Origin of the sequence: Brevibacillus sp. 7WMA2, assembly GCF_010748895.1 — a bacterium.
Lineage (GTDB): Bacteria > Bacillota > Bacilli > Brevibacillales > Brevibacillaceae > Brevibacillus_B > Brevibacillus_B halotolerans.
Window position 1 is genome coordinate 3,628,187 of sequence record NZ_CP048799.1, and the last position, 57,671, is coordinate 3,685,857.

The window sequence follows — 57,671 nt, forward strand, 5'->3', positions numbered from 1 at the left end:
GCCTGACCTAAAATTACACGCTGAATTTCTGTCATAATGACTTCCTGTAGCTCTTTATAGCCCGGTACCATTGGGCGTGGCTTACCATACTCTAACTGCTTCACAGCTACTTGGAAGTTCGGATCCTGTTCATACACTTTTTTCATCTCATCTGATTGAATTGCCTCTGATGTGACTGGCATGTATCCTGTTTCCGCTGACCATACACTGGTTTGCGGCGTATCAGTAATCCACTTCACGAACTCCCACGCCGCCTTCTTTTCTTTTTCAGATGATTTTTGTAGAATTACTAGATTTGCCCCACCTGCTGGTACTCCGAAATCCTTATTAGCAGGCAAGAAGGCCGTTCCTACATCAAACTTGGCTTTTTCCCGCATGCCCTTCAGCTCACCGGTGGTTGTAAAGATCATCCCTACTTGCTGATTTAAGAAATCCTGCGCGGCTACATCCCATGCATTGTACTTCTCACCTGGAGGAGCTTTCATGATTCCTTCTTGTAGCATGCTCATCCAAAATTCCAACGGCGCTTTACCTGCCTCTGTATGAATCATTAAGCTCTTGCCGTCCTCGCTTAAAATTTGTCCGCCGCTCTCAAATACCAGCGCTTCATAGAACCAAATATCGATGGGCGTAGAAAATCCGTATCTTTTCGTTTTTCCGCCTTCCTTTTTTGTGAGCTTTTGAGAAAATTGACGTAATTCCTCCCAGGTTTTTGGACCATTTGGATCAAGTCCTTCTTTCTTCAATAAATCGCGATTGAGATATAGCAAAGGCGTGGAGCGGTTAAAGGGAACGGCATATAATTTCTCCTTCCAATAGGAGTTGCCCATCAGACCAGGATTGTATTTCTTCTCTTCTCCAGCGGCATACGGCCCTAGGTCCTCTAACACCCTCGCATCCGCAAAGGCTCCAATGGAAGCAATCTCAACCATCGTAACATCAGGCTGATTCCCGGCTGTGACCGCGGACAGCACCTTAGTATGATTCTCGTAGTAGCTTCCTTGATAAGAGGGCTTCACCACAATATCCTTATGCGTTTGATTAAATTCCTTTACAAGCTTTTGAACCATTTCCCCATTATGACCGCCTACTGCATACCAGAAATCAATCTCAACAGGCTGGGTAGCTGCTGTTGCTTCCTGACTTGCTGCTGTCCGCTGTTCAGTAGTTCCTACTTCCTGCTGCTGAGCACATCCCGCTAGCATTCCTGACAAGCCTACTGTACACATTAGAATAGATAAGCCCCACTTTTTCACGTTCTTGCCCTCCTTGACATTACGTTATTTGGATTGATAAACAAACGCGCTAATAATATGGCGCTGAGCAAAAAAGAAAATCAGCAGTATCGGGAACACTAAAATCATATTCCCCGCCATAATCACATTCCACTGACTGCCTCCGTCAGCCGCTTTCAGCATGGAAATTCCTATCGGTAATGTGCGCACCTCGTTACTGTTGGTCATGATGAGCGGCCAAAAGTAATCATTCCAGTGATAAATGAAGCTAAATAGTCCAAATGTGACCAGCACATGCTTTGCCATAGGAGCCATAATGGTCCACATGATTTTCCACTCAGATGCATGATCCAACCGTGCCGCCTCAATTACCTCGTCTGGTACCTGCATAAAGGCCTGACGTAATAAAAAAATACCGAAGGCACTCGCTCCATAAGGTAATATCAATGACCATAAGGTGTTCACGAGCCCCCAATTGCTCATCTCAACGTAGATCGGCAGAAAGATCACCTGAGGCGGAATCATCAGAGCGATTAAGGTGACGCCAAACAAAAAATTTCTTCCCCGAAAGCGATACCTTGCAAATGCATAGGCAGCAGGCACAGCCGTTAAGATTTGAAGAATTAAAATACCAACTGCCACCAGCAGGCTGTTTAGTAAATAAGTAAAGAATGGCCCCGAGTTCCAAGCGATTACAAAGTTCTGAAACTGCAAAGACTCAGGCCACCAGGTAGGCGGAAATTGGAAGACCTCCGGCAATGTTTTAAAAGCAGTCAACGCCATCCATAGAAAAGGAAAGACAAAGATGAGCGATACGGCTAGTAACAGCATCCATTCAAGCGCTTGAAGCGAAAGGTATCCTACTTGCTTCACTTGTCATCTCTCCTTTAGCGATAGTGAACACGTTTTTCCATAAATAAAAAGTGCAGAAGAGTGACCACTCCAATGAGTCCCAATAGTAAAACAGATGCGGCCGAAGCAATCCCCCCATTGTAGAAATCCATTCCCTGTTCATAGATATAGAAGACAAGCATATTTGTACTATTAACAGGACCTCCCTGCGTCATGATATAAATCGTGTCAAAAACTTGAAAGGAGGAGATGATGTTAATGACCGTTAGAAAAAATAAAGTGGGGGACAGCATCGGCAGCGTAATTTTACGTAGCGTTTTCCATTTACTTGCCTGATCTAAACTGGCCGCCTCGTAGAGATCTTTCGGTATGCTTTGCAGTCCCGCAATAAAGACTAGCGTGTTATAGCCTACCCCCTTCCAAACGCTGACTAGAATGAGTGAAATCAGCGCACTTTTGGTATCACTAAGCCATGTATAAGCAGGTAATCCGATGAATTCCAAAAGAGCGTTCAATAAACCGTATTGCGGGTCCATTAGCCACATCCAAAGCATGGACACTGACACCAGAGAAATGATATGCGGGCTAAAAACCGCGGCTTGCATGATTCCATAAATTTTAGCTGTTCGATTTAGCCAGAGAGCCAGAAAAAATGCTAGCAAAATACTGATAGACACAGTACCAATAGTGAACACAATCGTATTGAGAAACACGAGATGAAAATCTGGTTCATAAAATAGCTCTCGAAAGTTAGCAAAGCCTACCCATTCGATCTCACCCAAATTCAACAACGACCAATCATGGAAGCTAAGATAAATCATGTAACCGATCGGAAATAAGAAAAACAGCGTAAAAAACAACAAAGCAGGAGTAATGTATGCATAAGGGCGCACATGTTCCAAAAATTTCGTTTTCATCATCTGTTCCCGAGACCAGACCGATGGAGTAGGCAGCGATTTGGTTTCTGATGCAGCCACCTTTTCCATTTAGACCAATCCTCCTGCGATCGCAGATTTTTGATAAGGAGGATGGGGAGGATTCTTACGCATTCCTGTAGCTGGATCGAAGAGATACAGGTGTTCAGGAGGCACGGATACAATAACATCGGACCCTGGGGAAAGAAGCTGGTCTGCCTCCTTTTTGACTACGATCTGATCTGAATCTGTCTGTACGTAATACAATACATCGGAGCCAAGAATTTCCCGCGAAATAATACGGCCTCTACTAGAAAAGTCCGAACCAGATGATTGCGGCATATGTTCATGTTGTACCAATCCTTGCTCTGTCTTGATCATCACTTTTTCCGGGCGAAAACCTACTAGTAATCCTGCGTGATCCCTCTGTTGACAAATGTTCATAGAAGGGGAACCGATAAACTGGGCAACAAACAGATTTTCCGGCTCATGGTAGAGCTTGATCGGAGAGGCCACCTGCTTAATTTCCCCTTCATTCATGACCACGATTTGATCGCCCATCGTCATTGCTTCTACCTGATCATGTGTCACATAGATGAATGTAGTTCCTAGCTGTTTATGCAAGCTGGTTAATTCTACACGCATCTGATTCCGCAATTTCGCATCTAGATTAGATAAGGGCTCATCCATGAGAAACACCTTTGGCTTTTTCACCATAGCTCTGGCCAAAGCCACACGCTGGCGCTGACCTCCTGATAATTGGGCCGGCTTACGATGCAAGTAATCCTGAAGCCCTACGATTTCAGCGATTTCCTCGACCAGTCTCTTGCATTCTTTTTTCGAAATGCCTCGGTTTCTTAATCCAAAGCCAATATTGTCAAAGACTGTCATCGTGGGGTACAGCGCGTAGTTTTGAAACACCATGGCTAAATCTCGTTTACCGGGTGGTACATCGTTCACCTTTTGCTTACCTATCCAAATTTCGCCTTTGGTCACTCTCTCAAGTCCAGCTATCATTCGTAACGTAGTTGATTTTCCACAGCCTGATGGACCAACAAGAACGGTAAAGGAGCCTTCCGGAATCACCAAATCCATCCCCTTTACCACCTGTTGATGCTGATAGGACTTCACTACCTGCTTCAGCACAACTTCTGCCACTCTACTCACCCTTTCCTTGTACACTGGCTAACAGCAGTTCATCGACAAGCATTTGGAATGTTTTAAATCGATAATGAGGCTCCTCTTGGATTCGTTGATCTGCTCCGTACCACTCCAACAAAACGCTACGCACACCTGCCCCACGAGCGGATAACAGATCATACCTGCTGTCACCAATCATGAGTGTCGCTTCAGGGACGGTCCCTAGGATTGCCATCGCCTTCTGTATGGGCTCAGGAGAAGGCTTGCCAAGCACCACATCATCTAGCGTGACCACTGTGTCCATTAGATGCAGAATCGCCGCTATTTCTAGGTTTTGCAAAGCAAGCTCACGTTGTTTGTTAGTGACAACAGCAAGCTGAAATCCTCGTTTTTTGAGTGCCTCTATCCCTTCTCTCACAAACGGAAACAACTGTACCTGTTGGTTGTGGCGTTTCATGTACGTAAAGTAATCCTTGCAATATGCTGTGCGATCCCAATGACTTACTTTGAATTGGTCAGGCAGTTCAGGCTTTTGTACCTGCTGCTCATTGATTTTTGCTTCAACGGCATGTAAAAATTCCTCCAAGGCTTCGCCAAACCGATCTGTTATTTCCCCTCTGGTAAACAAGCCTGGACAATGCTCTTCTATCGTGTAGTAAACCGCATCTATCACACCCTCCCTGCTATCCAGCAAGGTTCCATCCAAATCAAATAGAAGAGTGCTGCAAGTGTTCATTCCCCATATTCTCCTTCCACAACTGATGTTTTCCTACAGATACAGCAATAGCGCCATGCGAAAGAGCAGTCACCATTTGCTCCCGCCTCTTGATCAGCCCGCCTGCAATAATTGGCTGTTGAAGCGAATTGCGGTACTCAATGATATACTCTGGCAGCAGGGCAGGCATGATCTCCACCGCATCCGGTTGAGTTTCCTGAATAGATTGAATTCCAGATTTGAGCGAATCACTGTCAACTAAGAACAAACGTTGGATCGTAAGCAGGCCATGCTTTTTTGCTAATTTAATCAGCGTATTACGCGTTGCAACAATGCCTGTTGGCTTCACATTCTCGCCTACATAAGCCATGCCTTCCCGGTCGTAGCTGATGCCACCAATGCGCTCTAGGTGAAGAAAAACGGGAATCTGGTGCGATTTAAACAGATCAACGTATCGTTTCATTGTGTTTAGATTCCCGATTGACAACACTACAGCACTGATGGGAGCCTCTAATGCACGTTCCAGCGATTTTGGCTGCTTAATGGATGCAATGATTTTATGCCTTGCTAATCTGGCGTAAAACTCCGCTTGATTCATGTCTGCTATTCGCCTCCTGTTTAAAAAACAAAAAACCTCAAATAGAACCTGCCAATCCACTTTCTTTTAAAAAAGTTTTTGGTAATTTCTATTGAGGTTTCTCCCCAGCTCCAACCTTTTCACTATCTACTTGTTAGTTGTATCGTACCTTTTGTTTTTTAATATGCTGTGTAGGTCCTGTTAAGTTTAGAACAGCATTTTGTTAAGAAAATGAATGTGATCACCATTGATTACCATATTTATCCTGAAAATATGCATTAAAATGATAATTTTTTTGTGAAAATAAAGTTTAAATTTCACGTAAAAACGTTCGAAAAACCACCTGTTTTTACACAATTAAGCTAAATAGAATCCCTTACATATCATGTTTTTAAAATTTCACAGAAATATCATAAATTTTCAACGAATATTTAACATTGTTATGTACCTTTGAAATAATCCTTCATTTTATTCCCGATTTATCCGATTAATTAATAGAACAGAAATAAAATTCCGCCTCTATTTCCTTTTATTTGGAAAAAGTTGATAGGGGTTACTTGCATGTGGGAGGGAATGCCTTTGTTTCATACAATAAAAGCCAAGTTAATCATTGCATTTGTCTTATGCATCACGATCCCGATTGCCCTTATTAGTAGCATTGTTTACTTGGATATGAAAAGACAGATTCATCAGGACTTCTTGGATGCTAATACCAAGGAAGTAGCCCAATTGGATAATGGCGTATCTATTTATTTTAATTCCATTCGTGAAAACGTACTCATGCTTGCAAACTCTGCATTGTTGAAAAGAACAGATGCATCGATCAAGTCATATAAGAACGAAACTGGAACAGTTAAAATAGATGCTATCGCAAATGGTGGTTTAGAAGCAGAACTGGCCCAAGAGTTTAAACGCTATATTCAAGCCCATCCCAACACTTCATCGTTATTTATAGGCACTGAGGCTAGCGGTTATACACAGTATCCTGTCAAAAATATGAGCTCACATTATGACCCACGTGACCGTCCTTGGTATACAGATGCTATGAAAGAACCAGGCAAGGCCGTAATCACTGCTCCTTATATCTTGACAGGAACAGAGACTATTGCAGTCAGTATCGTTACACAGCTTCGCGATATGACTGGAAAAGCAGTAGGGGTTTTTGGTATTGATACAAACCTGTTGAATTTAACCGAAGTCTTGAAGGAAATGAAAATTGGCGAGACCGGTTATGTTATGATGATTTCCGCTGAGGGTACTGTACTTGCCAACCCTCAATATCCGGATATGATCTCCAAAAACGTAAAAGATTTGGATAATAAAACATTAGCCCAACTAAGTGAAATGTCGACAGGTCAACTAGAAGTCGTTATGGAAAATCAAAATTATTTAACGAACGTCTATACCTCGCCAAAAACTGGTTGGAAATATATTTCATTTATTGAACAACGCGAGCTTAATAGCAGCATTGATCATATCTTCTTCCTTATTTTGATCATGAGTGTAATTTTAGGCGTTATTGCTTTGGTTGCATCTATTATTCTAGCTGGTAAGTTCTCTAAGCCAATCATTACCTTAATTGGTCACATGCAGGAGATTGGAGAAGGTGATTTAACCAAGGAAGTACAGCCTCATTTACTTCAACGTAAGGATGAGTTAGGTACTCTAGCAAATTCTCTGCAATCCATGCAATTATCTATTAAGTATCTGATTTCAGAGATTGTATCCGCATCCAAAAAACTGGTAGCCTCCTCCGGGCAGGTATCCGCTCATGTGGAGAGTAATATAATTGCTATCGATAAGATTGCTGAAAACGTAAAAGAAGTAGCAAGCGGAGCAGATAATCAGCTCATGCGTACAGAGGAAAGTGCTAAAGGCATGGAGGAAATGGCACTGGGTATTCAACGAATTGCAGAATCCACCTCCTCTATTGCAGAGTTTTCGCTTGATACAACACAAGAAGCTGAGAATGGTAACCAAACCGTACAGCACGCTGTTCAGCAAATGAGCAACATCGGTGTATCTGTCGAGCATTCTCTCTCTGTTGTGAAGGTCCTACAGGATCGTTCTAACGAGATTGTAAAAATTGTAGATATGATTACCGACATCTCCTCCCAAACCAACCTTCTTGCTCTAAATGCAAGCATAGAGGCTGCTCGTGCGGGAGAACATGGTAGAGGTTTTGCTGTTGTTGCGGATGAAGTAAGAAAGCTTGCCGAACAATCTTCAGAATCTGCTGGTAAGATTGCTAGCTTAATCAATGAAGTACACGGAGAAACCAATCGTGCCATGGATTCTATGAATGATGTAAACCATAGCGTCTCGAACGGTGTTCAAATGGTACAGGATTCCGGTGAAGCATTCCAACGCATCCTTCAACAAATCAAAAATATAACTGAACAAATCCATGATAACTCGGCAATTTCAGAGGAAATGTCTGCTGCCAGTGAAGAGATTGCATCTTCTGTAGATGAGACAGCACATATCGCTAAGCTTTCGGCTGATTACATGCAAAACGTGTCTGCATCCTCTGAGTCTCAGGTAACTGCAATGCTGGCTCTTCAAGGATCATCTGAGGAACTACGTCAAATATCTCAGGAATTAACGAGCTTAATTGACCGTTTCCGTGTATAACAGCATATTTATACTCTCTATTTAGCAAGACTTCCATCGCAAATAGTCGGGAGTATCCATGATATTCCCGATTGTTTATAAGAAAACTCACATCATAAAGGAGAGAAAATCATGAAAAAAACAAACGTATTGCTAAGTGTTGGACTATCTCTATCACTTATGCTAGGTGCAGCACCAGCATTCGCAGCTCCACTATCAACAGCTGCTGCTACACAAATTGCTCAACAGCAATTACAACTGCTTGATAAAGGTAAATGGGCTGACAAAACTCACGCTGCTGTTCAAAAAATGATCGACCAATATGGCGTGAAAAGTCCTAATTACAAAGCAGATAAAAAGCCTTATGCTGTATTTGACTGGGATAACACTAGCATCATGCACGATACCCAAGAAGCGCTTCTTATTTATCAAATCAATCACTTGATCTTCAAATTAACACCAGAAGAATTTGCAAAAGTATTGGTTATGAACGTTCCAAAAGGTCCTTTTGCTGACAAGTACAAAACAGTAGATGGCAAAGCAATCACAATGGAAAACGTTTCTGCTGACATCATTTCTGACTACAAATACTTGTATGAAAACTATAAAGGCTTAAAAGGTAAAAAATCCCTAGAGGAAGTTACTAAGTCTGACCAATTCATCGACTTCCGTACAAAAATGTACTTCTTGTACGAAGCGATCAACGGTTCTCATGGTAGCGATGTAGGTTATCCTTGGGTTCTTTACTTCTTGACTAACATGAGCGTTGATGAAGTTCATGAGTTGGCTGAACGTTCCAATGACTACGGTCTTGGTGACTCTATCCGCAAAATCAACTATACAAGCCCTAAAAAACTGAGCGGTAAAGCTGGCGTAATCAGCGTTACATATACATCTGGTCTTCGTCTATCTCCAGAGGTTGCTTCCATGATGAATACGTTCCGTTCTAATGGAATTGATGTTTATGTAGTGTCTGCTTCTATGAAAGAAGTAGTAGAAGTATTTGCATCAAATCCTAAGTATGGCTATAACATTCCAAAAGAAAACGTAATCGGTATGGAATTGGAAAAAGACGCAAAAAGCGTTATGCAACCAGTATACAAAAAGAACTGGTACAAAACCGTTTATGGCGGAAAAACAGAAGTAATTAAAGCAGAAATTGCTAAAAAACACGGTGGAAACGGTCCTCTATTCATTGGCGGCGACAGCAACGGTGACTACGAAATGATGACTCAATTCCCTGATACAAAATTAGTTCTAATTCTTAATCTTCTAAAAGAAGGAAATATTGGTAAGGTTTCCAAACAAGCTGTGGATGAAATGAACAGACCAAACCCTAAATACGTACTACAAGGTCGCGATGAAAACACAGGTATGTGGATTCCTACTGAATCAACAATTCTAGTAGGTAAAACAAAAGCTGAGCTACTTCCAAACAAGTAATCAAACATGATTCCTGTGAGATATGATTCATTATACTCACAAATGATTTGTAAAAGACCGTTCCCGCAAGCTGGGGAACGGTCTTTCATTTGGTTGAGAAACATACTGAATGATCCTGGCTAGGTTGTCCTAATGAATCAGTTGACTTTCCTTAGCTTTTTTCACTAATTTAGCTGATGATCGGTTTATGAATTTCTTCAAAGCCAATCCGATGATCAAAGCAATTCCAGCATAGACAGTCATCATGATGATATCTCTGTTGATAATATCCCATAGAATGCCACCAACCGCTTCTCGCATCATGCTAATAGCATACGTAAAGGGTAAAAATGGATAGATCGCTTGAAAAAATGGAGGTGTAACCTGAATCGGGAATGTCCCTCCAGAGCCAGCAAGCTGGAGCACCAGAAGCACAATTGCCATCGCCTTCCCTACATTTCCAAAAACGGAGACCAGCGTATAAACAATCAGCATGAACACCGCGCTAATGATTAAACCAAATAATACAAACCACATTTTATTTGCTACATAGGCACCCAGTATATAGATATCCCCCATCGTGACCATAACAGACTGGAGCATAGCTAATAGGCCAAAGGTCAGATACCTGCCAAAATAGACCTCGTAGCTTTTAAAGACATGCTTCTCATCATGAACCTCTACGCTTAATAATGAAACAAGAAGCAAGGCACCCACCCACAGGGATAGTGTGGTAAAAAACGGCGACATTGCTGAACCGTAATTCGGAATCGGGAACATCCGATTTTCTTTTAAAATAACGGGTTCTGCGAAAAACTGGCTTTCTTTCTCTGCATTTCTCTTCAACAGATCAATTACTTCTTCTAAGTTGCCCTCTTTTTCTAAGGCTCGTATCCGCTTGGCTACATCTTTAATTTTTGCTTCTATCTCAGGAAGATTTTTTTGAAGCAGCAATAAATCCTTGCTTCCCAAAGAGAGTCCCTTCGCGGCATCCTGTAAAATCTGTTGCACATCCGGTATGCTGGCAATTGCATCCTTGATCACCGCTCTTGCTTGATTGGCATCCTGTTTCGCCTTTTCGATGCCCTCCATGATAAGCGGTTCAATCTGCGTATCAAATCGATTGAGAAGATCGTCAATCGCCTGCGAGGTATTTCTTGAGAGCTGCATAAACTGATCCACTAGCTGTTGAGCCGGCCTTTCACCGCGATCAAGCGCATCTGCTATGGAGGTGACAATCGTCTGTTGCTTTTCAAACGTTGATTTTATATCTTTAAGCTTATCCGTAACAAAATGCAGTCGTTTCCCAGTCAAATTGGATAGTGGCTCAAACACTCCTATCAATCGATTGGTAACGCTAAGCGCTCTGTCCAAGCGTTCAGCAGTACGATCCAGCTCTACTTTAGCCAAACTTGGCACAAAGCTTACATCTTGCAGTATGCCTAGCAACTTTTCGCTTAGCACAGCGGTTTGTTGAATCAAAAGTAAGTTCTCTTTGATGGTAGGTGTCAGCGTTCCGATAGCATCTGCACTGTGATCCAAGAACTCACCTACGTGAACAGAAAGCTTTTCGGCATCTTGTGCAAGCTGCGTCACTACCGGCAGATTACTTTGCGCCTTCTTTAAGATGTCATCCGCTTTTTTCAAATCGGCACTTGCTGTAGAAATCACTTGATGCACTTCCGGGAAGGAGGCTTCTACTTTATATACAAGTTCAATTAGTCGTCTAATCGTTGGTAGCTCGCTCTCTAACTGAATGCCAATCTCGTTAAATATGCGGAAAATGGTGCCGTTGGCTGTCTTGATAAAATTGCGATTGACCTCCTCCGTTACACCACTTGCCCCTTTAGCCGTTATTTTAGGTGAGATAGCGTTGATTTTTTCATTTACGTTATAGATAATTTCCGCCTTTTGCGGATTTTTGGACAGCACTGTTGCGATTCGTTCTGAAAAATTAGCAGGTATGGTGATACTCGCGTAATATTCACCATGCTCTACTCCTCTTAGGGCATTATCCGAATCGGTGAATACCCAGCCTATCTTTTTATTCTCTTGTAACGAGGTAATGATCTCTTCTCCAATATTAAGCTTGTTCCCGCGCAGTTCTGCTCCCTTATCCAGATTAGACACAGCAATCTTAATACCGCTCGTTTGTCCATACGGGTCCCAAGAGGCCTTAATGTTAAACCACGCATAAAGAGACGGTAAGAAAACAAGTCCACAAATAATAATGGCAGCAGCCCAATTCGTCGCAATTTTTTTCACGTCTCTTTTGAATATCTTAAAAATATTATTCATCGCATATCCCCTATAATCTCTAGTCTTTTGGTTAGCTCTTATTGTACCTCTATCTACCAACATATCCAAACAAGAAACCATTTCATTCAATCAGTAATGATTTTATCCTTGTCCACATAGGAATGGATAACAAGGCTATACAGTAAAAGGAGGTCTTCTATGCCGGAGGTTTTATTTCAAGTAGATCTGAACAAGCCTATGGAGGATCAGGTCACTCCTGGTCATAATCGTTGGCATCCAGACATTCCCGCCACTGTTTCTGTAAATCCTGGAGCTGTCTTTCGAATGGAATGCAAAGACTGGACTGATGGGCAAATCTTAAATAATGACGACCCCAGTGATATTCGAAATGTGAATCTCAACCGTACCCAATGCTTGTTGCACACTGTGGCTTCCCACCTCCATTTTTGATCGAGATATTTTACCAAAATAATCGTGTTGAGCGCTCATGCGTGATTCAAAAGAAAGGAGCTATTAATGCCAACCTACGTCTTTCACTGTCAGGATTGCGGCCTATTTGAAGAGACAATGAGCATGAAGCAAGCTACCGAAATCATTGATTGTCCGTTTTGCACAAAGGACGCCGTTAGATTGTACACTCGACCCGGATTAATCACTTCCTCCGGCGCATTACGCCAGCGTATTGAACAAAGTGCCATCCCCAAGGTCATACGTCGTGAACATTCGACCACACACTCATGTAGGCATTCCTACCCTTCTCACTTTCCAACAGGTGTACCTACTCCTGCCAAACGGCCTTGGCAAATCAGCCATTAATAGATGTTTCAGCTCCCCCTTTACACATTAGTGAAGGGGGTTTTTGTTGTTTGAGCAGCAGGACTTGCTACATCTTAAGACTTTTGTAAGATTTCCGTTTTATTATTTGTAACAAGTTGTTTGTAAGATAAGCCTATGACACAATGAAAGGAACGTGAAGAAAAGGTGGATAACAGATGCCAAAATATCAAGTACTAGTCGTAGATGACGAAGCAGAAATTAGAGAAGCTATCAAAATTTATTTGCGCAATGAGGATATCGCCGTCTTTCAAGCGAGGAACGGTGTGGAAGCATTAGAGATTCTAGAAACAGAAGATATTCAACTCATCCTACTCGATATTATGATGCCGATTATGGATGGAATTAAAGCTACCTTTACCATCAGAGAAACAAAGAATATTCCTATCATTATGCTTTCAGCAAAGTCTGAAGATACTGATATCGTGCTAGGTCTTAATGTAGGTGCAGACGATTACATCACGAAGCCGTTCAATCCTATTGAATTAATTGCCCGTGTGAAATCCCAATTGCGAAGATATACCAATCTAGGCAATTACAAGGTACGCGATGGTGAAACGACAGTCGGCGGTTTGACCCTTAATACGAATGCGAAAACCGTAACGGTAGATGGTGAAGAGGTTCGTTTGACCGCAACGGAGTATAAAATTCTTGAGCTATTAATGGTCAATAAAGGTCACGTATTTTCTATTGAGGAGATTTATGAAAAAGTGTGGAAGGAACCCTATTACAATGCGGAAAATACAGTGGCTGTTCATGTCCGAAGAATTCGCGAAAAAATTGAAATCAACCCAAAAGAGCCCAAATATTTAAAGGTGGTGTGGGGCATTGGATACAAAATCGAAGGGTAAATTTACCCCCTTAGTTGCTCTCATTGTAAGCTTTTATTTGTTGGCTTTACCATTCCTAGTTACGATAGATGTTCTGAATAACATACCGCAATTAAGCAAGGACTATTACTTTACTACCAATGACTTTGGAAGAGATGTGAATCGATTTTCAGATTTATTGGTACGAAGATTTGTAGATTTTAAAGATTACGAAAAAAAACCGTTTGCTGAACAAGCTGAAGAATTTAAAAGGACCAAGTTTAGACTTTCTATACTAGATAATACCTTTCACTACCATATTCAAGATCAACAAACGAAAGATGTTTATGAAAACATAGATAAAACTCCAACTGAAGAAGAATTAAAAACAAAAACACTATTCTATGCAAAATTCCCAATGTTAAATCCACCTGATAATCTTGAAGACGTTAATGTTCTTTTCAAACATTTTGACTGGTGGGGTTATATCACAGTTCCCCTTACCCTAAATGAAGAAAATCTGGAACTTAAATACTATACGTACTTTTTATCAAGTAGAGATCGATTGATGAACGAGTGCCTAGTAGGTTTGGCTAGTCTGATAGGAATCATCTCGATTGGTATCTATTTATTCAAACAAAAGAATATAACTGTCCTACTCTTAGAAAAAATGGCACGAGTACTACGCTGTATACCGATTGATATTCGGATTTTCTTATTGGCCATTGTTTGCATAACTACAATTATTTCCTTGAATCGAACATCCTTTTTCTATTTACAGCCTGGCATCGTACATGTTCTTGTATTAACCGGTTTTGCACTACTGTTTGCCTATATCATCTTGCATATCTACGAAGCTTGTTATATTTTGAATAATCGGGAACAGCTCCAGCTTCAATGGCAAAAAAGTTTTTTGCATCAGCTAAAAATTCTCTATCAAGAAAGCACGTTATACAAAAGCTTACTGTTTAAAGTCGTCCTATTAGCTATTTTATCAGCCGGGTTTGGTTTTAGCTGTCTGTTAATTTTCTGGGGAATCCGGGGAATGGTTGATATCCGTCGTATTCCTGTTATCTGGGGCTTCTTTTATAGCCTGTTTTACCTTCTCTTTGTAGTACCTCTTACCCTACGTAGAATAGGTACTTTAAACAAAATCATAAAAGCTACAGAATTTATGGCAGCAGGACAGCTTAGCCTGCATTTCGAGGAGCCAAAAGCCGGAAACTTTAAAGAACTGGTCCAGAATCTCAATAATATGCGGGAGGGCTTAAAAAAATCGCTGGATAGCCAGATGAAAAGCGAAAAGTTAAAGACGGAGCTGATCACCAATGTCTCGCATGATCTGCGTACACCGCTTACCTCGATTATGAATTATGTCGGACTTTTGAAACAAGACACACTGACTCCTGAGGAATCAAAAGAATACCTTAACATATTGGACAAAAAAACCCACCGTTTAAAGGTGCTGATTGATGATTTGATTGAGGCATCCAAAGTCGCGAGTGGTGCTGTCGAGATGCATGTAGAGCAGGTAGATATTGTCGCTCTCCTAGACCAAGCACTGGCTGAGTTTACTGATAAGATACCTGCTTCAGGACTAATCTTCCGCCTTCATGTTGATCAGCCTAAAATACTTATGCATGTGGATGGGAAAAAGACCTGGCGTGTATTCGAAAACCTCATTAGCAATGTGATTAAGTATTCCTTGCCTAATACTCGTGTTTACCTCTCCCTGAATGAGGAAGCAGATCGCGTGCTGTTTACGATCAAAAATGTCTCTGCCTACGAAATTAGCTATGAAGTAAGCGAGCTATTTGAGCGTTTCAAGCGCGGAGATCAATCCCGCCATACAGAAGGCTCAGGACTGGGGCTTGCCATAGCCAAGAGTATTATGGATTTGCAGGGTGGGGAATTGCACATCGATATTGATGGTGACTACTTTAAAGTAACGGCGATTTTTCCAAAGCAAATTAGGCATGAGGTCAAATCACAATCATAGCAATTGGCACGTCACGGACAGTAAAAGGAGTTCTGAGAAAAAAAGCGTTTTATTAATAGAAGAAGCACCCTAAACCAGCAAAAGCTAGGTTTAGAGTGCTTCCCTTTTATGGAACCATTATATGATAGTTTGATCTCGCGCAAGCTTAGAATACTTTAGTCGTCCAGGATTCACAATTCCATACATCAGTCACAACATCCTGATAGAACTCTGGTTCGTGACATATGATTAGGATACTGCCCTTGTACGCTTTCAAGGCGCGTTTTAATTCATCCTTGGCCTCAACATCCAAGTGATTCGTAGGCTCGTCTAGTACGAGTAAATTGGTTTCGCGGTTAATTAGCTTACATAGGCGTACCTTCGCCTTTTCTCCCCCGCTCAACACATCAATCTTACTTTCGATATGCTTGGTTGTCAGCCCACATTTTGCTAACGCTGCACGCACTTCAAATTGGGTGAATGAAGGGAATTCCTGCCACGCTTCTTCAATACACGTATTAGGATTGCTTCCTTTCATCTCCTGTTCAAAATAACCGATATTCAGGTAATCACCCATACGTACATCACCGGAGATTGGCTTAATTTGGCCTAAAATACTGCGCATTAAGGTTGTTTTACCAATACCGTTTGCACCTACCAAGGCAATTTTTTGTCCCCGCTCCATATACAATTCAAGCGGACGGGACAATGGCTCGTCATACCCGATAACCAAATCCTTTGCTTCCAAAATCACTTTGCCGGAAGCACGAGATTCCTTGAAGTTAAACTCTGGCTTTGGTTTTTCCTTCGCAAGCTCAATCACATCCATCTTATCCAGCTTCTTCTGACGGGACATCGCCATATTACGCGTGGATACACGTGCCTTGTTACGTGCTACGAAGTCCTTAAGCTCAGAAATTTCCTGTTGCTGGCGTTTATAAGCAGATTCAAGCTGAGCCTTTTTCGCCTCATAGATTTGCATGAAGTTATCATAATCCCCAACATACCTGCCTAGCTCTTGGTTGGACATATGATAAATCAGGTTAATAACGCTATTTAAGAATGGAATGTCATGCGAAATCAAAATAAAGGCATTCTCATATTCGTTTAAGTAGCGTTTTAACCATTCAATATGCTGCTCATCCAAATAGTTGGTCGGCTCGTCCAATAGCAGAATGTCTGGTTTCTCTAAAAGCAGTTTGGCAAGTAGAACCTTGGTACGTTGTCCACCGCTTAAATCTTGTACATCTCGTTCCAAACCAATGTCTTCTAGACCTAGTCCGCGGGCAATCTCATCTATTTTAGCGTCAATCACATAAAAATCATTGTTAGTTAGCGTATCCTGAATGGTTCCCATATCTTCAAGCAGTTGCTCTAGCTCTTCTGGAGTCGCATCGGCCATTTTGTCACAGATTGCATTCATCTCAGCTTCCATGTCAAAAAGATATTGAAACGCTCCACGCAGCACGTCGCGAATCGTCATGCCGCGTTGCAGAACGGCATGCTGATCCAAATAGCCCACGCGTACGTTCTTCGCCCATTCGATTTTCCCCTCATCCGGCTCTAGCTTTCCCGTGATAATGTTCATGAAGGTAGATTTTCCTTCGCCATTAGCACCGATTAAGCCGATATGTTCCCCTTTTAATAAACGGAAGGAAACGTCATTAAAAATAGCACGGTCGCCAAAACCATGGCTTAGACCTTGTACGGTTAAAATACTCATGATTAACTCCTTTAGTTTTATGATTAATTGTTTGCTTGCTGTATAAAAAAAGAATCATTTCTTGCGTAATTGTCTCTCAACGGTGATTTACCCAAATCTACATCTCTATGATTATATCGAAAATCGTGACAGAATGTAGGAAAAGTTTCAAGGGAAATTGATCTTTTTCTCGGAAACTACTGGAATGAAAAAACCCGGAGCACAAATCTCCGGGAAAGCGTAGCTTCCTTGCTTTATTTCACTTTTTTCCTCGTTGTCCTTTTCACCGGAATACTCTGAGCGAAGCAAAATACATTGTGAGGATCGTACTTTTTCTTTACCTGCTTCAAGCGGGCAAAATTGGTCCCATAATAGGCCTGTGGCCAATTTTTGATATGAAGATCGGGGAAATTCACGTAATCCCCAATGACATAAGGAGTAAGTGCTTCTCGAAAGCGATTGACCCATCGTATGCTAGCTGTCTGGAATGATTTATTTCTCCATCTAGCCGAAAGCTCAAATATATATCTGGCCCCTCGATGGAAATAGGCGGTATCCGAGGGCAGGAGACGGCCAACAGCTCCCCCTAGGCTTTGACACCACACTGTAGAATGGCGATTTGGGGTGTTTGCCAAAAACTCCTGTAAAACCTTTATCCCTTTAATAGGTAGATTTTTATATGCGTAGGCTCCTGTTATTTTAAATTTTGGCAATAAATTCTCGTCTGATTCGGCAAAGAACTTAACTGCCTCGATATAAGGAACCTGTCGCACTTTAACTTTTATCGGTGAACCTGTGCTTAGGAGAGGTTTTATTAATCTTCTAAGCTCCTCTGCTGTTCCTAGCAATTGTCCCGTTGAAACGATTGTACCTACCTGCTTAGAAGACATTTCAATGGTAGATGTTAAGCCATTGGTTACACTTGGTGCCCAGTGTTGCCATTTATCAAATACCTTTATAAAGTCCTTCCACTTCCACGTAATACTATAGATTGATACGAATTGAATCGGGCGAACTCGGAATATAAAGGAACTAGCAATACCAAAATTGCCTCCTCCCCCACCTTTGGAAGCCCACAGCAGATCAGCATGCTGGCTTGGAGTAGCTTTTAATAGCTTTGCCCCTTTTTTCCCGGAAACTACCACCATGTTGACTGCTTGCAAATGGTCCAGTGTAAGTCCATATTGGCGTGACAGCAGTCCAATTCCCCCACCTAATGTGAGTCCGGCCACGCCCACATCGGCCGCCGTGCCGGCAGGAATGGTTACCCCTTTTTCCCATAATTTTTGATAGACCTCTGCTAACGGTGCACCAGTCTGTACGTAAGCAAGATTACGCTTGCGATCTACAATTATCTTGTTCATCTCACTCACGTCGATAATAATTCCACCGGTAACGGCGGAAAACCCTTCATAGCTATGTCGGCCACTGCGGATACGAATGGGTACCTTCCTTTCTCGGGCCCACTTAACTGCATTAATGATATCCTTTGTACACTGACAAAACACAATTACTCTAGGAAACTTATTAAATCGACGATTATACTCTGCACGTGCCCGATTATAATCAGCATCCCCTGGGAAAACAATTCGTCCTGTTAGTTTGGTTTTTGATGTGGTCTTTGGTTTTGTTTTCACTTTTGTTTTTGGTGTTTCTTTTGTAGTAGCTTCGTTCTTTGCTTTTATTATGAACCGTTCTTTAGCCGTTCTTATTTGTTTTGGTTTTAACATGTCATCCTCCTTCTTAGCCCCTAGCTGTCAGGTAGTTCTGACTTACCTCCTTATTTCTATGTGTTCATTCCATAGCTGGACACGGCATCTATCCTAGCTGGAAAGGCCCTCAAAATAAAAAAACAGCCCGATTTATAATCGGACTGCCAGCGTGTAGACAAAATACCGAAAGGTATGGGGAGGTCTTTAGTGAATAGCTGAAAAACGGCTTTATAATTATTCCCCCTACTGGGCTTTTTAAAGTTTCCTGATGTATGGGGGGAGGAAATGCAATGAGAAAAAAACTTGCTATGATGTTATTATCACTTAAGTGTTATTGTAAATATTTTTATTTTATCTCTGGATAATGAAACTCCAAAGAATCTGGAATCATACAGCGAAATACGTAACTCAACATATGTAAATCACACCCGCGTTGACATTAAATGATATCTAACATTTTTGAGTCTGCATCACGGACTAGAACAACATCCCTTTTAACTTTTTTTAAAAATGAAACTTTCTGTTCCACTAGTTGGTCTAATTATGGAATCAGACGAGTGTCACTTTTGTTAGAAAGGAGAGAATATATGCACACACATACCCCAAATCATTCCACTGAGAAAATCGATCATCTTTATAGACTTATAGAGGTAAACAAGGGGCCTTTGTACCGAATTGCTTATAGTTTCGTCAAGAATCGTGACGAAGCGTTGGATATCGTACAGGATACGATTTATAAGGCTATTGCTTCAATCGATAGCGTGAGAAAACCTGAATTTCTCAAATCGTGGTTGTATCGTATCGCGATTAATTGCGCTCATGATTCTTTACGAAAGACGCAAAGAATTGTAGCTATGGATATAAGTATTCTGGAAAATGTTATGCACCATTCGGATAAAAATCGCGATGAGATTTTCGATGTGAGGCAAGCTCTAGAGAAGCTAGATCTAAAATATAAAACGGTAATTATTCTAAGATTTTTCGAAGATATGACACTTGAGTCTGTAGCAGAAATATTGGACATACCCGTAAGTACTGTTAAGACGCGTCTCTATCGGGGACTCCAAAAATTAAAAATTGATTTACAGGAGGTTGAAAATCTTGAAAAATCAATTAAATGATTTGAAAAAGAGCTATGAAAGCATCGAGATACCAAACGAGCTGGATGCTGTAATTCAATCTGCAAAAGCAAAGGGTAATGCTGAATTATCATCACGTGATAGAGGAGTAAGACAAATGAAAAAGAAAACAAGCAGAATGTTGATGAAAGGACTAAGCGGAGTCGCTGCCTTGTTTATAATGTTTGGCGTTGCCGTCAACACCTCACCGAGTTTCGTTGCTGCTGCGTCAGATGTACCCTTTCTAGGAAGCCTTGTGAAGGTATTGCAGTTTAATAACGGGTATGCCGACGGTGGAGAAAGAACAGACGGGGTTAGTATCAAGCCGATTACGTTGACCCAGGAAAAAGATGATTCCGAACAAATTGTGATCAACTTTACTCAGGGTAACGAGGAACTGGGAGAAGAGACACAACAAGTCGCTCCCGATTTCAATGTAATCTATCAGGAAAACCCGTACACGATGACTTTTACCGTGAATGGCGTGAGATGGGTTGATGAGAAAACATTTGAGAAACTGAAAAACAGCGAATTGGTAGCAGATGCCTACCGGTTGATTACACTGGACGACTCTTCTGATCGTTTCGTAATTGTATTCAAATCACCAGTTAAATACGAAGTAAAGGAATATTCGGACCCTGCCCGAATCGTATTAAACCTTTCAAAAGATAATCAGTATCAGGAAAAAACTGTATACTCAATACGAAGTGCTGCTTATCCGCTCGACGAGCATTTAGCGATTATCGGAGATAGATTGGAAAGAGAGCTTGAAGAGAAAGGTGTTCGATTTCTTAAAGACGGTGAGAATAGGTTTTATATTGAAATTGGGCAGTTAGAAAACATGGAAGAAGCAAACCAGAAAGCCGCGCAAATAACTGAAAAGTACTCACCTATATTTAATAAAAAGTACGGGAAGTACGGGATGGATTTCAAAGTATTTGTTGAAAAAAGAGGAAAATAGCTACCTATTCTGTACGAGACGAAGATAAAAAAGGCTATTCATAATACCGAAGTATCATCAGTGAACAAAAAATAAAACAAATTCCACTTAAAACAGTAGCTTAAGAGGAGTTTGTCCACAGTCTAAAGCATTCCCTTTTTATAAGGGAATGCTTCAGCGTGTAGACAAAGTACCGAAAGGTATGGAGGTCTGCACGCTTTTTTGTTGAATGTATGAATATAGTGGAAAGGAGTGAGTTTCTTGTTAAAAAGACAAGATTCAGAAGCCCGTTACCAACTGTCCGTTGTTTCGTTAGATGAACTTGTCCCTTCTGATCATTTAGTTCGTAAAATTGAAAAGGCAATTGATTTTACTTTTATATACGACCTTGTAAAAGACAAATACTCGCAAGATAATGGGAGACCGAGTGTCGATCCTGTTGTACTAATAAAGATCGTATTTATTCAATATTTATTTGGAATAAAATCTATGCGTCAGACAATCAAAGAACTGGAGACTAATGTTGCTTATCGGTGGTTTATCGGTTATGACTTCTCTCAACCAATCCCTCATTTCTCTACCTTCGGTAAAAATTATGCTCGTCGTTTTTAAGATACAGATTTCTTTGAAACTATTTTCTCACATATTCTTGGAGAAGCTCTTAAACATCGATTTGTTAATCCTTCTGTTATGTTTATTGATTCTACTCACGTAAAGGCTAATGCAAATAAGAAGAAATACAGAAAGACCATAGTTGAACAAGAGCCTAAAAAATATTTATCTTACTTAACAGAAGAATTAAATCAGGATAGGATTGAACACGGAAAGAAGCCCTTGCCAAAAAAGTCTGAGTCTATAAAGAAGGAAGTGAAGTTGAGCACTACTGATCCTGATAGTGGTTGGTTTATTAAGGATGAAAAAGAAAGATTATTTGCATACTCTTTCCATGCCGCAAGCGATAAGAACGGATTCATCTTAAGTGCAAAAGTAACAGCTGCTAATGTTCACGACAGCCAAATGTTCCAGGATGTTTTAAGTCAAGCTATTCATCAAGTAGGAAAACCGTATGCAGTAGCAGTAGATGCAGGCTATAAAACTCCTTATATTGCTAAAACCCTCATTACGTCTGGTATACGTCCTGTAATGCCATATACGCGACCACGTACAAAGGATGGATTCTTTAAGAGATACGAATATGCTTATGATGAATATTATGATTGCTATGTTTGTCCTGCAAATGAAATATTATCTTATGAGACAACAACCCGTGAGGGGTATCGAATGTACAGATCGAATCCATCAATCTGCAAAGATTGTTCCTTTCGGAACCAATGTACAAATAGCAAGGATTCAGTGAAAAAAATCAGTCGTCATATATGGACGGAATACATAGAAGAAGCTGATCATCTAAGACATACGCCAAAAAATAAAGAAATTTATTCAAGAAGAAAAGAAACGATTGAACGAGTATTTGCAGATTTAAAGGAAAAGCATGGCTTGAGATGGACCACTTTACGGGGGATTAAAAAAGTGACCATGCAGGTGATGCTTGTTTTTGCTTCTATGAATTTAAAAAAGCTCGCTACTTGGCTCTGGAATCCAGAAAAGGGGGAGCGTAAGCTTCTTCAATTACTGACTTTTTACCAACAAAAAATAAAACAAACTCTTCTTATATCAGTAGCATAAGAAGAGTTTGTCCACAGTCTGACAGCCCGATTTATAATCGGACTGCTTTCCTAGTACATCATATTTTACGGTATTGATTTCATTTAGCTGGTTACGGTAGTACCTTTACAAAGGCACTATCAACGTACACGGTCTTACCCTGATAAGAGATTTGTAACCAGCCTTTTTGCGAACCTACAATCTCTAAAACGGTATTTTTCGGTACAGCTCCCATAATTTTAGAACCCGCTACTGGCTTGGTGCGTAGGTTCAAAAAGTATGCTGTAACTCTAGCCTGCTTCTTGTCAGATGCAACCACTTGTGCTGGCTCAAGCTTTTTGACAGGAGCCTCTACTGTTGGTTGTTTTGTTGGCTGTTTTGCTGGCTGAACAGGAGTAACCACTGTTTTTTCCGCTGGTGTTGTTACTGCTGGTTCTTCCGCTTTAGCCGCAGGAGCTGGTTTTTCAGCTTCTTTTGTGGACTGATCCGTTGCAGATTCAGACGCCTTGCGAGCTTGGTTTAGCGTTTGATAGAACTCACCTTTGGTTTTTACACCAGTAAATTGATCTGCTTTTACATTCGCTTTTTTCGCAAGCTCTGCGATTTCGGCTGGTGTAACAGCATCGTTTACATTAATAGAAGCTATGTTTGTGTACTTACCATCTTTTGCGACTTCCATAATGCCGTCATTTAGAAGCTCTACCACATCTGCACGCGCTGGAGCTTTCGCATCGAAGCCGGTAACCTTCCAGTATTGCTCATTGTTTGGCGTGTAAACACCATTTTTCACTTCTTGCAGATATTTCATAGACAGGTTACGGATCGTCCCGCCTGTCTCTCCATACGCATCATTTTGCTTAGAAGACCATAGAACGTCGAATTTGCGTCCTTCTAATGCCCCACCTTTTGCTTGCAGAGCTTCCATACGGTAGGAGTTCATACCGATTTTAATTGTATCCTCTGGTTTGATTGCAGTCTCATCCATTCGGCGTAAATTAGTAATACGTTCACCGGCAGGTTTTGATAAATCAATTTCATACTTCACGTTACCAAAAAAATCATTCGTGCTATATTTCGAGGCACGGCGTTTTTTATCAAAACTAGGAGTTACATCACCTGGGCGAGTTGTGTTAAAGTAGCCTGCTGCCCATTCCATATAATCCTTCAAGTCTTTACCTGTAATGTTATAAACGGTAACCTCTCCGCCCGCATAGCGATAGCTATAGGCAATATCTTTTTTCTTGATCGGGCCTGCATCTAACTTCACATCGTCATTATCGATCTGGTGAGCAACCACGTCCGCTTTGCTGTAATATAGCATTACTTCATTAAAGAAGTTAGCCATTGGTGTGGCTTGTACTTGCACCTGTGGAATGCCTTTAATTTCATCGCGCGGTACTAGATTGCCATCCTTTAATTCTGCAACGACGATGTTAGCATCGGCACGAGCGAATTCATGGAACGGCTGCAAGGTTTTTTCCAAACCAGCGTCAGATTTTATAAAAGTACCATCCGCCGCCTTCACCGGAATGGCAGTTGCTTCTTTCTCTTTTAAAAGCACTTTATCTCCCTGTTTGGTAAAGGAAAGATCAATGCGGGAGATATGTGTTCCATATTTATCAGGTTCTGTGATTAAAACGCCATTAATGACTTCTTTTTTAACCAATTTGTGCATATGACCTGCAAAGATGGCGGTTAATTCCGGGTTAGCGTTCGCAATGTCCTCTACACCCGTACCTGGGATGCCATTCTCATTCTCAATCCCCATGTGCATAAGACCAATCATGACATCTACTTTCCCTTTTAACTCGCTAACTGCTTTCTTTGTTTCTTCAACAGGGTTCTTAACGATCAACCCGTTTAGATGGTCAGTGCCTTTTTCAAATTCTGAAATCATTGGCGTATTCATTCCGATAATTCCTATTTTAACGCCATCTTTTTCGATGATTTTATAAGCAGGCATAAAGCGCTCGCCATTCTCTTTGTAAATGTTACCTGCGAGCATCGTGCCTGTGAATTGGCTTCCGATTTTATCTAATACATCTAACCCAAAATTGAATTCATGATTTCCGTAGGCCCAAGCATCATAGCCCATTTCGTTTAAAGCTACCATCATTGGAGATTGCGGCTGATCATTAAATAGCTCCGCTGAGTTATCCTGAATAAGATCACCTGCATCCAATAAGATCGTGTTTGGGTTTTCTTTTCTTACTTGTTTAATAATTGTAAATAATTGTGTCATGCTTCCAGTCAGATTAGGACCATCTAAGCCATAATCCCACGGCATGAAGCGTCCGTGAATATCAGATGTGCCCAGTAGCGTGACGTTCACATCGTTACTCTTGCTCTCTGCAGCTTCTACAGGAGCAGGAGTTGCTACTCCGGTTGCAAGAAAGGAAAAACCAAGCATAGCTGTTAGGAAACCTTTGCAGGCTTTTTGAAGTAAGTGCATGTAGTATCTCCCTTTTATCAAATTGTGAAAAAAAGTCCTAGTAGTAGACTACCGAAATATTAATAATGTTACAACTAAAAATAAGCAGGAAAAATTGAAGGTTTTTATTTCCAACAAATAAAACAAGCCTTATGCTTCCAAAAAACGTAGGGAGAGCCAAATTCAAGGCTTTCCCCACGCTTTCTTTCTACATCATTTACTCCATTTTCCAGCTATGCCTTCTGACTATACTCGGTTACGCATGCGATAAATTCTTCGCCATATTTTTCCCACTTAGCTTCCCCCACACCCTTGATCGTGAGCATGGTAGCTTTATCAGTGGGAACGATTTCACTCATTTCCCGCAAGGTACTATCATGAAAAATAACATAAGGCGGCAATCCCTCTCGCTCGGCGATCGTTTTACGCAACTGACGTAAGATATCAAACAATTGACTATCCTCCTGTCGCTTGATCGGCTTCGCTCGTTGCTTATGCCAGACCTGCTCTTCTCCTTTTAATACTCGCACCGCTCTTTCCCCAAGCATAACCACCGGATATTGGCTTTCTGTTAAGCTCATATAACCTTCCGCAATCAGCCACTGAATCATCTCTACAATCTCTTTTTCCGTGTAGTCTTTCATAATGCCGTATGTAGGCAGTGCCGAAAAACCGAATTGAAGTACCTTTTTATTAGAAGAGCCCCTCAGTACCTGTGCGACCATAACCGCTCCAAAACGTTCCTTCATTCGTTTCACACATGAAAAAATCTTCTGAGCCTCCACCGTACTATCTATTAACTCTGCGTCATCTGTACAATTTCCGCAGGTACCACACTCTTTGGCATGGGGATCACCAAAATACTCCAAGATGTATTGCTGCAAGCAACGTGAGGTTCGGCAATAGTCACTCATTGCATATAATTTTTTGTAATCCTGCTCTTTTCTTTCATCCGTTTGTTCATTTTGTTCAATAAAATATTTCTGCGTTTGGATATCCTGTGCCTGAAACAGCAGGATGCATTCACTACGTTCTCCATCACGTCCTGCACGACCAGCCTCCTGATAATAGGCCTCCAGATTTTTTGGCATATTGTAATGAATGACGTATCTGACATTGGACTTATCAATCCCCATTCCAAATGCATTCGTTGCAATCATGACATTTACGTCATCAAATAGAAAAGCATCCTGATTGCTGATACGCTCATCCTCGGATAGGCCTGCGTGATACTTACCTACACGATGCCCCTTTTGGCGTAAAAATTCATAGAGATTTTCTACTTCTTTGCGAGTAGAAGCATATATGATACCAGCCTGTTCATGATTTGCTGTCACGTAGTCAGAAACAAATGAGCGTCTATCTTCGCCTCTCCGTACAGCTAGCATTAAATTGTCCCGGCCAAACCCGGTAACGAATACTTGACCTTCTTGCAGTGCAAGGAGTCGGCAAATGTCCTCTTTTACCTCAGGGGTAGCCGTTGCGGTCAGAGCCACCACGATAGGCCGCGTACGTAATGACTGTACAAGGCTCGCAACCGCTAGATAACTGGGTCGAAAATCATGCCCCCACTGCGAGACACAGTGCGCTTCATCCACGGCTAATAACGAAATCGGCATCTCCTGAATCATTTCCCGAAACTGTTCGGATTCAAGTCGCTCTGGAGCAATATAAACCAATTTGTACCTGCCCCCTCTAGCATCACTCATTCTTTCCTGCACCTCATGATAGGAAAGAGAGCTATTAATCTGGGTAGCAGGTACACCCATACTAACTAAGGCATCTACCTGATCCTTCATTAAAGAGATTAAGGGAGAGATTACGAGTGTAATTCCATCGAACAGTAAGGCGGGAATTTGATAACAGATGGATTTCCCCCCGCCTGTAGGCATGATTCCTAGCGTGTCGTGTCCGCTCAAAATACTTTCAATAATCTGCTGCTGTCCTTGTCGAAAGGCCGGATAGCCGTAATATCTTTGCAAAAGCTCCTCTGCCTGATGTAAATGTAGCATTATCATCACCACTTTTTTTGGCAGCTCCCGTTCATTTGCCACCATGTTTTTTTCTATTGTATCAAAACAAGATAGACAAAATCTTATCATGAGTCTGTTTCAAACATATAGTTTACGGGTAAAGAGGTAAGTGACGTGTAGCCGCTCACTCACTATCTAGCAATGATACGATTAACCAAGTACATATCCTGTCTTTACGAAAAGGAGAATTAGGTAATGAGCATTCTCGTCGTGGATGACAATCCGATTAATCTCACCATAATTGAAAAGATATTAAACAGTGAAGGATATACAGATATTAAGCTCCTGCATTCAGCCAACGAGCTTTTTGACTATCTGCAAATAGATGCGCCACATAAAATCCATCGCAGTGTGGATCTCATATTGCTTGATCTCATGATGCCGGAAATAGACGGCATTGAAGCCTGTCGCCGCATTCAGCAAAATGACGAATTAAAGCATATCCCGATTATTTTTGTTACAGCTATGGGCGACTCGTTTAAAATGGCAGAGGCTCTTCATGTAGGTGCAAATGATTATGTAATGAAGCCGATTAATAAAATTGAATTAATGGCGCGTATTCGTGTTGCTTTGCGTTTAAAGCACGAAAGCGACTGGCATCGAGAACGTGATAAGGTCATCCAAAGTGAGCTTCAGCTTGCTAAACAAGTACAACGAAGCGTGTTAAGCCATCCAATCTATAATGAACGGATTCAGATTAGCGCTGCCTATCTGCCTACCTTTGAACTAGCTGGAGATATGTATTCCTGGATACCTATTGATGAAAAGCGCTATGGCGTGATCCTATTAGATATGATGGGCCATGGAATTGCGGCTTCTCTGGTTTGTATGTATATTTCATCTGTTCTGCGTGATACCATTACGAAGATTACTGACCCAGAACAAGTCATTCAGGAGTTAAACAGATACATGTATCAGTTAAACAGTACAGAGCGCTTCCTTCAATACTATTTCACCGCCATTTACCTAGTCATTGATACCGAAAAAAGGATTGTAGAATACGTCAATGCTGGACATCCAAAGGGGATCATGATCGTAGACGATATATCGGTTCATTATTTGGATAAAGGAAGTTGTGCCGTCGGTTTCTTCTCAGAAATTGAGGTACAAAAAACGGTTATTGCGTACGAGAAGAGCATGCAAATGGTGTTATACACGGACGGTCTATTAGAAATGCTGGAAAATACCGTAGATGATGGGACAGAAATCATGAAGACAGCGCTTTTCAATCACCCCCTAACTCCTGAACAACTGGTAGAAAATATTTTACCTCCTGAAGCTAGGGAGCATCAGCATGATGATATGTGCCTGCTAATGATTCGTGCTAACGAATAAACCTCCCTGTAAGCATTTTTAAAAAATATTTTTTCTGATAAGCGTGACTTTTCTTGTTTATTGTCGTCATTATATATTGGGAACATTTTACAAAGATTCACTACGAGGAGGTCATTATGAGAAAAGCAAAGAAGCTTCATACAGCGCTAGCTACTTTTATTGCCGTTAGCATGCTATCCGTTACACCCGTATGGGCAGCGGACACATCGGCAAGCACGACACCAGCCACTATTGCCAAACAAGAACAGGCTAACTTGCCTACAGCTATCAAACAATCGCTTGACAAGGTACTTACAGCAATCCCCGAGCTAAAAGCATTTACTGTGGTATCTCATAGACCTGATAGTGATAATAAGACACAGACCGGAAAGTATCAGGTCTATCTCCTTAAGCGTTCCGATAAAGGCGCTGATAAAGCCTCTAAAGATAAAATAGAACCAGAAGCCTTCCTTTCCTTTGATCAAAAATCTGGTCGATTGCTAGAGCTTTCTATTAATCATTCTGAATGGACATCAGATACTCCGCCATCTGAAAAGCTAGCTAAGGAAAAAGCCACTGCATTTCTCAAAACCGTATTAGGTGATGAGCTGGATAAATTAAAGGTAAGTGAGCACAGCGGCGTCTCACAAAGTGGGATGACAACGGAAGACGGAAAAAGAATGGATTGGAAGTATAGAAGTGTAGCATTTGAACGCTTGTACAACGGAATTCCTCTGCTTTCAAGCGGCGTCCATGTATCTGTGGACAAATCGGGTAACATTACCGCTTATTACTTAGGGGATTCAGATATGGTCTATGACGATAAAAAATTCCCCGATCCAAAAGAAGCGTTGAGTAAAGAAAAGGCAGAAGAAGCACTTCAAAAGCTGACGGAAATGAATGTATTCTATATCAGCAACTATTCTAATAACCAAGCCAAAACCAACTCAAAACCTGTGATTGCATACGCTCCCGCCCAAGTCAAAATACTCGATGCCAAGACAGGTAAGCCTGTGGATACATGGGATTCAACTAAACTCTTGACCCCTAAAAAAGTATCCATCTCCGCTAAAGGGGAAGCCTTGAAGGTAACATCTAAGGCTGAGGCAGAAAAGCTTTTGTCGTCGCCTGCATTTGGCCTTGATCTGAGCAAGCTAAAATACGACGAGCGTGAGGAAAAAGACTCTTATACAGGTAATACCTACGTAGAATATTCCTGGGGTTCTCATACCGATGATAATAAGAATATCTATATAAACCTGAGCGCAAATAAGGCAACAGGAGAAGTTATCAGAATGAACTCACATGATAGCTCTCATCTAGGGAAAAAAGGGACCCTATCACCTGCGGATGCCGAGAAAGCAGCCCTGCCATTTATAGAGAAGTATGCTGATTCGAAGGTAAAAGAGCTTTCTCTTGATTCCCTTTTCTCAAACGATCAGGATACAAAGCAAATTCCTGAATGGGTGGACAAGAGTAAGCTGAAGAAGAATGAGAAACATCCCCAATATTATCTTACCTTCAGCCAGCTACACCATAACATCCCTGTAGCTGACAAAGCATACTCGGTTCAGGTAGATGCTCTTACAGGAAAAATAATTGGTTTCCATTTTGACCTCCAAACAGAAGCAGCCCTGCCTGACAGCAAAAAAATCATTACTGCTGAACAAGCGAAAAAAGCCTTTGTCGCATCTCATCCAGTGAAGCTGAGCTACCTATGGCCACAATACGAGGATCAAATGGCACCTGCTCCTTTGTTAGTTTATATCCTAAGTCAGCCGTCAGATTCCTACTTCATTGATGCGCTGACAGGTGAGCCTCTACAATAATTCCATCGGATCATACCTCCTGATTCCTTCAATAAAAAGCGAACCTTCCCGTAATCCAGAAGGTTCGCTTTCCTTTATGTTTCTACCTGCACTTTTGATATATCCGCACTCCTTCAATCTCCTGATAATGGCCCATATCCTTTACATAAGAGAGCGATTCCTTACTCCCTAAGCCGAAGAAACCATTGGTAGATAAGCTCTCATCAAACAATTGGAAGACACGACTCTGTAGGTCTGTATTAAAGTAAATCAGGACATTCCGACAAATCACTACATGGAACTCGTTAAAAGAACCATCTGTTACTAAATTGTGTTGGGCAAAGGTTACGTTTTTTAAGATGGATTGGTTTAAGATTGCAAATTCAGAGTCAGTCGAATAATATTCACTGAAGGCTTTTTTGCCACCGGCTTGTATATAATTCCTTGTAAAATTCTGCATCTTCTTTAAGGAAAAGGTCCCCTTTTCGGCCCGTTTCAACACTTCCTCGTTCATATCTGTCGCATAGATTTTAGTCTTATGGCTCAGATTTTCTTCTTCAATTAGAATAGCCATGGAATATGCTTCTTCTCCTGTTGAACAGCCTGCGTGCCAAATTCTAATTTCAGGAAGCTGATGAAGAAAAGGTATTACCTTCTTACGAAAAACGTAGAAAAAACTAGGATCACGAAACATTTCCGTTACATTAATGGAGAAATCATGTAGCAATTTATCCACAAATTTAGCATCATGAAGTACCTTCTCTAAAAGAGCAGTAACTGTAGGAATCCTGTCTTGTATCATGCGATTCCATATGCGCCTTCTTATTGAAGATCTAACATAATCACGATAATCAAAGCCATACATCCGATAAATTCCTTCTAAAAGAAGATCGATTTCAATGCTTTCTCGTTCATCAATCTGGTATTCATTTGCCTCAGTCAAAGAAGTCATCGATCTGTCCTCCATCTATTTATTACACCTACTTCACCAACCAGACACGCATAACTGAAAGCAGTTGACTCGTCTTTAATGGCTTACTGATGTAATCGGATGCTCCAGCCCTCAGGCATTTTTCTCGGTCATATTTCATAGCTTTTGCGGTCAAGGCAATGATTGGTACATTTTTCATATCAGCTTTTTGGCGAATAGCCTGTATTGCTTCATATCCATCCATCTCTGGCATCATAATATCCATGAGTATGATATCCATGTACTGAACATTATCTAGTATTTCAAGACACTCTCTCCCGTTACTGGCGGCGATCACCTTAAATCCTTCTCGTTCAAGAGTGGTAGTGAGCGCAAAAACATTTCGATTGTCATCGTCCACAACCAAGACACGCTTACCCTTAAACAAGCTTGGTACCTGCTGCGTATACTTTTGTGCTTGTGAAGAAATTATTTGATCTTGATCTTGCTCTACCATTACTTGCCCCTGCTCCAAGGAAGTCTGTAAGTCCTCTGTTTCAAAAACAGGAGGCTGTGAGTTCTCTGCGTGAACCCCTTCCATATGAGCTACTGCCGTTTCTGTGTGAACGGAAAACAGCTCCTGTGTCATCCCTTCCTGCATATTTGGAATATATAGCGTAAAGGTACTACCGCAACCCTCTTCACTTTCTAAGGTAATGCAACCACCTAATAGACGTGCAAATTCTCGGCAGATGGATAACCCTAGACCTGTCCCCCCATACTTTCTGCTCGTTGCACCATCTGCTTGATGGAAGGCTTCAAAGATGTGTTCTCTCTTGTCCTCGGCTATGCCAATACCAGTATCCGTGACGGAAATCTCCAAATAGTAATCCGTATACTTCTCCTCTGGCATTATCTTATTGACCTGCAAAGGGTCTGCCCTTCTAATTTGTAGAGTCACGGAGCCCTTTTTCGTAAATTTGAAGGCGTTGGAAAGTAAATTCCGTAAGATTTGATGCAGTCGTTGTTCATCGGTGTACATAATATCGGGCGCATCAGCATGTACTTCAATATGGAACGGAAGATTCTTCTGAGCCGCAATGTGTGAAAAGTGACTTTCCATAAATATCGGCAATTCACTGATATTTACCTCTTCAAAGACAACCTCCAGCTTGCCTGCCTCCACTTTGGAAAGATCTAAAATATCATTAATCAGGTTAAGTAAATCTGAACCAGAGGAATTGATAACACGTGCATATTCTTGCTCTTCCGCGGTAAGCGTCTCATTAAGATTCTCCGAGAGCATTTCTGAGAGGATTAAAATACTATTTAGTGGAGTACGTAGTTCATGTGACATATTAGCTAGAAATTCAGATTTGTATTGAGAGCTTTTCAATAGTGCAGTTGTCTGTTCCTCTAGCTCTATCTTTGTTTGCTCCAGCTCTCGGGCCTTCTCTTCTGCATATTGCTTCTGCTCCTCTAGCCTTTCATTAATGCTAGTAAGCTCCTCTGTCTGCATCTGCAATTCCTCAGATTGTGTCTGTAGCTCTTCTGATTGAGCCTGCAATTCCTCTGTCATTGCTTGCGATTCTCGTAGAAGGCGATCTACCTCTAAGCGATCGAAAATTCGATTAACAGTAGTCCCCAAGTGACTTGTGACATTTTCCATTAGCTGCATATGTAATTCGGAAAACGAACCTAAGGTAGCCATCTCGATCACAGCAACCGTTTCGTTCTCAAAGGTAACTGGAACAATCAAAATTTGTTTCGGATAAGCTTCCCCTAAAGCAGACTTAATGGTAATGTACTGCTCAGGCATTTCTTTTAAGGCAAGCATTCTCTTTTCTTGCGCGCATTGCCCCACTACGCCTTCACCGAAACGAAAGCTGGCAGCTCCCACATCTTCCCCATTTGATGCAAATGAAGCAATCTTTTTAAATTCCTTGGCGTCCCCTTTTCCAAATGCTAGATAAAAAGCACCGTAGGAGGCTTCTATTATCCAAGCGATTTTTGAAATAAATTCTCGCCCTAGAGATTCAAAATCCTGCATCCCCTGCGTTAAATTAGCCATATAGGCTTGTTGGGTCTTTACCCAGCTTTGCTCTGTTATCTTTTTATTAAATTCCTTTACCTTAGTCGTATGTTCCTCTAGGGAGGCCGCCATCTCGTTGAAAGATTCACAAATGTTCCCTATTTCATCTCTCGTTAAAACAGATAATCGCGGTACATTTTCAGCTTGTTTAAAATCAATTCCGGAGATTGTACTGGAGATATGACTAAGACTACGCGAGGTACTGCGTATAGCCCAGCTTGCAATTCCGATTCCTAATGCCAAACAAAGTACGACACTCAAAATGATGATGAGCAACATGCTATGGTAAGTTCTCACAGATTCGTCAGCAGCTTGATCCATTAGTTCCTGCTGGCGATTTTTAAATTCTTCCGTTAACTCCATAACATTTTTGCGAGTCTCTTCTTTTCCACCCACATACATGCCTCTAGCCATTTCCTTATTTCCTGCCTTAACATACGCTACAATCTGCTTTTGATAGGTGAGATAATCTGTATAGTGAACTTTAATTTGCGCTAATAATTGCTGTCCAGACTCCGAATTCATTTTAATGCCGATCACTGTCATTAAGGAGTTAGTATCTAGTATTTTCTGATTCATTTGTTCGATTTTTTGATTGATGAGCAAAATATTATTCTCTGTAATGATATAGCTAAGCTCTTGGTCTATATGAAAAAATTTGTTCTGCAAATCACTCACTAGCTTGATTTTCACAGAACGTTCGTTCGCAATTTCTTCCACGTTATTATTAATACTATTCATCGTAAAGATAACCAAGGAAGCTAAAATCAGTAATAAGAATAAAATCAAGCTGTAGCCAAGCAATTGTTTTCGGCGAAAAGTCATATCTCTCCCATCCTTAGACAAAATATAAAACAGAAAATACAGAGTTCTTTTCTATTTACCCTAATAAAACTATCTTGAATCAGAATTTTTCCTCCCTGTTTACTTTCAAAAAAAAGGTCCCAATCCCTGCTTACTCCCATACACTTCAGAAGGTTATTCAGCTCAAGAAAAGGAAGGGAACCATGAGCAAAGCAATTGTTTTTCCTCATGTGAACTGGGAGGGCTTTCCCCTTTTAGAAAAAAGATGCTGTCAAAACACAAATGTATGGTAGCGTATTAACCTGCTTTCGTGCTGTCCTTACGAAAAAATAGATAAAAACTGCAAGCTGTTGACCTGATCAGGTAAAATATCAGCTCTCCATCTCTTAGCTAGCCCAGCTTGCGCATATAATAGGCCTAACTGGGCTATTATTTGTTCCTTCTCGATGGAGCTATGGTTCAGCCTTTCAAATAAAGTCGTAGCTTCGTGGTATTTCCTGCATTGAATAGCAAGAACTCCAGCAATCTGAAGAAGTCGCGAAGATAAATGAGTTTCCATTAGAAACATTTGGAGGAATTGAAGCTGGATAGAATGAGGGGCTCGAAGCAACGTGATTGCAAACGAATCATTTACTTCCTCTGTCCATCCTAAGGGGGAACAAGAACGATGCAGATCTAACCATTTTTCCCAAGCCCCTATCGCTAGCAATGCTCGACTACAGGATTGGTATACAGGTCGCGACAAAGCCATGATTTGGCCTGGCTTCCATCCAAATAAAGCTTGATATTCTTTTTGCCGTTGAGCTAACCGTAAGACGATTTCATAAGCCTGCGCGTATTCATTCATTTGCAGGAAAATCGCCCATAGTAAAAGATCCGCCTCAAGCTGTTTATCCGCCTGCATATGGGTATGAAAGCATTGCTGTGCTTCCCTGACGCTTAGTAAAGCAAGCTCCTCCTTTCCAAGCTGTGCGAGGAAAATTCCTTTCCAAAGCGGATTATGGGTATAAGCATCCGGCAATAGCAACTGATATTGTGTGAACCACTGCGGCTGATTTAATTCCATCAAATATTGCACGATACTGCTTTGGACCTGAGGCGACAATTTCCCCTTATATAACTGGAATTGCTCCACTAATTCTTGAATTTGATTAAAAGCTCCTCGTATACGGATTAATCTCTGCCAAGCTGCATGGAATTGTGGCTGGAAGGTCAAGGCTTCCTCATAGCAACGACATGATTTTTCATAAGAAAGCAGTCTTTCATAAAGCAATCCCCTTATATAAAAGCTCCGGTAGGTCCCCGCCCCTGAACACGATGTATATTTATGAGATACATCTCCCAGAAGGACGGCTTTCTGCAATAACGCAAGAGCTGAATCTAGCTCATTTTCTTCAATATGAAGAATGGCCCGCAGCTCGATCAGATCAACAAAATCTGGATAATGGCGCAACGCTTCCTCTATCATGTTTTGCGCCTCTTTCGTATTGCCCATCTCTTTATAGGAAAACGCTAGCTTTAGCAATACATCCGACATATAACCAACCCGAAGAGGAACAGCAGAAAGTAGTGCTTCAAATAATACCCGCGCTTTCTGGTATTCTTCCTGCTGAAAATATTTTGTGCCTAGAGCGTAAATCAACAAAGGGTCATCCGGCTTTTCTAGCAGTGCCTTTTGGATAAGAGAAACGTTCCGGGTAGCTTTATTTTTTTGAGCGATAACATGGTCTAAACAGCCATAGTGCTTAACCACCATAGGCGAAAATCTCACACCTTCTGGTTCCACTTCCAGAATACACGTGGCAATCTCTTCATGCATCATTCCTCGAAAGCGCAGGCGTTCATCGTTTCGAAAAAAGCGACAAACCGAATCAGTGATAAATTCTTCTCCTGTAGCGCCCACATAGCTTTGCAATTGGACATAATAGCCAAACGCTTCTGCCTCGTCCATCATCTCTATCAATTGCTCGGCTGGTGGCACGACCCATTCCTCATCAGCATCTAGTACCAGAATCCACGGCTTGGTCGCATATTCCAACGATAAATTTCTAGCCTCAGAGAAATCTCCCCTCCAGGGTATCGAGATAACCCGCGCTCCATAGCTCCTGGCAATTTCTACGCTTCGATCCTGTGAGCCTGTATCAACGATGATCATTTCTGAGACAGTATCGACTGCTGAAGATAAACAGCGTTCAAGGTGCTCCTCCTCATCACAAACAATCATGCACAGGGATATTTGTAATTGTTTCATCTATACGCCCCTCCTTTTTAACCATAAGCGACATTATGATTTTTCTTAGGTTAGACCATTTGCTTGGGGTAATTTGAGGTGGGCTTTTTGAATACAAGGTCTTGCCTGAATAGGACTTGTTAGCATCAAATCTCCCAATAGCGGTTAAAAAAATGAAAAAGGCACATGAGCCCCCAGAAATAAGGGACTCCATGTACCTATATGTTGAAATCTTTTGCTACGTTCCTTGCCCATTAAAAAAGACATAAATCGCTGTGGAATTACCTTGTACGCTGGAACGATACGAGAGTCTTGTATATGGAAGGAAGCGCTTCGTCGGTTCATTACGTTAGATTTTGTAGCAATTGATTCAATTCCTTTGTAGTTACATCACGCCATTCACCTTTTTTGATGCCATCCAAATGAATATTCATAATGCGTATCCGTTGCAAACGCTGAACCTTATAGCCAAATACCTGACACATTCGGCGGATTTGCCTATTTAATCCTTGGGTCAGAATGATTCGAAATGATCGTTCATTCATGCGTTGTACCTGACAAGGCTTGGTTGTAGTCCCAAGAATACGTACCCCGCTAGCCATACCTTTTAGAAAAGAATCTGTAATCGGTTTATCCACCGTCACGATATATTCTTTATCATGGTTGTTTTCCGCCCGCAGAATTTTGTTGACGATATCCCCATCATTCGTTAATAGGATTAATCCCTCTGAGTCTTTATCTAGTCGTCCAATTGGAAAAATCCGTTCTGGATGATTGACGAAATCAATGATGTTTCCCTTTATGTGCCTCTCTGTTGTACAAGTAATCCCAACAGGCTTATTTAGAGCAATATAAATAGCTTCTTTTTTGATCCCCAGCGCTTTTCCGTCAATTTTTACATCGTCTTCACTAGTAGCTTGACTCCCTAGCTCTGCTATCACTCCATTAATCGTGACTCGCCCAGCCTCGATGAGCTTGTCTGCTTCTCGGCGGGAACAATAGCCTGTTTCACTAATAAATTTATTAATCCTCATGTTATGTATCCTTCTTCCATAGCAGATATTTCAGCCTAGGAATCTCTAGCTCAAAGTGATCTCAGGCATCATTTATTATACATGATTTATGATCTGCCTGACTCTGTCGTTTTTTCTTTCGATAAAAACCATCCACCTAGTGCGATTCCTACTAGAACTACATAGAAGGTAATTTTCCAAGCTTTCATTGTTGCGAAGCTCTCTGGTAAAAAAGCCACATGGGGATGAGAGAAGGTGTACACCAGCAATTTGATCCCAACCCAGCCCACAATCAAAAAAGCCGCGGTTTCTAATCCAGGCCGTCGTTTTAACAACGCCACAAAATAATTGGCTGCAAACCTCATTATAATTAACCCGATAAATCCCCCTGTAAAAATCACTAGGAATTGCCCGCCATCCAGTCCTCCAATCTTAGGTAGATTCGTTGAAGGAAGGGAAACAGCAAGTGCCACAGCAGCTAGGATGGAGTCTACTGCAAAAGCAAGATCAGCCAGCTCTACCTTTGCTACAGTCCCCCAGAAACTACCGGGTCCTTTTTTCCTATCAGTGTGTTCTTTTTCTTGGGGCTTCCTGTATTTTTTGCGAAAAATGTGGTTGATGGAGATGAATAGTAAATAAATAGCACCAAGTGCCTGAACCTGCCACACATCAACCAAGAAGGAAATGATAAACAATGATGCAAAGCGAAAGATAAAAGCCCCAGCTAGGCCATAAAACAAGGCCTTTTTACGCTGTTTCTCAGGTAAATCCTTGACCATAATGGCTAATACCAACGCATTATCAGCCGCTAGAATTCCTTCCAAAGCCACTAATATGAGTAGCACCCATCCATATTCCATCAGCAATGACCCATTCATCAAAGCTAGCCTCCTCCTGATCGACAAAGATGCATCTAAAATAATAGCTCGGCTTATTATGCTCTTAGTTGCCAAAGATCAAACCAGTTGGATAAAGAGGCATACCTTATACAGAAAAAAGGAACCAACCTGGTACGCAAAAAATGTACCTGGATTAGTTCCTTTTCCTTTTAGATCATTTAGATGGATTAGCTGGTTGGTTTGCCCTTATGAACCATGAAATAATAGCACAAAAGTGCCCCGACATCTGCTACTGCTATTACAATGCCCATTGGAACCGCCGTTCCGCTTCCACCAATACCTACTAGGGGAGCAAGAAGCGCACCAAAGATTAATGACAAGACACCTAGTAAAGCAGAGGCACTGCCTGCCGCTTTCCCCTGACTTTGCATTGCGAGAGAAAACCCTGCCGTACTAACAATCCCCACACACGATACGATTATAAATAAAGGTGGTAAAATAGCATATAATCCGGCACCTAGCAAAATCACAATCAGTAGACTAACGCCACCAATCGCCGCTAAAATCAACCCGCTGATCATCAGCTTACTCTCGCTAATTTTACCAGCCAGCTTCCCGGTAATTTGGCTAGCAAGAATAATTCCCAAACCATTGATAGCGAAAAACACACTAAACATTTGCGCTGACACACCAAACATATTTTGCAATACGAACGGTGATCCAGATATATAAGCAAACATGGCAGCGATCACCAAGCCCTGTGACAAAGCAAAGCCCATGAACATTTTATCTACGAATAGATTTTTAAATGTAACCAAGGTATTCTTGAATCCACCCGTGGAACGACGCTCGACAGGCAATGACTCGGGTAAACCAAATAGAACAACCAATAGCATAATAATACCAATTGCACCTAATACTACAAAAACACCTTCCCACGGTGTAAAGAGTAAGAGCTGACTTCCAAAGATGGGAGCCGCAATAGGAGCAACTCCATTAACCAGCATTAAAAGGGCAAAAAATTTAGTTAATTCTGGGCCTACATAAATATCCCTTACCATCGCACGTGAAATAACAATTCCGGCTGAACCAGCGGCCCCTTGAATAAATCGGAGAGCCACTAAAGCCCATATAGAAGTTGAAAATACGCACAAAATAGAAGCGACTGCATAAATAGCCAGACCAATCAGCAGCGGTTTACGTCGACCTTGAATATCGCTTAACGGTCCAGCAAACAACTGCCCTAGGGACAAACCTAATAAACAAGCTGTCAAACTAAGCTGTACAGCCGAAGTAGTTGTTTGAAAATCGGTAGCCATTGCCGGCAAGGCAGGCAGATACATATCCAGCGAAAGCGGTCCAAACGCAGATAATGCGCCTAACACAATCGCTAGCCATAAACGTTTTGATTTGGCAGTAGCTTCCGTAGCCGCTGACTGTGAAGAAGAATTCATACGATGTTACTTTCCTTTCTTAAAACCGAATAGGTAAGATTACAATTGTAACGATTATAGTTACATCAATAAACATCTGTCAAGCTTTTAAATGGAAAGTCCCTGATTGCATCTAGCCTCTCTCTATGCAAACCTGCTCGCCTGACCCCTGTAATAAGATCGTAGAAAACACATTATCAAAGCATACGTAACAGCAACTAGCCTATACGGATAATATGTCCCAATATGGCTTTTGTTGTATCGGTAATAACAGTAAATATCCGGTCAAACTCAAGCGCAGTGGATCTACATAAACCAAGCAATTTCAATCATGTTATCTCTTGCCCACATCTAAAAAAGTTCACCCAGAACAGCTTCAGAAATTCCCATCCGCCAACATTTCACCCATCACAACCATCATCCATACCTTGTTTACCACAATCCTATCCCATGTAATACACTTTGTAAATTTTTATGTTTACTATATGCTGCTTTGGCTTTTGGCTTCTTGCTTTATCCATATAAAAAGCTGTTCAGCAATATGACTGAACAGCTTTTTTACTCTCTGTCTTATTTTGTTCTCGTTCTTTTTTTAGAGAAAGCTGATCGTCCTTGACCGGCTGAGCGGCTTGACTTGGCTTTTGATTTGGTTGGAGCAGTCCCTCCAGATCGTTTTGCCCCTGACTTTGTCTCCTGACGTGTACCTGATCTTGAGCTTGGCTTGTTTTGTGTCCTTGTCCCTTGCTTTACTCCCGTCTTTTGTCCCGGTCTCGTCTGATTATGCTTTGCCTGACCTGATCGTGCTGACGACTTAGACCCCGCTTTCGATCCTGTAGCTTTCGATCGATTCCCGTCTCTTGCTTTTGACTGACGTCTATTTTCTGATTGTCCTGCCTTTTTGTCCGCCGTATGTCTTGCCGTTTCTTCATTAGAACTCGCTTGCGAAAAGGAATTGCCATAGGTTTCTTTTGTTAGGGACTGCCCAATTCCCTTTTCAATCATATCTAAATACATCCGGTCTTTAGGAGCAACAAACGTGATCGCTACCCCTGTACCACCGGCTCTCCCGGTTCTGCCAATTCGATGTATATAGCTCTCTACATCATGAGGGATGTCATAGTTAAACACATGTGTGACCCCTTCAACATCCAAACCACGTGCGGCTACATCGGTAGCCACCAAAAATTGTAGGCTGGCTTCCCGGAAGCGTTTCATGACTTGTTCGCGTTTGGCTTGTGATAAATCACCATGAAGCTCGTCACTAGCATAACCAAATCCTTGCAAGGCTTCATTTAAAGTAGAAGCTCTCCGTTTGGTTCGACAGAAGATCACCGCTAAAAAAGGACGGCACTCATCAATAGCCTGACGCAAGGCCGCTTGTTTGGCCCGGTCGGTCGTCTCAATTACCCGCTGCTCGATGTTAGCTACCGTAATTCCTTCACTCTTCGCCTTAATTGTGACAGGCTGGCGCATAAAGCCTTTTGCCAGACTTTGGATTTGCTTTGGCATCGTTGCTGAGAATAATAGCGTCTGTCTGGTTGGCGATGTGGCTTGAATAATCTCTTCTACCTCAGGTAAAAAGCCCAGATGCAACATCTGATCGGCTTCATCAAGAACTAACTGAGACACCTGAGCAAGCTGTATCGTGCCTCGGCGCATATGATCCAGCAATCGACCCGGAGTAGCAATCACGATCTGCCGGCTGCCTCTTAATTTCTTCATCTGCCGCTCTACATCCTGTCCACCATAGATAGCTAGAACCTGTACGCCAGGCTGCGTAAAAATAAGCTTGTTTACCTCGGCGGTAATTTGTAGGGCTAATTCACGTGTCGGTGTCACAATTAGAGCTTGTACATCTGGATTTTCAGGATTAATCATCTGTAAAATAGGCAAAACAAAGGCTAATGTCTTGCCCGTTCCCGTCTGTGCCTGTGCAATTACATCCACCCCGGTTAATACTGCTGGAATTCCTTTCTCCTGAATCTCTGTGGGTGAGTGTAATCCATTCTGTTGCAGTGCTTTTTCTATTGAAGCCTGTATTCCTAATGACTGAAATTTTGGCAAAACCGCCACCTCTTCCCGTTACCAATAACAACACCTGTGGCTATCACTTTTTGCAGACAGCCATTCCAATAAAATAACGAACCTGATCACGCGGCTTCTCAAACGTTAATCCACGCTGGTAATAAATTTCTACCTCAGAAAAGCGAACAAATAGTTGCTCAAATTCCTCAGGAGTTAGCTGGTGAACATGAAACGGTTCACTAGTGGGCATCCCTCTTCCTCTACCAAATGGACTAGAAAGTACTAATGTACCCCCAGGCTTTAGCATATGATAGATATTTTCCATAAATAGCTGATCATCTGCCACATGCTCAATGGTTTCAAAGCTAAGAATCGTATCAAACATGCCTAATTTTTCGGGAAGCTTAGGATCGAGTGCATCATGCTGTAAGTATGTAACCTTTTGATGATTGTACTCACGATTTGCATAAAATAGAGTCTCTTGATCTACATCTACACCAATCAGCTCGGTCACCTCCCGCTTGCGTTCCTTCACAACCATGTGACACCCATAGCCAGTACCACAGGCGATATCTAGAACTCTCCCTCGACAATACGGAGTTGAGAAATAATACCTCGCTAGATGCTCCAATAGCATTCCATTCATCGGCTTGAGCAATTTAGGAATAATACGTTCCCCTGTCCACTCTAACAAAATCCAATCACCTTCTATATTTGCTTCTTTTTCCTTCTTCATTATACAGATGCCTTACCAATAAAAAAAACTGCCGCTTGGATTATTATCATCACAAACGACAGATCTAATCGGTAAGTCATCTATCTCAACCTGTATTGCTTTATCTAGAAATGCTTATTATGATCATTGATAAACCATGCAATACTGTTCTACCTGACTCTTTGGCAAAGGAATTACTTCAATTGTAGTAAATTGATATCGCTCATATAAAGCAATGTTATGAGGGTTTTGAGTTTCTAACGTACATACGATGTTTCGCTGCTTACATTCCTCTAAAAGAGGCTTCATAATTTTACTCACATACCCTTGCCCCCGAAACTCTGGCTGCACCACAAGCATATCCAAATGCATATATACTCGTCCCTCAAACACAGACAACCAAGCAGAGCTCATACAGCGTAGAATAGCCAATCCTCGGCAAAATCCCCTAAACCCAATATACTTACTAGCTTTCAGCGACTTTACGATTGTACGACAGATATCCCATATGTATCTGTATGCAGGCAATGCTTCTGCCTTTTCCGATCTGAATACTAATGCAACAGCTTCCAATCTATCGGAGGTCGCATATAAATCGGAGTAATCATACAGCATGGTAACATAGTTTGTAAAAAAGATCTGTAGAACATTCAGTCTAGTAGAACGGTCAGGCAGGATATGCTGATACAGTGGGTCTTCCATAAATCCTTCAGCCAATACATTCGCTGCTCGGCCAATCTCGTTACGGTTTAACTTAACTATGTGCGCACTACAAATAGTTCCACCCCATTGAATAGTTTGTAAGCTAAGCTATCCATTTACTGCTAGCTTATCCTTCCATGGTACAGCTTGGGCTGGAACGCCGTCAAATCGAGCAGGTAGAGTGACGCCGGAACATTGTATGATCATTGTGTTCCTGCATGAATGCTGGTAGACGCATTCTTTTCAAAGGTATACGCAAGTACAGGTTCTCTGATGATTCGACCATTTATCATTGGGAAGGCATACTCTAATTTTACTGGGTTTTGTTCTATATATTTACGCGCTGCCTCCTCGGAAGAAAGGGCTTTCCTGATATCTGCAAAGGTTTCTGTTCCATCTGCTAATGATAAAAACATACCCAATACCGCTTTCGTCTCTACATCAATCGTGATTTTGTATGTCTGATCAAATATAGGCACTCCCTGATACGAACGATAAAAAACGATCGATTCTTCACCAGATGGGTTCCCTTTTTGGTGTTGACGGAGCATACGAAACTCCGTGACACTCTCGTCCAAATATGGTTGTAAAAACTCCAGCGCTGTCTCCTCCAGCTCTTTATCAGAGAATTTCTTTTCCTTTATCTTTTGCGTACGATCCATCTTTTGAATGCTAAATTGTTTCACACGATCTCCTAGTGTAATTACTTTATAGAAGATATCATCCCGGCTGCCATCGTATTCTGTCTCCCCCTCGCCCATCATATATTTTGGCACATTGCTTACCCTTAAAGCTAATCCCTTGGTATCTACCCCAAACGAAGCTAATACATCGGTGGCTTCCTGTGGATTTGTTACGATGACTTGTTTTTTTCCCGGCGTAACAGTAATAACGGGGGAGAATTGTACTTCGTAGCCATGCGAAACTTGAATCTGTTCACCAGTCTGAGCATTCAGGTACGTAGTCATTCCATCTCTATATTTCAGCTCATAGGTTTTCGCATCCGGTCCCTTTCTGCCCTTAGGCATATAGACCAATTGTAAATTCTCAGCAAATTTCTTTTCTAAAATAGGCATTTCCAATAGCTCAACAGGTTTTTTAAATTTGGAAATATCCATGGTAAGTCCAGTAGATTCCCCTGCATTCGCATATCGAATCGTTCCCTTTTCTCCAACCCCTATTGCATAATTATCTTCAGCCACTGGAATATCATTTACATAGCGCTGATAGAAAACGGTAGCAACCTTTTGCTCCTTATTAATTTCTACCTTCCCTAAACGATACTGTTGCTTCTGAGTTCCTAGCATGGTAGTGAGGAATTCCTCTGCCACTTTTTTGGCAACCGCCTCTGAAGGAGCTTCGGTATCAGGAGCAGAGGGATTTTCTTGAAAAAGAGACAGAAGTGTACCGTCACTAGCATCAATCTGAGCATCCGCATACAGTATCGCCTTGTTATTTTCCTTTTTACGTAATATGATCCTATACTGATCTCGATGTGCTTGGCTTATACTGAAAGTTTTATCTGCTGATTGAAGCGCGGGAACAATGCCGTACAGCTTTTCTATTGTTTTTTTAGCAGCATGGCTCATCTCATTTTCTGAGCTAATCGGTTTATGTTGAAAAGAAAGGTTACTATTATTAGATAAAGGATTAGCAAATGTAACAAGCAGGAGAATAACGGCTACAGATAAACCCCACTGCGAAACTAAACGAGTCCATCTACGCTGTTTTTGTCTTCTTTTCAGCTTGTTCATCAATGCTCTATCCAGCGTTTGGGGAAATTCTCTTCTGGGCTGTGAATCATAGCTTTCTCTAATTTTTCGAAATAGTGCCTTATCATCGGGAAAGTTCATGCTCCCATCCCCCTTCCCAGTAGCCTTTCAAATAGGTTCGTAATTGTTTCACAGCACGATGGAAATCTACTCGCACCTTAGCCTCGCTGCATTCTAAGATTTCCGCTGTTTCCTTTATACTGAATTCCTTTAACCCTCGCAGAATAACAACACTGCGATATTTAGGCTTAAGTCGGAGCATAGCCGATATCATGAGTTCCTTTTCTTCTTTTGCCTCAAGTTCTGATTCAGGGCGTCCAAGCTTAGACGGAAGACCCATTATTGGTTCCATGCTCAGCCAGGCACGAATTCTTCTTTTGCGTCCATAGTCGATGGCGACATGCTTAGCGATGCTAAGAATCCATGTTTTCATACTGGAACGTTCCTCATAACGCGGCAATGCATCCAGAACTCTGATAAAAACCTCCTGTGTTAAATCCTCTGCATTGTTTCGATTACCCGTAAAATATATCATAAATTGATAGACTTCCAGATAATGCTGTTCATACACTAGCCTGCTTCTTCCTTCAATATCATCTGTATGGTACAAGAGAGTCTCCACCTACTCTACAGCAAATTAATCAAAAGCTATGTAAATTGGTACCGATCCATCTCGTTAGAATCAGATGGATCGGCAGGAAAGGTTATTTATTTACTACTTCTCCAGTTATAGCATCGATAGTTCCCGTATTCTTGTTACTTTGTGTATAAACCAATGATGGCTCCTTCACAACTTGATTATTGATTATCGGGAAGCCGTATTCTAGTTTTACTGGTTGTTTCTCTAGATACTTACGAGCAGCCTCTTCTACAGAGATGACTTGGCTGGCATCTGCGAGGGTTTCAGTCCCGTCCGTTACGCTTAAAAACATGCCCTGAATTGCTCCCGTCTCTGCGTTAACAGTGACGCTATAGGCTTGAGTGAAACTAGGAATTCCTTGATACGAGCGATAAAAAACAACTGTTTCATTCGTATCAGTAAGATTAATGGTTTCATGCTTCTTATTCATGCGCAGTTCTGTCACGTCCTTATCTAAATACGGCTGTAAAAATTCTAATGCCTTCGCCTCAATCTCTTTATCCGAGAGCTTCTTCTCTTTCACCTTTTGTGTTCGATCCACCTTTTGAACGCTAAATTTAATTACTCGTCCTCCGTGTGTAGTTACTCCATAAAAGGTGCCATTTTGATTAGCAACATACTCTGCTTCCCCTTGACCCTTCATACTATCTGGAACCTTGTTTGATCTAAGTACCAGTCCCTTTGTATCTACTCCGAATGAAGCTAATGCCTCCGTCGCTTCTTGCGGAGTTTTGGCCATGATCTGTTTATTTCCCGGAGTAACAGTAATGGTCGGTGAAAGCTCTCCTTGATAGCTTGTAGCAAGCTGAACCTTTTCACCTGTCTGCGCATCTAAAACAGAGAACCAATCTTTATACTTTAACTCAAAGATTTTAGCATCGGCTCCCTCTCTACCCTTCGGCATGTAGACTAATTCCAAATGCTTAGCAAATGCTTTTTCAATGTCCTGTCCCGTAAGCAGCGTGGTTGGCTTCTTAAATTTGGAAACATCCATGGAAAGTCCGGTAGATGCCTTTGCATTCGCATATCGAATCTTTCCTTTTTCTCCAATCCCTATTACATAACCATCTTCAGCCACTGGGATATCATTTACATAGCGCTGATAAAAAACGGTAGTAATCCTTTGCTCTTGATTAATTTCTACTTTCTCTAAACGATACTGTTGCTTCTGACTTCCTATCATGGCGGTTAGGAACTCTTCTGCCGCTTTCTTTGCTATTGCTTCTGCAGGGGCTTTGGTATCAGGTGCGGACGAATTTTCTTGGGAAAAGGATAGAAGTGTACCGTCTTTAGCATCAACCTGAGCATCGGCATACAACGTTGCCTTGTTATTGTCCTTTTTACGGAAAATAAGCTGGTACTGTTCACGGTATTGTCCATTACTTACATTAATATGTTTCTGTGCTTCTTTAAAAACTGGAAATGTTTTATATAGCTTAGCCAGTGTCTGTTTAGCAGCATCGCTTACTTGTGTTTCAGAGATAGACTGATTAGCGGCTGCTGAAACACTCTTGGCTGATACCTGATCTTGCAACCAATATGACGTTGTGGAAAGCATGCTCACAAGGCATAGCATAGTAATCATTTTCTTCGACAGCTTTTTATGCTGGTTCATTATATTTTCCTCCCGTGATCATGTAATTTTGTTCATCATAGGGTTTAGTCGAAACCTATTAGCAAATGTTACAAAAATTTTTTCTATTTCATTTTTGAGCGATAAATCACCAAAATCCTTTCTTTCCTAAAAACATCCAAAAACTTAATTGTACTTTTTTTCACTTATCAAAAATGCCAAAAATGACATCAAATTGATACAATTCGTGGCGAATTTGTGATTTTTTTAACATCCAATGTGTAATAGCCCCATCTCTACCACAATCAGGTGCTTGCCATTTAGGCAAGAAAGCATAAAATGAAGGTTGGGCAGTAAGCGCTTTTACTTTTTCGAGGTAGATGGGAACATATTAAAATTATTTTTTATATGCTCATAAGCAGATTGTCTAACATTTTGCCAAAATTGTTAGAGCTTCAAATGAGGTATTTTGCACAAAACTGTTTCTACAAAAAAACCGTATTGAATTAACTTAAAAATGATTCTATACTGTTATTTTTAACATTTGTGCAATATCCCAATATGGTTATTGCATGAGGCTTCTTGTTTTCAATCATCACTGATTTCACACCCTAGGAGGTCAACCATGATTCATTGCATACTTAACAACAAACCACAACTAATTCTACATGGCGTATGCCTCACCTGTAGTAATCCTTCCTTACGTTTAAGGCGTTCAATTTAACATTCCGTATAAATGAAGTCTATTCATATCGCTAGGAACCCTATTTTTATATGTGGTTTCGTATTGAAAGTAATCTCATAGAACACTGGTAAACGACTTTCACCTAGGGGCAGAAATCTCCCGTCTTCCTTCGACTAATACACATCTCAGAGAAAGGGGTCACTTATGAGACACAAAGGGTCGTTTCTTTTCATGTTTTTTTGTCTTGCTCTTTTATTATCCGGTTGTGAGCCATTAATGGTACTTGATCCAAAAGGACCTGTTGCCAAAATACAATCGGACACCATTATTTTTTCTATGTGGGTTATGGCTGGTGTATTATTTGTAGTTTATGTTTTGTTTGTTTACATGCTAGTGAAATATCGCGCTACCAAAGCGAACGAGGGTTATGTACCTCCTCACGAGGAAGGTAGTAAGCTATTAGAAATTGCATGGACAGCCATTCCAATTGTCATTGTAGTGATTTTATCAGTTATTACTGTCAAAACACTGGATCAAGTGGAAAACAAGCCAGCCGGCTATGACGATCAGAAGCCAATGATCATTTATGCTTCGTCTTCTAACTGGAAATGGCATTTTAGTTATCCTGAGGAAAACATTGAGACGGTTAACTATCTGAACATCCCGACAAACCGTCCGATCGAATTCCGTCTGTATTCGTATGGACCAATCACGAGCTTCTGGATTCCACAGCTTGGTGGTCAAAAATATGCGATGTCCGACATGGTTACCAAATTGCATTTTGCCGCTGATCATCCGGGTTCGTTCATGGGTAAAAACTCTAACTTCTCCGGTAGAGGCTTTGCACAAATGGAATTTGAAGTTCTAGCAATGTCACCTGCTGATTATTCAAAATGGGTGGATGAAGTAAAGAAAACGGCTCCTGAATTGACAGAGCCTGAATTTGATAGCGTGCTTGACATGGAGCATGTAGGAAGAAAAACGTATTCTTCCACACACTTATCATTTAGACCAGCGCCTGAGGGTGCCCATGGTGGTCATAATCATGGAGGCGGAACAACAACTGAATCGGAGCCACACTCTACTTCTGAGCACTCTGGGCATTCTGATTCTTCTTCCGAACACTCCGAGCATTCCGAAATGAATCACGACCAGCATAAGAAATAACTAGCTCAGAAAGGAGTCAAATCGGTTATGAAATGGGACGAATTTTTCGTTACAGGTGAGCCGATGATCTATGGCGCTATGGCAAGTATTGTGCTTGCCACGATCGCTATCATTGGCGGTTTAACCTACTTTAAAAAATGGGGCTACTTGTGGAGAGAATGGCTCACTACAGTTGACCATAAAAAAATCGGTGTTATGTACATCATTGCCGCTCTCCTCATGCTATTCCGCGGTGGCGTAGATGCTGTAATGATGCGTATTCAGCTAGCTGTACCTGATAATACCTTCTTAAATTCGCAGCATTACAATGAGGTCTTTACAACACACGGTATTATCATGATCCTCTTTATGGCGATGCCGTTTATCATTGGACTCATGAACGTGGTTATTCCTCTTCAAATCGGTGCGAGAGACGTAGCATTCCCGCGTCTTAATGCCGTTAGCTTCTGGCTGTTTTTCGCAGGTGCGATGCTATTTAACATCTCCTTTGTTATTGGTGGATCGCCTGACGCTGGATGGACTGCTTACTTCCCGTTGGCAAGTAAAGAATTCAGTCCTACAGTAGGTAACAACTACTACTCCATTGCTTTACAAATTGCGGGTATTGGTACACTGATGACCGGTGTTAACTTTACTGCAACCATTTTAAAAATGCGTGCTCCTGGTATGAAAATGATGCACATACCAATGTTTACATGGTCTGTTCTTATTACTTGCGTGATCATCATGTTTGCCTTCCCTGTCTTAACAGTAGCGTTGGCACTAATGATGTTTGATCGTCTATTTGATAGTCAGTTCTTTACAATGGCTAACGGCGGTATGGATATGCTATGGGCCAACCTGTTCTGGATTTGGGGTCACCCTGAGGTATATATCGTTGTTCTGCCAGCGTTCGGTATCTATAGCGAAATCATCGCTACTTTCTCGAAAAAGAACCTTTATGGATATACTTCCATGGTTGTCAGTATGGTAGCTATTTCCTTGCTTTCTTTCGTAGTTTGGGCTCACCATTTCTATACAATGGGTCACGGCAGTGCGGTGAATGGATTCTTCTCGATCACCACAATGGCCATAGCAGTCCCGACAGGGGTAAAAATATTCAATTGGCTCTTCACACTGCGTAAGGGTCGGATTGAATTTACGACACCAATGCTTTATTCACTAGCCTTTATCCCGATCTTTACGATTGGTGGGGTAACAGGTGTTATGCTTGCGATGGCTAGTGCTGACTACCAATACCACAACACCATGTTCCTAGTAGCTCACTTCCACTATGTGTTGATTCCTGGTACGGTGTTTGCGGTTATTGCCGGTATGTACTACTGGTTCCCGAAAGTCTTTGGTTTTAAATTGAATGAACGTCTAGGTAAAATCAGCTTCTGGGTTATTGCTGTTTCCTTTAACGCGACATTCCTGCCTCTATTCTTCCTAGGATTGAATGGTATGACACGTCGTATGTACACATACTCTGCTGGAACCGGCTTTGGTCCGCTCAATCTGATTGCTACCATCGGGTCTATTGGTTTAACGCTTGGCTTTATCTTATTGGTTTACAACATCTATTGGAGCTGCCGTTACAGTCCGCGCGATGTAAATGGAGATCCATGGGGTGGACGTACGCTAGAATGGAGCACACACAGTCCTGTACCTGAGTACAACTTTGCAGTGATGCCTAATCACACTGGTCGTGACGCCTTCTGGTTTGCAAAACAAAAAAATCTACCGATGTTTACGGATAAAATTGAACCGATTCACATGCCAAATAACAGCGGGCAACCGTTTATTCTTGGTATAATCTTCTTCTTCTTTGGATTCTTCCTAGTATTTAGCTGGTGGACTCCTGCGATTATCTCAGGAATTCTGGTCATCGTCATGCTAGCTGTTCGCTCGTTTGAACGAGATCATGGCAAACACATTCCCGTTAAAGAAATCATCGAGACTGAGGAAAGATTGCGGGGTGATCGTGTATGAAAATAGATAAATCCCTTCCGCTTGAATATCGTACGGAAGAAAATCAATTAAAGATTTTGGGATTCTGGCTATTCTTAGGTGCCGAGATCGTACTGTTCTCTACCCTATTTGCTGTATATTTTACTTTGTGGCAACGTACAGGTCACGGCCCTACAGCCTCTCATCTTTTTGAGCTAAAAGGCGTTATGATTGAAACGATCCTCCTGTTAACCAGTAGTTTCGTTTGTGGACTAGCTATTCACAGCATGCGTCTTGGTTTTAAAAAGCCTACATTAGTCTTTTTGCTCATTACTCTTTTACTAGGATTAGGCTTCCTAGGTGTTGAGATTTTTGAGTTTATCACTTACGTTAATGAAGGTGCTACTCTGCAAACCAGTGCCTTTCTATCTAGCTTATTTGTTCTGTTAGGCACACATGGAGCGCACGTTACCTTTGGTCTATTATGGGGAATGGGAATCATTATGCAGATGAAGCGTGAAGGTATTAATGAGATTACCGCAAACAAGACTTTCATCTTCTCCCTATACTGGCACTTCCTTGACGTTGTCTGGATCTTTATCTTCAGCTTTGTCTACTTGAAAGGATTGATGTAATATGAAACAGCTATTCCCGATTCGTCACGTCATGGGATATATCTTTTCCCTCATCCTTTCTCTGGTTGCCTTAGCCGTCGTCTTTTGGGACATGTCACCAGTAGTAGGAATGACCATCCTGTCGGTATGTGCTATTATTCAAGCGTCCTTGCAGTTGTTTGTCTTCATGCATATCAATGAAGAAAACTCAACAGCAAACTCGCTGTATCTGAATGTTGGTTACGCCCTATTTGTAGGCTTAGTCACCATTTTCGGTACTTTATTCACAATGATTTGGGGATACTAATTTTCCCCTGCGTAGTATAAATAGGTGCTAGCTTACCGGGTCAGCGTACAGAAATAATCAAATTCTGTACGCTGGCCTTTTTTGCGTAAAGAAACGCTAGGGAAACAAGTTGCTCCCATGAAAAGGTCCGTTGCTTCAATGGTTTTCCCTCAGGTCGCTTTGTAACCTTTTTGAAACCCATTCATCTCGCCCTCCCCCTATACTTATGTGCAGAGATACAAGAGATAATCAGGGGGACACAGCAATCATGAGAAAGCTTTTACTGGGTGCCATGGCACTTCTACTTGTCATACTAGCCTTGGGTTGCTCTCATCATACATCTACTTCAGACGGGCACACTGCAATAACAGAAGAGCAAACAGCAGGTGCCACCCTATCAAAGGATGGTATACATAAAAGTAAGGAAGGTACATTTTCCTTTTGAATTACCGCTAACTGGAGAGGAAACGATAAAGCTATCAAACTATCTAGTGAAAAAACTCAAGAAATGGCGCCAATGGCAAAACGCGTTTCTTCATTCCTACTTTCCTTAAACGAACCAGAATCCTTAAAATCAATAGCAGCATATCGCAATTTTTGAGCATGTACGTGGCTGTAGAATTTACGGATATGGCTAAAGCAGTGTTACCTATTTCTACATAATCAAATATGGTTGGACATTTTTGACTTGCTTATCTATCAAAACAGTACCTAGCAGACGCTAAAGTCTACGAGGTGCTGTTTTTTCTCTATTGATTTCCCCTACAGGATAGGATTACCTATGATAACTTACCTACATTTCCTTAAAATAAGGTTGTTCCTTTATATTTTTTTTGTATAATGAAGACTGTTATTTAGCTCAACAAATACGATATGTTAGCGAAAAGGATGAACATAATGAATATACAGCCGCTATTTTTACAACCTGTTTTTCAAGAACGCATTTGGGGCGGAACCGCCTTACGTGATCGTTTTCCATACGATATTCCTTCTGATAAAACCGGTGAATGCTGGGCCATTTCTGCCCATCCAAACGGTATGTGTATCGTGCTAAACGGTCCTCATCAGGGAAAAACATTAGCAGACCTCTGGGAAAACAATAAAGAATTGTTTGACCATCATCAAAGCGAAAAATTCCCACTGTTGACCAAAATTCTTGATGCCAATGATGATTTATCGGTCCAAGTACACCCTAATGATGAATACGCTCATGAGCACGAGAATGGGGAATATGGAAAGACAGAATGCTGGTACATCATTGATTGTGACGAGGATGCTGAGCTAGTATTTGGGCATAACGCAACATCAAAGGCAGAAGTAGAAGAGATGATCATGGGCGGTAAATGGTCTGATTTCTTGCGTAAAGTAAAAATCAAGCCGGGTGATTTCTTCTATGTCCCTAGTGGAACAATTCATGCCTTGTGCCAAGGAACACTGGTGCTAGAAACACAACAAAGCTCTGACACTACTTATCGTGTATATGACTATGATCGTGTGGATGATCAGGGGAAAAAACGCGATCTACACCTAAAGAAAGCAATTGACGTAACAACTGCACCACATGTTGATACAAACCCAACTATTACGGTACAAAAAAACGGTGATGCTACCATCACGACGTACGTAACAAATGAATTCTTCTCTGTATACAAATGGGAAATCAGTGGTACGGCTACCTTTGAACAGGATCAAGCTTTCTTATTAGTAAGCGTGCTAGCGGGTACAGGTACCCTTGAAAAGGATGGGCAATCCTTTTCATTAAAGAAAGGGGACCACTTCATCCTTCCAGCTCAATTTGGGACATATAAGCTGACTGGCTCCTTAGAAGTAATGGTTTCACACCCATAAATAAAGAAATACATGAAGCAAAAAGTAGCCTGTAGAATAACTAGGCTACTTTTTGGCTCTTATTGACACAATACTACTAGTGAATTCTTGCCTACCTTTCACTGGAGAGGAGATTGCTATGAAGGTATTAGTTGTGGACGATGAAAATAGTTTACAAAATCTAATACGCCTGACATTAGAAATAGAGGGTCATCAGGTGCTAGTGGCAGCTAATGGAGAAGAGGCTTTAGCTCAATGGGAGCAACAACCAGACATGATTATCTTAGATGTCATGCTCCCTGACATAGATGGCTATCAACTATTGCGGGAATTCCGTGAGAAGGATAGCGATATTCCCATCATTATGCTAACGGCTAAAGGGCAAATTAATGATAAATTATTAGGCTTGCAGCTTGGTGCTGATGATTATATCACCAAGCCCTTTCATAGTACGGAGCTTCTACTTCGGATTAAAATCATTGAACGACGTATGGAAAAAATGAAAGAGAAGCCGGACCCAGATAATCTGAAAATTGATCGCTTTCTCATCCATCCGAACGAGCGAAAAGTATTTCTTGACGGAAAAGAAATAACACTAACGTACAGAGAATATGATTTGTTGTTTTTGTTACTAAAAAATAGACAACGCGTATTTACCCGAGATGACCTTCTAATGAAGGTTTGGAAGTTCGAATATCCAGACAATACACGTGCCGTCGATATCATGATCCAACGCTTGCGCAAAAAACTAGGTTCATACGGAGATAAAATTAAAACCGTATATGGTGTAGGCTATAAAATTGATTGTTAGGTGAGAGTATGACACTTAAAAAAAACTTAAATGTAACGATCCTGGCTATTTTAATTCCTGTCATGCTCCTCTTGTACGTTGTCTTGATTGTTACGTTGCAGAAAAATGTTTTTACAAATGCGGTAACCTCTTTTCAAAAGTTAAGCGTTGAAGCTCAAATCTATAGCATTAATTATGTTGAGCGGGAAAAATCGGAGGCCACTGTGACTTTGCAAAATGGTGCCCCTCTAATCGCTTCTTATTTGTCTAAACGCTTAGGTACTCGTACACAAATCATCGGTATAAATAGTGAGGTACTAGCTGATACAAAACGAACGGCTTTTCCCAATTTAAACCTCGATATCGTTCAAGCTTTAGATGGGAAAAAAGCATACATGATAGAAAAATCCACATCAGCACCCCTGTTGCTATTCTCTAGTCCGATTTACGTACATGGAAAAGTAATTGGTGTTGTTCGCTTTATTCATGAGCTTGAGCAAGAAGACTTATTAATTAGCAACTTCAATAAAACATTTATGATTTCTTGTATTCTCATGTTTGTTGCTGTAGCACTCTTTGCCCATAGATTTGCGATTTCTTTGAGCAGACCGATTGAGAAATTACGCGACATGGCCCAGCAATTAGCCAATGGAAAGTACCAATGCAAAATCGAGCTACAGGATTATGAAGAGATTAAGCAGCTTTCCCAATCGTTTAATGTGATGGCCCATGCCATTGAACTGCACATAACTCAGCTTCAAGAGGAAAAGGTAAAACAAAAGGATTTTTTAGATCGGGTCACTCATGAATTAAAAACGCCGCTGACTGCCATTATGGGATACGCCAATTTAATTCCCCGATTAGAAAATAACCAAGACGTAAAGGATTGTCTAAGGCACATTTCTATCGAAAGCGAACGCCTACTTGCATTGGTAGAGGAATTGCTGAAAACCTCCAAATATGGAAACAGTCCATTTAACGTCTCACCTACGATATGTGATATTCAACCGATTTTAAAAGAAGCTGTCTTTAGTGTCCAACCACGATTAAATAAATACAAGATCACGATTTACAATCATGTCGAATCTGCAAAAATAGTAGCTGATCAAGATAAAACAAAGCAGATTTTTTTAAACCTATTAGACAATGCGATTAAATATAGTGATGCATCCTTCCTTGAGTTTCATGTGGAAATCGCTGAACATAGCTTAACCCTTGTTATACACGATGATGGCATTGGAATCAGTGAGGAAATGCTTGACCAAATTAAGCATGCACCACCAAATGAAGCGCTTCAGTCTAGTTTCGGCAATGGCTTCGGGTTGTTATTATGCCGGGAGCTTATGAAAAAACAGGGTGGTAGCATGGATATTGCTTCTGATGAAATAACCGGTACAACCGTACGTTTACTTTTCCCTACCCCCGCTGGATTGGAACATATTGCTAAGTGAAACCGCTTAAATAATACATTTACGAAACAATTGAGATGTAATTCCGAAATAATCGTTGGTTATCTTATGAGGAGAGCAAGAAACATGAAAAAAATATTAAGACCAGCTTTGCTTTTCATCATCATGCTTATACTCTTATCTTCCGTTGGCTACTCCCTGCAAGAAAGTCTCTATCGGAAAGTAGTCGTGATAGAAGATCAGAATGAAGTGTTGAAAAAAGTAAGCGATTCCTTGCCCGTGGAAGCGATGATACACCACGAAAAATGGGGAGTCGTAAACATTACTGATGAGGTTTTGCTATACTCAATCATTTCTTACATTGATCTTATTAAAAAAGAAAATGATCCGCTCGTTGTTTCAGGGGATAAGAGAGTAACCATGTTCTCTGGCAAGATCCGTTATCTTAATGGGGTTGAGCATAGATTTCAGTTAGAAAATGCTTTTACCTTCGATGAGCTAACGTATGGCCAGAAGTATGATACTCCCATTTTATCTGCTTTTCGGACACACCTGCTTCGCTTGTTTTATTCATCGAACCAGTTTGCAGAGTTTACCCAAAAGGCTAAGGACGTTTTTGTCAAAAAAACGGTGGCCGATTCCGGTAAACGCATTCATGAAAAGGTTTTCTTGATTGAAAAACTAAAGCAAGCGTACGAAATTAAGGATACCTCCGAAATTAAGCAGCTCACCTTCCAGAAACAGCAGCCGCTCGGCATCATCACCGTCTATAAGAATGGCAAACAGAAAAGGAATGACCGTAACGATATTCTTACTTTTATCGTTTATGAGAAATACTTTATTGTTCAGTATTTAGGCGATGATAATGGGAATTCCATCTATATGACTGGGCGTTTAGCAGAACTCTTATAAAGAAAGTAAAGGCTGATCTATGATGACGAAACGTTTATTCTTTTTCTTGCTGTTAAGTATTTGTTCCTTATTACTTGTTAGTTGTTCCAAAGAAGTGAATCCTATTACCTATGATAAACATGGGATTCCTCGTTTAAAAGGTCATCACCTTGTTGCCTATGTTGCTTCTCGTGAAGAAGTAGGAAATGCTTTGCTATCATCCTTTTGCCAAGAAACCGGCTGCACGTATGAATTCATGCGTTTATCTACAGAAGACATTCTGCGCCGGGTTGCACAGGAGAAAAATAACCCTCAAGCTGATTTAGTTATCGGCGGCACGGTCGACGCTCATATCACAATGAAAAATGAGAAGCTGTCAGAGCCCGTTAACAGCAAGAACGGCTCCCACATTCCCGTAGAAACAAAGGATGAGGATGGTTACTGGTACGGCTATGAGATCGAACAGTTATCTATAGCTATTAACGCAGACCGCTGGCACAAAGAGATTGAACCGTTAGGATTATCATTCCCAACAAAATGGGCCGATTTGTTGCATCCTGCTTATAAGAACCAAATCGTGATGTCCAACCCTAATTTCTCCGGCACGGCCTACACGTTTATTTTATCCTTGTTTGAAACATTAGGTGAAAAGCAGGCAATCGACTATATTACACGTTTACATCCAAATATAGCTGCTCTAACTGTAAACGGCTACATGCCGGCACAGTTGGTAAGTTCTGGAGAGTATCTCATTGGAATTAACTTTCTGGGGGATCAGCGAAAGCTGCGCGAAGCCGGCTTCCCACTGATCAGCATTGTCCCTGAAGATACAGGATTAGCTGTCAATGCTCTCTCTAAGATTAAGCATGCACCAAACGGACTTGTTGCTGATTTATTTATTGATTATTCGTTGTCCAAACAAGCAGCAAAGGTATTAGAACGTGTATCATATGGGATTCCTACCGTACAACAAGAAAAGATGAATAGGTTGAATATGGATGTTATACAGATTCATGAGTCTATGAAATGGCATGATACCATCATCAAACTTTGGAACAAATTACGAGATACAAAACAACCTCAAGGAGAATGATTCATGTTTGGATGGTTAAAGCAAGCTCCAGCCGCACCTCGTCTACCTGAACATATGATCGCTAAAATGTACAAGATCTTCCGTATCCGTACATTGATCGGAATTTTCATCGGTTATGCTGGTTATTATTTAGTTCGTAGTAACTTCGCACTTTCTACAAC

At 41.3% G+C, this 57,671-nt stretch carries 43 protein-coding genes and 3 pseudogenes (2 of these 46 running past the window's edge); 22 read left to right on the forward strand and 24 right to left on the reverse strand.

The annotated features are described in order from the left end of the window. The 6 genes in view from GOP56_RS15245 to GOP56_RS15270 are tightly spaced (at most 24 nt apart) and all read right to left on the reverse strand, a layout consistent with a single transcriptional unit that may run on beyond the window. Window positions 1–1,256, reverse strand: the 5' portion of a protein-coding gene (locus tag GOP56_RS15245; protein ID WP_163245975.1) for an ABC transporter substrate-binding protein. It extends 61 nt beyond the left edge of the window; only the first 1,256 of its 1,317 coding nucleotides appear in the window; the start codon lies at window positions 1,254–1,256; its stop codon lies beyond the left edge, outside the window. A 24-nt stretch (window positions 1,257–1,280) separates the two neighbouring features. Further along, entirely contained in the window at window positions 1,281–2,108 is an 828-nt protein-coding gene (locus GOP56_RS15250) for a carbohydrate ABC transporter permease (RefSeq protein ID WP_068792214.1), read from the reverse strand. 14 nt (window positions 2,109–2,122) lie between these two features. Continuing rightward, window positions 2,123–3,073 (reverse strand): carbohydrate ABC transporter permease, encoded by a 951-nt coding sequence (locus tag GOP56_RS15255; RefSeq protein ID WP_163245976.1) that lies wholly within the window; start codon window positions 3,071–3,073, stop codon window positions 2,123–2,125. Next, entirely contained in the window at window positions 3,074–4,159 is a 1,086-nt protein-coding gene (locus tag GOP56_RS15260; protein ID WP_163245977.1) for an ABC transporter ATP-binding protein, read from the reverse strand. 1 nt (window position 4,160) lies between these two features. Beyond that, the gene (locus tag GOP56_RS15265) at window positions 4,161–4,877 is read right to left on the reverse strand and encodes an HAD-IA family hydrolase (protein ID WP_163245978.1); all 717 of its coding nucleotides are present in this window, start codon (window positions 4,875–4,877) and stop codon (window positions 4,161–4,163) included. Next, window positions 4,849–5,454 carry a glycerol-3-phosphate responsive antiterminator gene (locus tag GOP56_RS15270; RefSeq protein WP_068792218.1) on the reverse strand — a complete coding sequence of 202 codons (606 nt, stop codon included), beginning with the start codon at window positions 5,452–5,454 and terminating at the stop codon, window positions 4,849–4,851. Before GOP56_RS15270 ends, GOP56_RS15265 begins: the two co-directional genes overlap by 29 nt. A gap of 552 nt (window positions 5,455–6,006) precedes the next feature. Here GOP56_RS15270 and GOP56_RS15275 point away from each other — a divergent pair. Both GOP56_RS15275 and GOP56_RS15280 read left to right on the forward strand, forming a co-directional pair. Beyond that, window positions 6,007–8,067, forward strand: a complete 2,061-nt coding sequence (locus tag GOP56_RS15275) for a methyl-accepting chemotaxis protein (protein ID WP_254068736.1) — start codon at window positions 6,007–6,009, stop codon at window positions 8,065–8,067. A gap of 111 nt (window positions 8,068–8,178) precedes the next feature. Continuing rightward, window positions 8,179–9,489: an HAD family hydrolase gene (locus GOP56_RS15280; protein WP_003342830.1), complete on the forward strand. Its 1,311-nt coding sequence runs from the start codon at window positions 8,179–8,181 to the stop codon at window positions 9,487–9,489. Window positions 9,490–9,618: 129 nt separating this feature from the next. Here the strand turns inward: GOP56_RS15280 and GOP56_RS15285 are convergent, their stop codons facing one another. Next, window positions 9,619–11,766 (reverse strand): YhgE/Pip domain-containing protein, encoded by a 2,148-nt coding sequence (locus GOP56_RS15285; protein WP_163245980.1) that lies wholly within the window; start codon window positions 11,764–11,766, stop codon window positions 9,619–9,621. 159 nt (window positions 11,767–11,925) lie between these two features. Here GOP56_RS15285 and GOP56_RS15290 point away from each other — a divergent pair. From GOP56_RS15290 to GOP56_RS15305, 4 genes and pseudogenes are all read left to right on the forward strand, one after another. Next, window positions 11,926–12,144: pseudogene (locus GOP56_RS15290) on the forward strand (acetamidase/formamidase family protein); the annotation flags it as partial. 99 nt (window positions 12,145–12,243) lie between these two features. Next, window positions 12,244–12,543, forward strand: coding sequence for an FmdB family zinc ribbon protein (locus tag GOP56_RS15295; protein WP_163245981.1), 300 nt, complete (start codon window positions 12,244–12,246; stop codon window positions 12,541–12,543). Window positions 12,544–12,719: 176 nt separating this feature from the next. Next, the gene (locus GOP56_RS15300; protein ID WP_003334121.1) at window positions 12,720–13,412 is read left to right on the forward strand and encodes a response regulator transcription factor; all 693 of its coding nucleotides are present in this window, start codon (window positions 12,720–12,722) and stop codon (window positions 13,410–13,412) included. After that, window positions 13,390–15,369 carry a sensor histidine kinase gene (locus GOP56_RS15305; RefSeq protein ID WP_163245982.1) on the forward strand — a complete coding sequence of 660 codons (1,980 nt, stop codon included), beginning with the start codon at window positions 13,390–13,392 and terminating at the stop codon, window positions 15,367–15,369. Before GOP56_RS15300 ends, GOP56_RS15305 begins: the two co-directional genes overlap by 23 nt. A 145-nt stretch (window positions 15,370–15,514) precedes the next feature. Here the strand turns inward: GOP56_RS15305 and GOP56_RS15310 are convergent, their stop codons facing one another. Together GOP56_RS15310 and GOP56_RS15315 are read right to left on the reverse strand one after the other, a co-directional pair. Further along, a complete protein-coding gene (locus GOP56_RS15310; RefSeq protein ID WP_003334119.1) occupies window positions 15,515–17,071 on the reverse strand; it encodes an ABC-F family ATP-binding cassette domain-containing protein in 1,557 nt (518 codons plus the stop codon). 233 nt (window positions 17,072–17,304) lie between these two features. Continuing rightward, on the reverse strand, window positions 17,305–18,780 hold the full coding sequence (locus tag GOP56_RS15315; protein WP_163245983.1) for an FAD-binding oxidoreductase: 1,476 nt from the start codon (window positions 18,778–18,780) through the stop codon (window positions 17,305–17,307). A gap of 569 nt (window positions 18,781–19,349) precedes the next feature. Between GOP56_RS15315 and GOP56_RS15320 the strand changes: the two genes are divergently transcribed. The 3 genes and pseudogenes from GOP56_RS15320 to GOP56_RS15330 all read left to right on the forward strand — a co-directional run bounded on the left by GOP56_RS15320 (window position 19,350) and on the right by GOP56_RS15330 (window position 22,506). Next, window positions 19,350–19,883, forward strand: a complete 534-nt coding sequence (locus tag GOP56_RS15320) for a sigma-70 family RNA polymerase sigma factor (RefSeq protein WP_163245984.1) — start codon at window positions 19,350–19,352, stop codon at window positions 19,881–19,883. Next, entirely contained in the window at window positions 19,864–20,841 is a 978-nt protein-coding gene (locus tag GOP56_RS15325; RefSeq protein WP_163245985.1) for a DUF4179 domain-containing protein, read from the forward strand. The genes GOP56_RS15320 and GOP56_RS15325 overlap by 20 nt, the downstream gene beginning before the upstream one ends. 240 nt (window positions 20,842–21,081) lie before the next feature. Next, a pseudogene (locus GOP56_RS15330) lies at window positions 21,082–22,506 on the forward strand (IS1182 family transposase). A 91-nt stretch (window positions 22,507–22,597) separates the two neighbouring features. Here the strand turns inward: GOP56_RS15330 and GOP56_RS15335 are convergent. Beyond that, a complete protein-coding gene (locus tag GOP56_RS15335) occupies window positions 22,598–24,937 on the reverse strand; it encodes a 5'-nucleotidase C-terminal domain-containing protein (protein ID WP_163245986.1) in 2,340 nt (779 codons plus the stop codon). 212 nt (window positions 24,938–25,149) lie between these two features. After that, window positions 25,150–26,928, reverse strand: coding sequence for a DNA helicase RecQ (gene recQ, locus GOP56_RS15340; RefSeq protein WP_163245987.1), 1,779 nt, complete (start codon window positions 26,926–26,928; stop codon window positions 25,150–25,152). 216 nt (window positions 26,929–27,144) lie between these two features. Between recQ and GOP56_RS15345 the strand changes: the two genes are divergently transcribed. Continuing rightward, window positions 27,145–28,284 carry a PP2C family protein-serine/threonine phosphatase gene (locus tag GOP56_RS15345; RefSeq protein ID WP_163245988.1) on the forward strand — a complete coding sequence of 380 codons (1,140 nt, stop codon included), beginning with the start codon at window positions 27,145–27,147 and terminating at the stop codon, window positions 28,282–28,284. 116 nt (window positions 28,285–28,400) lie between these two features. Next, on the forward strand, window positions 28,401–30,092 hold the full coding sequence (locus GOP56_RS15350; protein ID WP_163245989.1) for a YcdB/YcdC domain-containing protein: 1,692 nt from the start codon (window positions 28,401–28,403) through the stop codon (window positions 30,090–30,092). Between the two features lie 82 nt (window positions 30,093–30,174). On the opposite strand, the gene GOP56_RS15355 is transcribed toward GOP56_RS15350, so the two are convergent. The 13 genes and pseudogenes from GOP56_RS15355 to GOP56_RS15410 all read right to left on the reverse strand — a co-directional run bounded on the left by GOP56_RS15355 (window position 30,175) and on the right by GOP56_RS15410 (window position 46,861). Then, window positions 30,175–31,023 (reverse strand): CheR family methyltransferase, encoded by an 849-nt coding sequence (locus GOP56_RS15355; RefSeq protein WP_051876132.1) that lies wholly within the window; start codon window positions 31,021–31,023, stop codon window positions 30,175–30,177. 28 nt (window positions 31,024–31,051) lie between these two features. Continuing rightward, window positions 31,052–33,898, reverse strand: coding sequence for a sensor histidine kinase (locus GOP56_RS15360; protein WP_163245990.1), 2,847 nt, complete (start codon window positions 33,896–33,898; stop codon window positions 31,052–31,054). A 298-nt stretch (window positions 33,899–34,196) separates the two neighbouring features. After that, window positions 34,197–36,128: a tetratricopeptide repeat-containing glycosyltransferase family 2 protein gene (locus GOP56_RS15365; protein WP_163245991.1), complete on the reverse strand. Its 1,932-nt coding sequence runs from the start codon at window positions 36,126–36,128 to the stop codon at window positions 34,197–34,199. Window positions 36,129–36,345: 217 nt separating this feature from the next. Next, a pseudogene (locus GOP56_RS24410) lies at window positions 36,346–36,402 on the reverse strand (hypothetical protein); the annotation flags it as partial. 49 nt (window positions 36,403–36,451) lie between these two features. After that, entirely contained in the window at window positions 36,452–37,141 is a 690-nt protein-coding gene (rluF, locus tag GOP56_RS15370) for a 23S rRNA pseudouridine(2604) synthase RluF (protein ID WP_003342855.1), read from the reverse strand. Window positions 37,142–37,227: 86 nt separating this feature from the next. After that, on the reverse strand, window positions 37,228–37,998 hold the full coding sequence (locus tag GOP56_RS15375; protein ID WP_003334106.1) for a TerC family protein: 771 nt from the start codon (window positions 37,996–37,998) through the stop codon (window positions 37,228–37,230). A 188-nt stretch (window positions 37,999–38,186) separates the two neighbouring features. Then, on the reverse strand, window positions 38,187–39,413 hold the full coding sequence (locus GOP56_RS15380; protein WP_163245992.1) for a multidrug effflux MFS transporter: 1,227 nt from the start codon (window positions 39,411–39,413) through the stop codon (window positions 38,187–38,189). A gap of 549 nt (window positions 39,414–39,962) precedes the next feature. Next, entirely contained in the window at window positions 39,963–41,456 is a 1,494-nt protein-coding gene (locus tag GOP56_RS15385; protein WP_163245993.1) for a DEAD/DEAH box helicase, read from the reverse strand. Window positions 41,457–41,499: 43 nt separating this feature from the next. Continuing rightward, window positions 41,500–42,153, reverse strand: coding sequence for a class I SAM-dependent methyltransferase (locus GOP56_RS15390; protein ID WP_022586072.1), 654 nt, complete (start codon window positions 42,151–42,153; stop codon window positions 41,500–41,502). A gap of 123 nt (window positions 42,154–42,276) precedes the next feature. Then, window positions 42,277–42,849 carry a GNAT family N-acetyltransferase gene (locus GOP56_RS15395; protein WP_254068427.1) on the reverse strand — a complete coding sequence of 191 codons (573 nt, stop codon included), beginning with the start codon at window positions 42,847–42,849 and terminating at the stop codon, window positions 42,277–42,279. A gap of 188 nt (window positions 42,850–43,037) precedes the next feature. Further along, entirely contained in the window at window positions 43,038–44,687 is a 1,650-nt protein-coding gene (locus GOP56_RS15400) for a YcdB/YcdC domain-containing protein (protein ID WP_163245994.1), read from the reverse strand. Continuing rightward, a complete protein-coding gene (locus tag GOP56_RS15405; RefSeq protein ID WP_101669356.1) occupies window positions 44,671–45,216 on the reverse strand; it encodes an RNA polymerase sigma factor in 546 nt (181 codons plus the stop codon). Before GOP56_RS15405 ends, GOP56_RS15400 begins: the two co-directional genes overlap by 17 nt. A 94-nt stretch (window positions 45,217–45,310) precedes the next feature. After that, window positions 45,311–46,861: a YcdB/YcdC domain-containing protein gene (locus GOP56_RS15410; protein WP_163245995.1), complete on the reverse strand. Its 1,551-nt coding sequence runs from the start codon at window positions 46,859–46,861 to the stop codon at window positions 45,311–45,313. Between the two features lie 847 nt (window positions 46,862–47,708). On the opposite strand from GOP56_RS15410, the gene qoxA reads away from it, so the two are divergent. The 11 genes from qoxA to GOP56_RS15460 form a co-directional block, all read left to right on the forward strand. Next, window positions 47,709–48,671, forward strand: a complete 963-nt coding sequence (gene qoxA, locus GOP56_RS15415) for a cytochrome aa3 quinol oxidase subunit II (RefSeq protein WP_022586070.1) — start codon at window positions 47,709–47,711, stop codon at window positions 48,669–48,671. A gap of 27 nt (window positions 48,672–48,698) precedes the next feature. Then, window positions 48,699–50,642: a cytochrome aa3 quinol oxidase subunit I gene (gene qoxB, locus GOP56_RS15420; RefSeq protein ID WP_003334098.1), complete on the forward strand. Its 1,944-nt coding sequence runs from the start codon at window positions 48,699–48,701 to the stop codon at window positions 50,640–50,642. After that, the gene (gene qoxC / locus GOP56_RS15425; protein ID WP_003334097.1) at window positions 50,639–51,235 is read left to right on the forward strand and encodes a cytochrome aa3 quinol oxidase subunit III; all 597 of its coding nucleotides are present in this window, start codon (window positions 50,639–50,641) and stop codon (window positions 51,233–51,235) included. Before qoxB ends, qoxC begins: the two co-directional genes overlap by 4 nt. A gap of 1 nt (window position 51,236) precedes the next feature. After that, entirely contained in the window at window positions 51,237–51,521 is a 285-nt protein-coding gene (gene qoxD, locus GOP56_RS15430; RefSeq protein ID WP_003334096.1) for a cytochrome aa3 quinol oxidase subunit IV, read from the forward strand. Window positions 51,522–51,768: 247 nt separating this feature from the next. Further along, complete coding sequence (locus tag GOP56_RS23440; RefSeq protein ID WP_003342874.1) at window positions 51,769–51,945, forward strand: hypothetical protein; 177 nt, start codon at window positions 51,769–51,771, stop codon at window positions 51,943–51,945. A 452-nt stretch (window positions 51,946–52,397) separates the two neighbouring features. Beyond that, on the forward strand, window positions 52,398–53,348 hold the full coding sequence (gene manA / locus GOP56_RS15435) for a mannose-6-phosphate isomerase, class I (protein ID WP_163245996.1): 951 nt from the start codon (window positions 52,398–52,400) through the stop codon (window positions 53,346–53,348). A gap of 118 nt (window positions 53,349–53,466) precedes the next feature. Beyond that, window positions 53,467–54,138 (forward strand): response regulator transcription factor, encoded by a 672-nt coding sequence (locus GOP56_RS15440; RefSeq protein ID WP_003334093.1) that lies wholly within the window; start codon window positions 53,467–53,469, stop codon window positions 54,136–54,138. A gap of 8 nt (window positions 54,139–54,146) precedes the next feature. Next, window positions 54,147–55,568, forward strand: a complete 1,422-nt coding sequence (locus GOP56_RS15445; RefSeq protein WP_096886378.1) for a sensor histidine kinase — start codon at window positions 54,147–54,149, stop codon at window positions 55,566–55,568. Window positions 55,569–55,652: 84 nt separating this feature from the next. Further along, complete coding sequence (locus GOP56_RS15450) at window positions 55,653–56,438, forward strand: DUF3919 family protein (protein WP_003334091.1); 786 nt, start codon at window positions 55,653–55,655, stop codon at window positions 56,436–56,438. 22 nt (window positions 56,439–56,460) lie between these two features. Then, entirely contained in the window at window positions 56,461–57,510 is a 1,050-nt protein-coding gene (locus tag GOP56_RS15455; protein WP_035318738.1) for an ABC transporter substrate-binding protein, read from the forward strand. Between the two features lie 3 nt (window positions 57,511–57,513). Beyond that, window positions 57,514–57,671 carry the beginning of an MFS transporter gene (locus tag GOP56_RS15460; RefSeq protein ID WP_003334089.1) on the forward strand. It continues 1,177 nt past the right edge of the window, so the window shows 158 of its 1,335 coding nt (coding positions 1–158); the start codon lies at window positions 57,514–57,516; its stop codon lies beyond the right edge, outside the window.

What these genes read in the sequence shown, in the direction of transcription:
- GOP56_RS15255 (WP_163245976.1), bottom strand. Translation starts at nt 3,073, where the DNA reads ATGGAAAAGGTGGCTGCATCAGAAACCAAATCGCTGCCTACTCCATCG.
- GOP56_RS15265 (WP_163245978.1), bottom strand. Translation starts at nt 4,877, where the DNA reads ATGAACACTTGCAGCACTCTTCTATTTGATTTGGATGGAACCTTGCTG.
- GOP56_RS15270 (WP_068792218.1), bottom strand. Translation starts at nt 5,454, where the DNA reads ATGAATCAAGCGGAGTTTTACGCCAGATTAGCAAGGCATAAAATCATT.
- GOP56_RS15275 (WP_254068736.1), top strand. Translation starts at nt 6,007, where the DNA reads ATGCCTTTGTTTCATACAATAAAAGCCAAGTTAATCATTGCATTTGTC.
- GOP56_RS15280 (WP_003342830.1), top strand. Translation starts at nt 8,179, where the DNA reads ATGAAAAAAACAAACGTATTGCTAAGTGTTGGACTATCTCTATCACTT.
- GOP56_RS15285 (WP_163245980.1), bottom strand. Translation starts at nt 11,766, where the DNA reads ATGAATAATATTTTTAAGATATTCAAAAGAGACGTGAAAAAAATTGCG.
- GOP56_RS15295 (WP_163245981.1), top strand. Translation starts at nt 12,244, where the DNA reads ATGCCAACCTACGTCTTTCACTGTCAGGATTGCGGCCTATTTGAAGAG.
- GOP56_RS15300 (WP_003334121.1), top strand. Translation starts at nt 12,720, where the DNA reads ATGCCAAAATATCAAGTACTAGTCGTAGATGACGAAGCAGAAATTAGA.
- GOP56_RS15310 (WP_003334119.1), bottom strand. Translation starts at nt 17,071, where the DNA reads ATGAGTATTTTAACCGTACAAGGTCTAAGCCATGGTTTTGGCGACCGT.
- GOP56_RS15315 (WP_163245983.1), bottom strand. Translation starts at nt 18,780, where the DNA reads ATGTTAAAACCAAAACAAATAAGAACGGCTAAAGAACGGTTCATAATA.
- GOP56_RS15320 (WP_163245984.1), top strand. Translation starts at nt 19,350, where the DNA reads ATGCACACACATACCCCAAATCATTCCACTGAGAAAATCGATCATCTT.
- GOP56_RS15335 (WP_163245986.1), bottom strand. Translation starts at nt 24,937, where the DNA reads ATGCACTTACTTCAAAAAGCCTGCAAAGGTTTCCTAACAGCTATGCTT.
- recQ (WP_163245987.1), bottom strand. Translation starts at nt 26,928, where the DNA reads ATGCTACATTTACATCAGGCAGAGGAGCTTTTGCAAAGATATTACGGC.
- GOP56_RS15345 (WP_163245988.1), top strand. Translation starts at nt 27,145, where the DNA reads ATGAGCATTCTCGTCGTGGATGACAATCCGATTAATCTCACCATAATT.
- GOP56_RS15350 (WP_163245989.1), top strand. Translation starts at nt 28,401, where the DNA reads ATGAGAAAAGCAAAGAAGCTTCATACAGCGCTAGCTACTTTTATTGCC.
- GOP56_RS15355 (WP_051876132.1), bottom strand. Translation starts at nt 31,023, where the DNA reads ATGACTTCTTTGACTGAGGCAAATGAATACCAGATTGATGAACGAGAA.
- GOP56_RS15360 (WP_163245990.1), bottom strand. Translation starts at nt 33,898, where the DNA reads ATGACTTTTCGCCGAAAACAATTGCTTGGCTACAGCTTGATTTTATTC.
- GOP56_RS15365 (WP_163245991.1), bottom strand. Translation starts at nt 36,128, where the DNA reads ATGAAACAATTACAAATATCCCTGTGCATGATTGTTTGTGATGAGGAG.
- rluF (WP_003342855.1), bottom strand. Translation starts at nt 37,141, where the DNA reads ATGAGGATTAATAAATTTATTAGTGAAACAGGCTATTGTTCCCGCCGA.
- GOP56_RS15375 (WP_003334106.1), bottom strand. Translation starts at nt 37,998, where the DNA reads ATGAATGGGTCATTGCTGATGGAATATGGATGGGTGCTACTCATATTA.
- GOP56_RS15380 (WP_163245992.1), bottom strand. Translation starts at nt 39,413, where the DNA reads ATGAATTCTTCTTCACAGTCAGCGGCTACGGAAGCTACTGCCAAATCA.
- GOP56_RS15390 (WP_022586072.1), bottom strand. Translation starts at nt 42,153, where the DNA reads ATGAAGAAGGAAAAAGAAGCAAATATAGAAGGTGATTGGATTTTGTTA.
- GOP56_RS15400 (WP_163245994.1), bottom strand. Translation starts at nt 44,687, where the DNA reads ATGAACTTTCCCGATGATAAGGCACTATTTCGAAAAATTAGAGAAAGC.
- GOP56_RS15410 (WP_163245995.1), bottom strand. Translation starts at nt 46,861, where the DNA reads ATGAACCAGCATAAAAAGCTGTCGAAGAAAATGATTACTATGCTATGC.
- qoxA (WP_022586070.1), top strand. Translation starts at nt 47,709, where the DNA reads ATGAGACACAAAGGGTCGTTTCTTTTCATGTTTTTTTGTCTTGCTCTT.
- qoxB (WP_003334098.1), top strand. Translation starts at nt 48,699, where the DNA reads ATGAAATGGGACGAATTTTTCGTTACAGGTGAGCCGATGATCTATGGC.
- qoxC (WP_003334097.1), top strand. Translation starts at nt 50,639, where the DNA reads ATGAAAATAGATAAATCCCTTCCGCTTGAATATCGTACGGAAGAAAAT.
- qoxD (WP_003334096.1), top strand. Translation starts at nt 51,237, where the DNA reads ATGAAACAGCTATTCCCGATTCGTCACGTCATGGGATATATCTTTTCC.
- GOP56_RS23440 (WP_003342874.1), top strand. Translation starts at nt 51,769, where the DNA reads ATGAGAAAGCTTTTACTGGGTGCCATGGCACTTCTACTTGTCATACTA.
- manA (WP_163245996.1), top strand. Translation starts at nt 52,398, where the DNA reads ATGAATATACAGCCGCTATTTTTACAACCTGTTTTTCAAGAACGCATT.
- GOP56_RS15440 (WP_003334093.1), top strand. Translation starts at nt 53,467, where the DNA reads ATGAAGGTATTAGTTGTGGACGATGAAAATAGTTTACAAAATCTAATA.
- GOP56_RS15445 (WP_096886378.1), top strand. Translation starts at nt 54,147, where the DNA reads ATGACACTTAAAAAAAACTTAAATGTAACGATCCTGGCTATTTTAATT.
- GOP56_RS15450 (WP_003334091.1), top strand. Translation starts at nt 55,653, where the DNA reads ATGAAAAAAATATTAAGACCAGCTTTGCTTTTCATCATCATGCTTATA.
- GOP56_RS15455 (WP_035318738.1), top strand. Translation starts at nt 56,461, where the DNA reads ATGACGAAACGTTTATTCTTTTTCTTGCTGTTAAGTATTTGTTCCTTA.